Origin of the sequence: Hyphomonas sp. (assembly GCF_041689225.1) — a bacterium.
GTDB lineage: Bacteria > Pseudomonadota > Alphaproteobacteria > Caulobacterales > Hyphomonadaceae > Hyphomonas.
In genome coordinates, this window is the sequence record NZ_JBDNGN010000168.1 from 1 (window position 1) to 56,233 (window position 56,233).

54 protein-coding genes and 2 tRNA genes (1 of these 56 cut by a window edge) are annotated in these 56,233 nt (G+C 62.5%); 26 read left to right on the top strand and 30 right to left on the bottom strand.

The genetic code is table 11. The annotated features are described in order from the left end of the window. The 10 genes from ACESNB_RS16550 to ACESNB_RS16595 form a co-directional block, all read left to right on the top strand. Positions 1–240 (top strand): TrbC/VirB2 family protein (locus ACESNB_RS16550; RefSeq protein ID WP_373009327.1); only part of this gene is annotated, 240 nt, incomplete at its 5' end. Continuing rightward, positions 240–512 (top strand): VirB3 family type IV secretion system protein, encoded by a 273-nt coding sequence (locus tag ACESNB_RS16555; RefSeq protein ID WP_373009329.1) that lies wholly within the window; start codon positions 240–242, stop codon positions 510–512. The genes ACESNB_RS16550 and ACESNB_RS16555, both read left to right, overlap by 1 nt. After that, a complete protein-coding gene (trbE, locus tag ACESNB_RS16560; RefSeq protein ID WP_373009331.1) occupies positions 506–2,935 on the top strand; it encodes a conjugal transfer protein TrbE in 2,430 nt (809 codons plus the stop codon). The genes ACESNB_RS16555 and trbE overlap by 7 nt, the downstream gene beginning before the upstream one ends. Beyond that, entirely contained in the window at positions 2,920–3,642 is a 723-nt protein-coding gene (gene trbJ, locus ACESNB_RS16565; RefSeq protein WP_373009333.1) for a P-type conjugative transfer protein TrbJ, read from the top strand. The genes trbE and trbJ overlap by 16 nt, the downstream gene beginning before the upstream one ends. Before the next feature lie 5 nt (positions 3,643–3,647). Continuing rightward, a complete protein-coding gene (trbL, locus tag ACESNB_RS16570) occupies positions 3,648–4,967 on the top strand; it encodes a P-type conjugative transfer protein TrbL (RefSeq protein ID WP_373009336.1) in 1,320 nt (439 codons plus the stop codon). A gap of 6 nt (positions 4,968–4,973) precedes the next feature. Continuing rightward, positions 4,974–5,663 (top strand): conjugal transfer protein TrbF, encoded by a 690-nt coding sequence (gene trbF, locus ACESNB_RS16575; protein ID WP_373009522.1) that lies wholly within the window; start codon positions 4,974–4,976, stop codon positions 5,661–5,663. A gap of 6 nt (positions 5,664–5,669) precedes the next feature. Then, positions 5,670–6,686, top strand: coding sequence for a P-type conjugative transfer protein TrbG (gene trbG, locus ACESNB_RS16580; protein ID WP_373009338.1), 1,017 nt, complete (start codon positions 5,670–5,672; stop codon positions 6,684–6,686). Next, entirely contained in the window at positions 6,683–7,942 is a 1,260-nt protein-coding gene (locus ACESNB_RS16585) for a TrbI/VirB10 family protein (protein ID WP_373009340.1), read from the top strand. Before trbG ends, ACESNB_RS16585 begins: the two co-directional genes overlap by 4 nt. Then, positions 7,939–8,166 (top strand): DUF2274 domain-containing protein, encoded by a 228-nt coding sequence (locus ACESNB_RS16590; RefSeq protein ID WP_373009342.1) that lies wholly within the window; start codon positions 7,939–7,941, stop codon positions 8,164–8,166. Before ACESNB_RS16585 ends, ACESNB_RS16590 begins: the two co-directional genes overlap by 4 nt. Before the next feature lie 212 nt (positions 8,167–8,378). Further along, complete coding sequence (locus ACESNB_RS16595; protein ID WP_373009344.1) at positions 8,379–9,485, top strand: tyrosine-type recombinase/integrase; 1,107 nt, start codon at positions 8,379–8,381, stop codon at positions 9,483–9,485. An 85-nt stretch (positions 9,486–9,570) separates the two neighbouring features. On the opposite strand, the gene ACESNB_RS16600 is transcribed toward ACESNB_RS16595, so the two are convergent. The 4 genes from ACESNB_RS16600 to ACESNB_RS16615 form a co-directional block, all read right to left on the bottom strand. Further along, positions 9,571–9,646 (bottom strand) — tRNA-Val (locus ACESNB_RS16600). An 87-nt stretch (positions 9,647–9,733) separates the two neighbouring features. Beyond that, on the bottom strand, positions 9,734–10,372 hold the full coding sequence (locus ACESNB_RS16605) for an SDR family oxidoreductase (RefSeq protein WP_373009346.1): 639 nt from the start codon (positions 10,370–10,372) through the stop codon (positions 9,734–9,736). Between the two features lie 130 nt (positions 10,373–10,502). Beyond that, positions 10,503–12,920: an endopeptidase La gene (lon, locus tag ACESNB_RS16610; RefSeq protein ID WP_373009348.1), complete on the bottom strand. Its 2,418-nt coding sequence runs from the start codon at positions 12,918–12,920 to the stop codon at positions 10,503–10,505. A gap of 164 nt (positions 12,921–13,084) precedes the next feature. Next, positions 13,085–14,386 (bottom strand): NADH:flavin oxidoreductase/NADH oxidase family protein, encoded by a 1,302-nt coding sequence (locus tag ACESNB_RS16615; RefSeq protein WP_373009350.1) that lies wholly within the window; start codon positions 14,384–14,386, stop codon positions 13,085–13,087. 53 nt (positions 14,387–14,439) lie between these two features. On the opposite strand from ACESNB_RS16615, the gene parE reads away from it, so the two are divergent. Further along, positions 14,440–16,443 carry a DNA topoisomerase IV subunit B gene (gene parE, locus ACESNB_RS16620; RefSeq protein WP_373009352.1) on the top strand — a complete coding sequence of 668 codons (2,004 nt, stop codon included), beginning with the start codon at positions 14,440–14,442 and terminating at the stop codon, positions 16,441–16,443. 514 nt (positions 16,444–16,957) lie between these two features. Here parE and dacB read toward each other — a convergent pair. Next, positions 16,958–18,448 (bottom strand): D-alanyl-D-alanine carboxypeptidase/D-alanyl-D-alanine-endopeptidase, encoded by a 1,491-nt coding sequence (dacB, locus tag ACESNB_RS16625; protein WP_373009354.1) that lies wholly within the window; start codon positions 18,446–18,448, stop codon positions 16,958–16,960. A gap of 252 nt (positions 18,449–18,700) precedes the next feature. Here dacB and ACESNB_RS16630 point away from each other — a divergent pair, with 252 nt between their 5' ends. Then, positions 18,701–19,090 (top strand): hydrogenase, encoded by a 390-nt coding sequence (locus ACESNB_RS16630; RefSeq protein ID WP_373009356.1) that lies wholly within the window; start codon positions 18,701–18,703, stop codon positions 19,088–19,090. Positions 19,091–19,149: 59 nt separating this feature from the next. Continuing rightward, the gene (locus tag ACESNB_RS16635) at positions 19,150–20,799 is read left to right on the top strand and encodes an NAD+ synthase (RefSeq protein ID WP_373009358.1); all 1,650 of its coding nucleotides are present in this window, start codon (positions 19,150–19,152) and stop codon (positions 20,797–20,799) included. A 3-nt stretch (positions 20,800–20,802) separates the two neighbouring features. On the opposite strand, the gene ACESNB_RS16640 is transcribed toward ACESNB_RS16635, so the two are convergent. Next, entirely contained in the window at positions 20,803–21,624 is an 822-nt protein-coding gene (locus ACESNB_RS16640) for a hypothetical protein (protein ID WP_373009360.1), read from the bottom strand. A 95-nt stretch (positions 21,625–21,719) separates the two neighbouring features. Here ACESNB_RS16640 and gltX point away from each other — a divergent pair, with 95 nt between their 5' ends. Next, positions 21,720–23,102, top strand: coding sequence for a glutamate--tRNA ligase (gene gltX / locus ACESNB_RS16645; RefSeq protein WP_373009362.1), 1,383 nt, complete (start codon positions 21,720–21,722; stop codon positions 23,100–23,102). On the opposite strand, the gene ACESNB_RS16650 is transcribed toward gltX, so the two are convergent. Both ACESNB_RS16650 and ACESNB_RS16655 read right to left on the bottom strand, forming a co-directional pair. Then, complete coding sequence (locus ACESNB_RS16650; protein ID WP_373009365.1) at positions 23,099–25,003, bottom strand: biotin carboxylase N-terminal domain-containing protein; 1,905 nt, start codon at positions 25,001–25,003, stop codon at positions 23,099–23,101. The two genes, gltX and ACESNB_RS16650, sit on opposite strands and share 4 nt — an antisense overlap. Before the next feature lie 48 nt (positions 25,004–25,051). Further along, positions 25,052–25,927 carry a DUF817 domain-containing protein gene (locus ACESNB_RS16655; RefSeq protein WP_373009367.1) on the bottom strand — a complete coding sequence of 292 codons (876 nt, stop codon included), beginning with the start codon at positions 25,925–25,927 and terminating at the stop codon, positions 25,052–25,054. A 129-nt stretch (positions 25,928–26,056) separates the two neighbouring features. Between ACESNB_RS16655 and ACESNB_RS16660 the strand changes: the two genes are divergently transcribed. Then, positions 26,057–26,413: a hypothetical protein gene (locus ACESNB_RS16660; RefSeq protein WP_373009369.1), complete on the top strand. Its 357-nt coding sequence runs from the start codon at positions 26,057–26,059 to the stop codon at positions 26,411–26,413. On the opposite strand, the gene ACESNB_RS16665 is transcribed toward ACESNB_RS16660, so the two are convergent. The 4 genes from ACESNB_RS16665 to ACESNB_RS16680 form a co-directional block, all read right to left on the bottom strand. Continuing rightward, positions 26,397–27,200, bottom strand: a complete 804-nt coding sequence (locus ACESNB_RS16665; RefSeq protein ID WP_373009371.1) for an enoyl-CoA hydratase-related protein — start codon at positions 27,198–27,200, stop codon at positions 26,397–26,399. The two genes, ACESNB_RS16660 and ACESNB_RS16665, sit on opposite strands and share 17 nt — an antisense overlap. 173 nt (positions 27,201–27,373) lie before the next feature. Further along, entirely contained in the window at positions 27,374–27,958 is a 585-nt protein-coding gene (locus ACESNB_RS16670; RefSeq protein WP_373009373.1) for an NAD(P)H-dependent oxidoreductase, read from the bottom strand. A gap of 153 nt (positions 27,959–28,111) precedes the next feature. Next, complete coding sequence (locus ACESNB_RS16675) at positions 28,112–28,423, bottom strand: hypothetical protein (protein ID WP_373009375.1); 312 nt, start codon at positions 28,421–28,423, stop codon at positions 28,112–28,114. A 101-nt stretch (positions 28,424–28,524) separates the two neighbouring features. Beyond that, complete coding sequence (locus ACESNB_RS16680) at positions 28,525–30,132, bottom strand: carboxyl transferase domain-containing protein (RefSeq protein WP_373009377.1); 1,608 nt, start codon at positions 30,130–30,132, stop codon at positions 28,525–28,527. A gap of 122 nt (positions 30,133–30,254) precedes the next feature. On the opposite strand from ACESNB_RS16680, the gene ACESNB_RS16685 reads away from it, so the two are divergent. Both ACESNB_RS16685 and ACESNB_RS16690 read left to right on the top strand, forming a co-directional pair. Further along, positions 30,255–32,045, top strand: coding sequence for a patatin-like phospholipase family protein (locus ACESNB_RS16685; RefSeq protein ID WP_373009379.1), 1,791 nt, complete (start codon positions 30,255–30,257; stop codon positions 32,043–32,045). Positions 32,046–32,152: 107 nt separating this feature from the next. Continuing rightward, positions 32,153–34,138: an ATP-binding protein gene (locus tag ACESNB_RS16690; protein WP_373009381.1), complete on the top strand. Its 1,986-nt coding sequence runs from the start codon at positions 32,153–32,155 to the stop codon at positions 34,136–34,138. A 77-nt stretch (positions 34,139–34,215) separates the two neighbouring features. Here ACESNB_RS16690 and ACESNB_RS16695 read toward each other — a convergent pair whose 3' ends face one another. The 6 genes from ACESNB_RS16695 to ACESNB_RS16720 all read right to left on the bottom strand — a co-directional run bounded on the left by ACESNB_RS16695 (position 34,216) and on the right by ACESNB_RS16720 (position 39,599). Beyond that, positions 34,216–34,713 (bottom strand): arsinothricin resistance N-acetyltransferase ArsN1 family B, encoded by a 498-nt coding sequence (locus ACESNB_RS16695; RefSeq protein WP_373009383.1) that lies wholly within the window; start codon positions 34,711–34,713, stop codon positions 34,216–34,218. Further along, a complete protein-coding gene (locus ACESNB_RS16700) occupies positions 34,700–35,182 on the bottom strand; it encodes a lysozyme inhibitor LprI family protein (RefSeq protein WP_373009385.1) in 483 nt (160 codons plus the stop codon). The genes ACESNB_RS16695 and ACESNB_RS16700 overlap by 14 nt, the downstream gene beginning before the upstream one ends. Positions 35,183–35,214: 32 nt before the next feature. Then, on the bottom strand, positions 35,215–36,387 hold the full coding sequence (locus tag ACESNB_RS16705) for an isovaleryl-CoA dehydrogenase (RefSeq protein WP_373009387.1): 1,173 nt from the start codon (positions 36,385–36,387) through the stop codon (positions 35,215–35,217). A gap of 58 nt (positions 36,388–36,445) precedes the next feature. Continuing rightward, a complete protein-coding gene (locus tag ACESNB_RS16710) occupies positions 36,446–37,678 on the bottom strand; it encodes a lysozyme (RefSeq protein WP_373009389.1) in 1,233 nt (410 codons plus the stop codon). A 107-nt stretch (positions 37,679–37,785) separates the two neighbouring features. Continuing rightward, on the bottom strand, positions 37,786–39,168 hold the full coding sequence (gene mgtE / locus ACESNB_RS16715) for a magnesium transporter (RefSeq protein WP_373009391.1): 1,383 nt from the start codon (positions 39,166–39,168) through the stop codon (positions 37,786–37,788). Positions 39,169–39,221: 53 nt separating this feature from the next. Then, a complete protein-coding gene (locus ACESNB_RS16720) occupies positions 39,222–39,599 on the bottom strand; it encodes a MarR family winged helix-turn-helix transcriptional regulator (protein ID WP_373009393.1) in 378 nt (125 codons plus the stop codon). 344 nt (positions 39,600–39,943) lie between these two features. On the opposite strand from ACESNB_RS16720, the gene ACESNB_RS16725 reads away from it, so the two are divergent. Continuing rightward, positions 39,944–40,507 carry a tetratricopeptide repeat protein gene (locus ACESNB_RS16725; RefSeq protein ID WP_373009395.1) on the top strand — a complete coding sequence of 188 codons (564 nt, stop codon included), beginning with the start codon at positions 39,944–39,946 and terminating at the stop codon, positions 40,505–40,507. Here the strand turns inward: ACESNB_RS16725 and ACESNB_RS16730 are convergent. Together ACESNB_RS16730 and ACESNB_RS16735 are read right to left on the bottom strand one after the other, a co-directional pair. After that, positions 40,504–40,773 carry a hypothetical protein gene (locus ACESNB_RS16730; protein ID WP_373009397.1) on the bottom strand — a complete coding sequence of 90 codons (270 nt, stop codon included), beginning with the start codon at positions 40,771–40,773 and terminating at the stop codon, positions 40,504–40,506. The genes ACESNB_RS16725 and ACESNB_RS16730 overlap by 4 nt on opposite strands. Positions 40,774–40,847: 74 nt before the next feature. Further along, entirely contained in the window at positions 40,848–41,228 is a 381-nt protein-coding gene (locus ACESNB_RS16735) for a PRC-barrel domain-containing protein (protein ID WP_373009399.1), read from the bottom strand. A gap of 156 nt (positions 41,229–41,384) precedes the next feature. On the opposite strand from ACESNB_RS16735, the gene ACESNB_RS16740 reads away from it, so the two are divergent. After that, positions 41,385–41,621: a hypothetical protein gene (locus ACESNB_RS16740; RefSeq protein WP_373009401.1), complete on the top strand. Its 237-nt coding sequence runs from the start codon at positions 41,385–41,387 to the stop codon at positions 41,619–41,621. A gap of 27 nt (positions 41,622–41,648) precedes the next feature. Here ACESNB_RS16740 and ACESNB_RS16745 read toward each other — a convergent pair whose 3' ends face one another. Further along, positions 41,649–41,894: a hypothetical protein gene (locus ACESNB_RS16745; protein ID WP_373009403.1), complete on the bottom strand. Its 246-nt coding sequence runs from the start codon at positions 41,892–41,894 to the stop codon at positions 41,649–41,651. A 122-nt stretch (positions 41,895–42,016) separates the two neighbouring features. Continuing rightward, a tRNA-Leu gene (locus tag ACESNB_RS16750) sits at positions 42,017–42,101 on the bottom strand. 86 nt (positions 42,102–42,187) lie between these two features. On the opposite strand from ACESNB_RS16750, the gene lipB reads away from it, so the two are divergent. Further along, positions 42,188–42,886, top strand: coding sequence for a lipoyl(octanoyl) transferase LipB (gene lipB / locus ACESNB_RS16755; protein WP_373009405.1), 699 nt, complete (start codon positions 42,188–42,190; stop codon positions 42,884–42,886). Here lipB and ACESNB_RS16760 read toward each other — a convergent pair. From ACESNB_RS16760 to ACESNB_RS16775, 4 genes are all read right to left on the bottom strand, one after another. Continuing rightward, positions 42,871–43,665 carry a hypothetical protein gene (locus ACESNB_RS16760; RefSeq protein ID WP_373009407.1) on the bottom strand — a complete coding sequence of 265 codons (795 nt, stop codon included), beginning with the start codon at positions 43,663–43,665 and terminating at the stop codon, positions 42,871–42,873. The two genes, lipB and ACESNB_RS16760, sit on opposite strands and share 16 nt — an antisense overlap. A gap of 21 nt (positions 43,666–43,686) precedes the next feature. Beyond that, positions 43,687–44,223: a DUF805 domain-containing protein gene (locus ACESNB_RS16765; RefSeq protein ID WP_373009409.1), complete on the bottom strand. Its 537-nt coding sequence runs from the start codon at positions 44,221–44,223 to the stop codon at positions 43,687–43,689. Between the two features lie 144 nt (positions 44,224–44,367). After that, complete coding sequence (locus ACESNB_RS16770) at positions 44,368–44,904, bottom strand: DUF805 domain-containing protein (RefSeq protein WP_373009411.1); 537 nt, start codon at positions 44,902–44,904, stop codon at positions 44,368–44,370. 139 nt (positions 44,905–45,043) lie between these two features. After that, positions 45,044–47,047, bottom strand: coding sequence for an acetyl-CoA carboxylase biotin carboxylase subunit (locus ACESNB_RS16775; protein WP_373009413.1), 2,004 nt, complete (start codon positions 47,045–47,047; stop codon positions 45,044–45,046). A 270-nt stretch (positions 47,048–47,317) separates the two neighbouring features. Between ACESNB_RS16775 and ACESNB_RS16780 the strand changes: the two genes are divergently transcribed. Beyond that, entirely contained in the window at positions 47,318–48,163 is an 846-nt protein-coding gene (locus tag ACESNB_RS16780; protein ID WP_373009415.1) for a hypothetical protein, read from the top strand. Here the strand turns inward: ACESNB_RS16780 and ACESNB_RS16785 are convergent. Continuing rightward, complete coding sequence (locus tag ACESNB_RS16785) at positions 48,160–48,600, bottom strand: ion channel (RefSeq protein ID WP_373009417.1); 441 nt, start codon at positions 48,598–48,600, stop codon at positions 48,160–48,162. The genes ACESNB_RS16780 and ACESNB_RS16785 overlap by 4 nt on opposite strands. Before the next feature lie 24 nt (positions 48,601–48,624). Next, entirely contained in the window at positions 48,625–49,572 is a 948-nt protein-coding gene (locus ACESNB_RS16790; protein ID WP_373009419.1) for a hypothetical protein, read from the bottom strand. 159 nt (positions 49,573–49,731) lie between these two features. Here ACESNB_RS16790 and ACESNB_RS16795 point away from each other — a divergent pair, with 159 nt between their 5' ends. From ACESNB_RS16795 to ald, 4 genes are all read left to right on the top strand, one after another. Beyond that, positions 49,732–50,547, top strand: coding sequence for an SDR family NAD(P)-dependent oxidoreductase (locus tag ACESNB_RS16795; protein WP_373009421.1), 816 nt, complete (start codon positions 49,732–49,734; stop codon positions 50,545–50,547). A gap of 175 nt (positions 50,548–50,722) precedes the next feature. Then, complete coding sequence (locus ACESNB_RS16800) at positions 50,723–51,397, top strand: TorF family putative porin (protein ID WP_373009423.1); 675 nt, start codon at positions 50,723–50,725, stop codon at positions 51,395–51,397. 169 nt (positions 51,398–51,566) lie between these two features. Then, a complete protein-coding gene (locus ACESNB_RS16805) occupies positions 51,567–53,378 on the top strand; it encodes a cation:proton antiporter (RefSeq protein WP_373009425.1) in 1,812 nt (603 codons plus the stop codon). A gap of 63 nt (positions 53,379–53,441) precedes the next feature. Next, positions 53,442–54,557 carry an alanine dehydrogenase gene (ald, locus tag ACESNB_RS16810; RefSeq protein ID WP_373009427.1) on the top strand — a complete coding sequence of 372 codons (1,116 nt, stop codon included), beginning with the start codon at positions 53,442–53,444 and terminating at the stop codon, positions 54,555–54,557. A gap of 117 nt (positions 54,558–54,674) precedes the next feature. Here ald and ACESNB_RS16815 read toward each other — a convergent pair whose 3' ends face one another. Continuing rightward, positions 54,675–55,181, bottom strand: a complete 507-nt coding sequence (locus ACESNB_RS16815) for a GFA family protein (protein ID WP_373009429.1) — start codon at positions 55,179–55,181, stop codon at positions 54,675–54,677. A 45-nt stretch (positions 55,182–55,226) separates the two neighbouring features. Further along, complete coding sequence (locus ACESNB_RS16820; RefSeq protein ID WP_373009431.1) at positions 55,227–55,598, bottom strand: group 1 truncated hemoglobin; 372 nt, start codon at positions 55,596–55,598, stop codon at positions 55,227–55,229. A gap of 168 nt (positions 55,599–55,766) precedes the next feature. On the opposite strand from ACESNB_RS16820, the gene ACESNB_RS16825 reads away from it, so the two are divergent. Beyond that, positions 55,767–56,233, top strand: partial view of a LysR family transcriptional regulator gene (locus ACESNB_RS16825; protein ID WP_373009433.1) — the 5' portion only. It continues 421 nt past the right edge of the window; only the first 467 of its 888 coding nucleotides appear in the window; the start codon lies at positions 55,767–55,769; its stop codon lies beyond the right edge, outside the window.

Consider the following 56,233-nt stretch of genomic DNA (forward strand, 5'->3'; position numbering starts at 1 on the left):
GCCGGATCCGGCATGCCCTGGGAAGGGCCGCTGCAATCGATCCTGGAATCCATTGAAGGCCCGGTCGCCAAGATCCTCGCTACCATCGTGATCATCCTGACCGGGCTAGGCCTCGCGTTCGGCGAAAGCGGCGGCGGCATGCGCAAGCTCCTGCAGATTGTCTTCGGGCTGTCGATCGCCTTTGCCGCGACCTCGTTCTTTCTGTCTTTCTTCTCCTTCGGCGGCGGGGCAACACTCTGATGGCTGGTCGTTCGCCTCTTCCTGACGGCTATGTGACGCCGGTTCACCGCGCGCTCACCGAGCCGATCCTGATCGCAGGCGCGCCGCGCATGGCGACGATTGTCAATGGCACGCTCGCCGCAGCGCTCGGGCTCGGTCTCCAGCTCTGGGGTGTTGGCCTTGCCTACTGGCTGATCGCGCATGGGCTTTGCGTCTTTGCGGCGCGCCGTGACCCGCAATTCCAGGACGTGCTGATCCGGCATGTCCGCCACAAGGGACACCTGTCATGCTGAACCTGCGGGAATATCGCGCCCGGCCGGCACGCCTGGCCGATCATCTGAAATGGGCCGCCCTGATCGCGCCCGGCATCATCCTCAACAAGGATGGCAGCCTGCAGCGCACGATTGCCTATCGCGGCCCGGACCTTGAGAGCGCGACGCCTGAAGAGCTCGTCTCCATCTCGGCACGGATGAATAATCTCCTGGCCCGGTTTGGCTCTGGCTGGGCGCTCTGGTTCGAAGCCGACCGCCGGGAGTCGACCGCCTATCCCGACAGCACATGGCGTGACCCTGCCGCCTGGCTGGTCGACGCCGAGCGCCGGGCCCAGTTCGAAGAAGCCGGCCGGCATTTTGAGACCGACTGCTACCTGACCCTCAGCTGGATGCCGCCGGCCGACAAGACAGCGCGGGTCGAGAAGCTCTTCATCGAGGATCCCTCGGACGCCCCGCGCAGTTTCTTCGCCGAAAACCTCGACCGGTTCGAAACAGAAACCGCCCGCGCACTGGACCTGATGGCTGACCTGATGCCCGAGGCGCGGTTCCTGAATGACGACGCCACCCTCACCTATCTGCACGGCTGCATTTCGTTGAAACGCCATGCAGTCCGGGCACCGAAGACGCCGATGTTCCTGGACGGCCTGCTCGCCGATACCGACGTGACCGGCGGGCTCGCCCCTCTGCTCAGCAACGAAACACTGAAAGTCCTGACGGTGCGCAAATTCCCCGGATCGAGCGAGCCCTGCCTGCTGGCCGAACTTGACCAGCTCGGCTTCCCCTATCGCTGGGTGACCCGGTTCATACCGCTCGACAAGCCGGACGCAGAAAAGATCCTCAACCGCTACATGCGCGGCTGGCTCGCCAAGCGCCGCTCGCTTGTCTCCTATCTCCGCGAAATCCTGACCAATGAACCGGCAACGCAGTTCAACACAGATGCCGACAATCAGGCGGCAGATGTCGACGCGGCCCTGCAGGCCCTTGGTGCAGGCCATGTCGCATTTGGCTACTACACGGCCACGCTCGTTCTGACCCATGCCGATCCGCTGGTCGCAGAAGACCGCATCCGGGCCGCTGAGCGCGTCATCAATGCCCGCGGCTTTACCGCAACGCCTGAAACCCTGAACGCGCTCGATGCCTGGCTCGGTACATTGCCAGGCGAGGCCTATGCCAATATCCGCCAGCCGCTCCTCAATACAATCGACCTTGCCCATATGGCGCCGCTATCGGCGCAATGGGCCGGGCCTGAACGCAATGCGCATCTTGGCGGCCCGCCGCTCCTGATGGCGCGCTCGGCCAGTGCGACGCCGTTCCGGCTCGTGCACACACAAGGCGATGTTGGCCACATGATGATTGTCGGGCCGACCGGGGCCGGCAAATCGGTCCTGCTGTCACTGATCGCGCTGCAGTTCAGGCGCTATGAGAACGCGCAAGTGTTTGTGTTCGACAAGGGCGGCTCGGCGCGGGCCATGACGCTGGCGCTCGGCGGTGACTGGTATGATCTCGGGCCTGAGGGCAAGCATGCTTTCCAGCCACTTGCAGACCTTGCCGATGAGGCCGACCTGGCAGCGGCGCAAGGCTGGGTCCTGGCGCTGATCGAACAGGAAGGCGTCCAGATCGTCCCCGAAGTGCGCGAGGCGGTCTGGTCGGCCTTGCAAAGCCTTGCAGCGGCGCCGCGCCATCAAAGGACCCTGACCGGTCTTGCCGCCCTTATCCAATCTTCAATGCTCCGCCAGGCGCTGGCGCCCTACACGCTGGAAGGCCCCTATGGCGCATTGCTGGATGCCGACGCTGACAGTTTTGCCGCCTCCGACATGGCCTGTTTCGAAATGGAGGCCCTGATGCAGGACAGGCGGCTCGCTGCGCCGGTGCTGGCGCATCTCTTCGCGAAACTGGACGCGCGCTTTGATGGGCGTCCGACCCTGCTCATTCTCGATGAGGCCTGGCTGTTCCTGGATCATCCCCTGTTTGCCGGTCGCCTGCGGGACTGGCTGAAGACACTGCGCAAGAAGAACGTGTCGGTCGTGTTTGCGACGCAGAGCCTCGCAGATGTCGCGGGGAGCGCCATCGCGCCCGCGCTGATCGAGAGCGCCCCGACACGGATCTTCCTGGCCAATGCGCGAGCCGAAGAACCGGGACAGGCAAAGACCTATGACGCGTTCGGGCTCAATGCGCGCCAGATCGAACTGATCGGCCGGGCGACGCCGAAGCGCGACTATTACCTGCAATGCCCGGCCGGAAATCGCCTGTTCGATCTGGAACTCGGGCCCGTCGCGCTCGCTTTCTGCGCTGCCGGGTCAAAAGCCGACCAGGTCGAGATGGGGCGCGTTCTGGAAGCGGCAGGACGGCAAGGGTTTGCGCCAGCCTGGCTGGCCTTCAAGGGGCTCGACTGGGCGGCAGATCTGATCACGAAAAGGGAGGCTGTGCCATGCGCCGCAGAATAGCCGCGCTCCTCTTCGGATCCCTCGGCCTGGTGGGGCTCGCGCCGCGCGCCGAGGCCTTGCTGGGCGTCGGTGATGTCGTGCTCGATCCGACAAATCTCGTCCAGAACATCCTGACCGCAAGCCACACGCTGGAGCAGATCAATAACCAGGTCAGCCAGCTCCAGCATGAGACCGAAATGCTGGTGAACCAGGCCGAGGACCTGAAACGTCTCGACTATGCCTCGATCGACCAGTTGAAGCGCCTGCTCGATCGGATCGATACGCTGATGCGCGAGGCTGACCAGATCTCCTATGATGTTGAGGAATCCGAGCGCCGCTACGAGGAGGCGTTTCCAGAAACCTATGAGGATCTGTCAAACGCGCAGATTGTCATTGAGGCGCAGAACCAGTGGCGCCTGTCCCAGCGCGGGTTTGCCAATACGGTCCAGGTCCAGTCGGGCATCGTCTCGGCAATCGCCGATACCCAGGGCACGCTGAGTGAGCTTGTCTCCGAGAGCCAGTCCGCCTCCGGCAACCTGTCTGTGGCGCAAGCCGGCAACCAGCTAATCGCGCTCTCCATCGCGCAGCAGATACAAATGCAACAATTGATGGCGGCGCAATACCGGATGGAGACGGTCGAGGCGTCGCGGCGCGCCGCGCTCGAAGAGCAGGCCCGTGTGCGCCATGACCGGTTTCGCGGCGACGGCGCCGCCTATACGCGGAACTGATGGCGATGGAGGACCTCAATGTCATCGATCAGTTCGTCGCAACCTTCTCGGCCTATATTGATAGCGGGTTCGGATTGCTCCAGGGCGACGTCGCCTGGCTGACCACAGCCCTGATCACGATCGATATCACGCTGGCAGGCCTCTTTTGGGCCATGGGTCCGGATACGGACATTATTGGCCGGTTCCTTAAGAAAGTGCTCTATGTTGGCGCCTTCGCACTGATCCTTGGCAATTTTGCCCTGCTTGCCGATGTGGTGTTCGCTAGCTTTGCCCAGCTCGGCCTCAATGCAACCGGCGGCACGATCACAGCCGATGACATGATGAAGCCGGGCTTTGTCGCCGCCACCGGGTTTGACGCCGCCTATCCCCTGCTTGATGAAATCAGGAAGCTGACCGGACCGATCGCCTTCTTCGAGAATATTGTGATCATCGCGGTTCTCTTCCTCGCCTGGCTGATCACGCTGCTTGCCTTCTTCTTCCTCGCGATCCAGCTCTTCGTGACCATTATCGAGTTCAAGCTGACAACGCTTGCAGGCTTTGTCCTCATTCCCTTCGCGCTCTGGAACAAGACCTCATTCCTCGCCGAGAAAGTCCTCGGCAATATCATTGCATCCGGCATCAAGCTCATGGTGCTCGCCATCATTGTCGGCATTGGCTCGACCATCTTCACCGCGATCACGGCCACGTTCGAACCGGACAATGTCACGCTCGAACAGGCCGCCTCTGTCATCCTGGGCTCGCTGTCCCTGCTGGCGCTCGGCCTGTTCGGTCCGGGCATCGCAACCGGCCTTGTCTCCGGCGCGCCCCAGCTTGGCGCTGGTGCCGCCGTTGGCACCACAGCAGGGGTCGCCGCCGGCACAGTGGCCGGTGGGAGTGTGGCAAAGTCTGCCGTCTCTGCCGTGGCCGGTGGTAGCCGCAGCGCTGTTGGGGCGGCCGCCTCCATGGCAGGCGGGGCCCGCACGGCCTATTCGCTCGGCGCAGCAAGTTCCGGCAAGACCGGAATGGGCGCGGCAGCAGCCGGCATCAGCGGGGTCGCCAGCGCCGGCGTCCAGACGGCTGCCTCGGGCGCCGCAGGGTTTGCGCGCCGCGCCTTTGGTAATCCGGGGGCACGTTCACAGGCCGGAAGCCGGGCAGCTTTCGCCGCGACCGGCGGCTCTGGCGGTACGTCCATGCCGGCCGAGGCCCGCGCCGCGCCAGACTGGGCAAGCCGCATCCGGCGCAGCCAGGCCACGCGTGATGCCAGCATGATGGCAGCCTCTGTCGTGCGTGATGGCGACCGGCCCGGCGCCGGCACGTCCCTGCAACTCAAAACAGACGAGGACTAGATGAGCATGCTCTGGAAACGCGACCGGTCGGCCTATGGCGACACGCCGGAACCTGTCACCCCCTACCAGCGCGCCGCGCAGGCCTGGGACGACCGGATTGGGTCCTACAGGGTGCAGGCGGCCAATTGGCGACTTGCCGCACTGGGCGCGATTGGACTGGCCTTCGTCCTGGCGGGCGGGCTTGTCTGGCGTTCAACCCAATCGATCGTGACACCCTATGTGGTCGAGCTGACCAGCGACGGCGCCGTGCGCGCCGTCGGGCCTGCCGAGGGGCGCTACGAGCCAACCGATGCGCAGATCGCCTTTCATCTTGCTGACTTTGTCACCAATACGCGTTCTGTCTCGATCGATCCGGTCGTCGTGCGCCAGAACTGGCTGACGGCCTATGCCTATTCAACCGACCGGGCCGCGGCCACGCTGAACGATTATGCCCGGGACAATGATCCCTTTGCCGATCTCGGCCACCGCTCGGTCTCGGTTGATGTGACGAGCGTGGTGCGCTCCTCCGATGACAGTTTCACCGTGCGCTGGCGTGAGACCGCATTCCGCAACGGCGCCGAGACCGGCCAATCAAACCATACCGGCGTCTTCTCCATCGTGATCGATCCGCCCCGCGATGTCGAAACCCTCCGTGCCAACCCGCTGGGACTCTACGTCCACGGCCTCAACTGGTCGAAAGACCACAAACAGGAGTAGATCCCCATGAAACACCTTGCCCTGATCCTTCTCGGCGCAACCTGTCTTGCAGCTTGCGAAACTTTTCCTCCTGGTGGCAGCGCGCCCGACATCGTGCTCGATTCCGAACTGGCCGATGACGCGGCATTCGCCGAAGATCTCTTGTCCGAACCGGAAGACGGCCAGGCTGATGCGCCCGCGCCGCTCGTGCTGACGACCTATCAGCCGGTACCAATGCCGGGACAATTGAAACCCCTGCCCGTTACCGATGCCGTAGGGCCATCCCTCAAACCCTATGAGGCGATCGAGACTGCCAACAGCAAGGCCTCCATCGAACCCTCGCTCGACAATTACATGAACGCGATCCAGGTCTATCCCTATACGATCGGCGCGCTCTACCAGGTCTATTGCGCGCCCGAGCAGGTCACTGACATTGCGCTCGAGCCGGGCGAAGAACTGGTCTCGGTCTCAGCCGGTGACACGGTCCGCTGGGTGCTTGGCGATACGGTGTCAGGCAGCGGATCGACCGCGCAGGCCCATATTCTGGTCAAGCCCACGCAGCCGGGCCTGAAGACTAACCTGATCGTGACGACGTCACGCCGGGCCTATCACCTGGAGCTTCAGGCCTTCCAGGAAACCTATATGGCGGCCGTCTCCTGGCGCTACGCCGACCAGCAACTCGTGACCCGCATGGCCAATGCTGCGCCGCGGCCTGCCGAGGCGCACGCGCCGCAAGGCCTCCAGCTCGACCGGCTGAAGTTTCGCTATGCGCTTGCCGGCGACAAGCCGCACTGGCGCCCCCAGCGCGTGTTCGATGATGGCCGCAAGGTCTACATCCAGTTTCCGGCCCGGCTCGACCAGGGCGACGCGCCGGCTCTGTTCGTGATCGGCCGGGACGGGCGCGCCCAGCTCGTGAACTATCGCATGTCGGGCGACTATTATGTGGTCGACCGCCTGTTTGCGAAGGCCGAGCTCCGGCTTGGCGAAAAGAAGCAGGACGTCGTGCGCATCGCGCGGTCAGATCTGGGCGCGCCAGGTCAATGAGCGAAGCATCCATCCCCGCCCCTGAGGCGCTCGAGATCCGGGGGAAACCGCGGCCGGTGCGCCGGTTCTCGAAGCGCGCGCTTGCCATCCTGCTTGGAACAGCCAGCGCAATTGTCCTCGGATCGCTGGCCTTTGCCCTGCAATCTCCGGACAGGCGCGCGCAAGCGGCAGGCAAGGAACTCTACTCGACAGCCAGCAAGCCGACCGCAGAGGGGCTCGCAGCCCTGCCGGCAAGCTACAGTGATGTGAAACCTGACGCGCCCGAGCTCGGCCCGCCTTTGCCGGGTGATCTCGGGACGCCCATCCTGAAAGCCCGGCGTGAAGGACGCATGGCGTTTGATGACGCATATGACGCAGCGCCGCATGACGAAGATCCTCAGCTATCCATGCGCGAAGCAGAATTGGCCGCGCGTGAGGCAGCCATGTCGGATGCCGCGCGCGGGAGCGGGGTGTTCTTCCCGATCGGCCAGCGGAACATGGTGTCGGCAGATGTGTCTGGCGACACCGGCTACCGCGCGCCGTCGGTTCAGTTTCCGGACCTGTCCGCACTGACGGCCTCTGCGCCGGGCGCATTCGGATCTGCCCTGAGCGAGGATCCGAACCGGCAGGCGCGCAAGCTGGATTTCCTGAAGCAAGAGCCTGATGCCTCGATCTACAATCCGCATCAGCTCGAGACACCCGCATCGCCCTGGCAGCTGATGGCAGGAACGGTCATTCCGGCGACCCTGCTCACAGGCGTAAACTCTGACCTGCCGGGTCAGGTGATCGCGCAGGTTACGCGCCCGGTCTATGACACCGTCACCGGGCAGACCGAGCTTATCCCGCAAGGGGCCCGTGTCATCGGACGCTATGACAGCGTGATCGCGTTCGGCCAGTCGCGCGCCCTGCTTGTCTGGACGCGCATCATCATGCCTGACGGCACATCGATCCGGATCGACAATCTCGCCGGCACCGATGCGCGCGGATATGCCGGGCTCGAAGACAAGGTCGACTATCATTCCTGGCGCCTGCTGCAGGGCGTGGCGCTCTCCACGCTGCTCGGTGTCGGCTCCGAACTCGCGAGCGATGACGAGGGCGATATTGCGAGAGCCTTGCGCAGGTCGGCCCAGACCGGCGCCAATCAGGCCGGCCAGGACCTGGTCCGCCGCAATCTGGACCTCCAGCCGACCATCACGATCCGTCCGGGCTGGCGCCTCGGCATCATCGTCAACAAGGACATCATCCTGAAACCCTATGAAGGAGGCAAAACGCCATGAGTGAACTGATGTTGAAAATCGGGCCGTTGCCGGACCGAACGCCGCAGAAACTGCTGCTCCAGATTGAACCGTCGCTCGCGACCGAGCTGGAAGACTATGCCCGGGTGCACAGCCAGCTTCATGGGGAAGACGCAAGCGTGCAGGTTCTTGTGCCTCACATGCTGGAAGCGTTTCTCGCAAGCGACGCCGGATTCCGGAAAGCGCGTAAACTCACTGCCAGATGATGGGATCGTTTCTTGCCCCGCAAACCCCTCCCTCCGCACCTCAAGACCGTTGAAATAAAGCGCCGTCTGAGCTCATTGCTGTCTGCAGCAAAAGCGACTGGCTTCGATGTTTGCAGCGTGCGCTTGGCGCCTGATGGTGAAATCACACTTCTGGACAAGTCGTCTCTCGCACTCAAGAATGACACGGAGGCGAGATGGCTGGGAAGCTGAGAATGTCGATCAAGGGAATTTATGTCGTGCCGCGTCCACTGAGTGATGGTCGGACCCGCTATCACTATTACGCCTACCGCAACGGACCGAAATTCTGGACGTCTGAAGGCAAGCGTATCGATCTTCCCGGGAAACGGCTCGACCCCGAATTTGTGGCTGCCTACAACGAGGCCGTTGCGCTTGAACGGGGCCCGCAAAAAGGAAGCCTTGCCGAGACGGTCTGCCTCTATCGCGAAAAATGTGTCGCCTTCAGGAAAATGAAACCGAAAGGACAAGCTGCCCGCATCGGCTATCTCGACAAGTGGCTGGAGATGCCTTTGCACGGGGCAGCAAAAGCGGCTGACGCCCCTTTGTCGATCTTCGACAGCCGCAGGGTGATAAAGTTCATTACAACCCATCGCGACACGGTATGGGGCCACTCGCCCAGCGCAGCTGATGAAGCGGTCATCGCCCTCTCGGCATTCCTGACATGGTGCAAGAAGGACGGTCGCCTTGACTGGAACCGGGCACACGGGATCGACCCGGTATATCAGCGGCCAACGGAAGCAAGAATCTGGTCTGACCAGGAGCAGATTGCGTTCTTGGAGTCAGCTCCGACCCACCTCGCCTGGGCCTTCAAACTCGCCTTGTTTACCGGCCTGAGGCGCGAGGATCTGATCAGACTGCCTGTCTCTTGCCTGACGCGAGACCACATCATCATTCCAACCAGCAAAAGTCGTGGGCGCAATACGGCGCTGATCCCGGTCACGCCGCCACTGAAAGATCTTTTGGATGAAATCGATGAAACGCGAAACAAGCTGAAGACGGAGCCGATCACCGTTCTTTTCTCAAGCCGTGGAACGCCATGGACCGCCGAAGGATTTGGAACCAGCTTTGATCGTCACCGCACCAAAGTCGGCCTGGGCCCCGAAAACCAGGGTCCGACCATTCACGACCTGCGCAAAACATGCGCGACGAATATGATCATTCTGCAGCACCTCTATCCAGCGCTCATTTCGGATCAGATACTCGTCGACCTGTTCGGATGGACACCTGGCACACTGGCCAAAATGAAGCGCATTTATGTCTCGGACAGCGCTGTAATCGACGCCATGACCCGTCGAAAATAGGCACGGAAGAAGAACAAAACTGTTAACGGGGGTGTTAACGGTGACCCGTGTTTGCTCTCTAGACCGCGCTAGTGCCTTGTTTTTATGGTGGGCGGTAACGGGCTCGAACCGCTGACCCTCTCGGTGTAAACGAGATGCTCTACCAACTGAGCTAACCGCCCTATCCAATCGCGGGCTTTTGCGGATTATTGGACCAAAAAGCAAGAGAGCCCGTGTGAAAAAGGCGAGTCGCGTTCAAACCTGTCCCGTCAGTCCGCGACCTCAGCCATGGCGCGCGCAACCGGTGTCTTGCCCGCCGCCATTTCAAACACCTTGCCGGCAAGCCCTGCCTGCGTGACGGATACAGCGAGTACCAACGCAACATCATCCCGCGTCACTTGTCCATCGCGGTCAATGCGTTCGGCAAGCGACACGAGACCGTTTCCCGAATCGTCGCTCAGGCTGATCGGTCGGACGATGACATGCGGCACGTCTGCCGCTTTCAGGTGCTCGTCGGCGGTATGCTTGGCTTCAAGATAATGGCGAAGGGCGTCGGGACCTTTTGACGGGTCGTCTGCGCCCACGGAACTTAGCATCACGAACCGTCCGACCTTGGCATCTACCGCCGCGCCGATCAGCGCGATCGCACCATCGCGGTCCACCTTGTCCGTCAAGTCATCACCCGTGTGCCCGCCCGAACCGGCCGCAAATATCACTGCATCGACATCACGGGCGACATCGTTGGGCAAATCACTCAGGTCAGCCATCCGGGTCTCGCAACCATCCGGCAGGACGCTGGTATCGGAACTGCCCCTGATCATGGCGACGGGCGTGTGACCGGCGGCGGCAAGTGTGCGCACGAGGCGTGCGCCTGTATTCCCAGTGGCGCCTGCGACCAAAATTCTCATAGCGTGTCTCCTGTCAGTTTGAATATCTGACAGACCAATGATCCCCTGCAGACTCCGTTCCGCCCGGTCAGCAGTCCAAAAAAAACGGCCGCGTCATCAACGCGGCCGTTTCCTGTTCATATGCCAGGGACTAGTGCGTACGCACGGCGTCCGAAGCGGAGGCGGGCTGGCCGGAGAGGCTCGCCTGGAGGGCGGCTTCGTCGGCTTCCGACCAGACAATCGGGCTGAGCGGCGCGCTGAGCGCAAGCTCCAGCACTTCATTGATATCCGACACCGGGATGATCCGGAGACCGGCCTTCACATTGTCCGGAATGTCCTCGAGATCCTTCTCGTTCTCTTCCGGGATGAGCACCGTCTTGATGCCACCGCGCAGGGCCGCAAGGAGTTTCTCCTTCAGGCCGCCGATTGGCAGGACATGTCCGCGCAGCGAAATCTCACCCGTCATCGCAACTTCGCGATTGACCGGAATGCCGGTCAGCAGCGACACGATGGCCGTGGTCATGGCCGCACCGGCACTCGGCCCGTCCTTGGGCGTTGCGCCATCGGGCACGTGCACGTGGATGTCATTGGTGCTGAACACGGTCGGCTTGATACCGAGTATGACAGACCGGGACCGGACAAGCGAACTGGCCGCCTGAATCGATTCCTTCATGACGTCGCGCAGGTTGCCCGTGACCTTCATATTGCCACGACCCGGCATCTTAACCGCCTCGATGGTGAGGAGGTCGCCGCCGGATTCGGTCCAGGCTAGGCCTGTGACCGCACCGATCTGATCGGTCACGTCGGCCAAGCCGTAACGGAACTTCCGCACGCCGGCATAGTCCGGCAGGGTTTGCGCCGTAATCGTGACGGTGGTCAGCGCTTCGTCGGTCGCCAGCTTGCGCACGACCTTGCGGGCGAGCCGCGCAATCTCGCGCTTCAGCGACCGGACGCCTGCCTCACGGGTATAGTACCGCGCAAGGTCGCGAACGGCTTCGTCGGTGACGATCCATTCCTCGGCTTGCAGGCCGTGATCCTCACGCACCTGAGGGATCAGGTGGCGTTTGGTGATCTCGACCTTCTCGTCCTCGGTGTAGCCAGCGATGCGGATGATCTCCATACGGTCCAGCAAGGGCTGGGGCATGTTGAGCGAGTTCGCCGTTGTGACGAACATCACGTCCGAGAGGTCATAGTCGACTTCAAGATAGTGGTCGTTGAAGGTCGAGTTCTGTTCCGGATCGAGCACTTCGAGCAGAGCCGAGGCAGGATCGCCGCGATGGTCCATGCCCATCTTGTCGATCTCATCGAGCAGGAAGAGCGGGTTACCCGTTTTCGCCTTTTTCAGCGACTGAACGATCCGGCCCGGCATCGAGCCGATATAGGTGCGCCGGTGACCGCGAATTTCGGACTCGTCACGCACGCCGCCCAGCGACACGCGCACGAAGTCGCGTCCCGTGGCTTCGGCGATGGACTTGCCAAGCGAAGTCTTGCCGACGCCAGGAGGGCCGACGAGGCAGAGGATCGGGCCTTTCAGCTTGCCGGTGCGTTTCTGCACGGCAAGGTACTCTAGGATCCGTTCCTTGACCTTATCGAGACCGTAATGGTCGTCATCAAGCTGCTTCTCGGCTTTCGCGAGATCGGTCTGGATATCCTTGCGCTTGCCCCATGGCAGGGACAGGAGCCAATCGAGATAATTGCGCACGACGGTGGATTCCGCAGACATCGGTGACATCTGGCGCAGTTTCTTGACCTCGGCTTCGGCCTTGGTGCGGGCTTCCTCGGAAAAAGGCGTATCGGCAATTTTCTGTTCCAGTTCGGCCACTTCGTCGCGTTCGCCGCCGTCGCCGCCCTGTTCGCCCAGCTCGCGCTGGATCGCCTTCATCTGTTCGTTGAGGTAATACTCGCGCTGGGTCTTCTCCATCTGCCGCTTGACGCGGTTTTTGATCTTCCGCTCCATTTGCAGCATGCCCATCTCGCCTTCCATCAGGGCGAACACCTTTTCGAGGCGGTCCTTGATGTCGGAAAGTTCAAGCAATTCCTGCTTGTCGGAAATCTTCACTGACAATTGCGAGGCAACGGCATCGGCCAGTTTGCCCGGCTCTGTCAGCTGGCCGATCGTGGTGACGGATTCCGGCGGAATCTTGCGGTTCAGTTTTACATAATTCTCGAACTGCTCCTGAACGGCACGCATGAGGGCCTGGACGTCGCCGCCATTGGAATCGGCCTCGGGAATAGTTTCGACTTCCGCTTCGAAATAGTCGCCGCGATCGTGCAGCTTTAGCAGGCGCGCACGTGTCTGGCCTTCGACGAGGACCTTCACGGTGCCGTCGGGCAGTTTCAGAAGCTGGAGAATGGTGGCGACCGTGCCGATTTCGTGCACGTCATCGGCGCCGGGATCGTCGATCGCGGCGTCGCGCTGGGCCACCAGCATGATTTCATTATCGCCCTCATCAATCATTTCGAGCGCACGCACAGACTTGTCGCGGCCCACGAAGAGCGGGGCGACCATGTCCGGAAAAACAACGATGTCCCTTAGCGGCAACACCGGGAGGTTCTTCAGTACTGGCATTTTAATGCCTCCTTGGAATTTAGGCCCCGCATGGCAGCGACCCTTTTACTCTGCCCGACACTCGTGAAGAAAGTCGAACCATTGACTAAGATGTGGATTGAAAGGGGCCCTGCTTCAACCCGAAGAATGCGCAAGATTCTGGGGAAATGGAAATCCGCCTGAAATCAAGGCATCGCGCCCCCCCACGCCTTGGCACTCACAGTTTCCCGTTTCTGATGGGCCATGAAGGCCTTGAGAACGCCGAGTTTGGGGTTGGGGGCCTTTCCCGCCGCCAGCAAGCGAAGCTGTTCATAATACCACCCCTGTGCGCCGAAACCGTTAAGGGCCTTGACCAGTTTGATCGGAGAATTCGGCCCGAACAGGCCGGGGCCGATGCGCAATTGCGCCTCCCAGCGGTCGGCGGTCTCGATTTCACCGGCCAGCAGCTTCGCCGGCGTTGCCGTATCGACGCAGAGCGGGCGACCGATTCCGATCAGGTCCGCTTCACCCGATGCGAGCGCGGCATTCATGCCGCTGAGCGTCCGGAAGCCGCCTGTGACCATCAGGGGCATGCTGGCCCTTTCCTGGACGGATTTGGCATAGGAAAGGAAGTAAGCCTCCCGTTCGCGGGTGGACGTGCGCTTCGTTTCTTCAAACGAGGGCTCCAGGCCTTCCATGTCCATCATCTTGGGCTGCTCGTAATTGCCGCCGGAAATCTCTACGAAATCAACGCCCAAACCGTTCAGGACGTCGATGACCAGAAGGCAGTCCGCATGGCTGAAGCCGCCTTTCTGGAAATCGGCGGAATTGAGCTTCACCGAGACCGAAAACCCTGCCCCGCCCTGCACTTTGGCCTCGCGGACACAGTCCACCAGCAGGCGCGCGCGATTTTCCAGTGGACCGCCCCAGTCATCCTCGCGCCGGTTGGCTAGCGGCGACAGGAAGGAACTGAGCAGGTAGCCATGGGCGGCGTGGACCTGGATGCCGTCAAAGCCGGTGCGCTTGGCGACCTTCGCGGCGCGGCCGAAGCCCTCGACGACAGCACGGATTTCATCAGGCGTCATGGCGCGCGGTTCACCGAACTGGCCGCCAGGCAGGCCAAGCGCGACGGGGCTTGGGGCCGCCGGACGCGGATTCACAAGTTTCGGCGTCTGGCGACCGGCATGACTGACCTGCATGATCAGCGCAGCGCCCCTGGACTTTGCGGCCTCGGCCCAGCGCGAAAAGCCGTCCATCTCGTCTTCGCCAGTCTTCGCATCGATCACGACATTGCCGACGCGTTCGAGATGATGGCGCTCGATCTGGACATTTCCGGTGATCAGGCCGCCTGCCCCGCCGTCGGCCCAGCGGCGATAAAGGGTCAGATGTTCCTCAGTTACCCGGTTGCGCGGATCGGCGAGTCCCTCTGTCATAGCGGCCTTCACCAAACGGTTCGGGAAGGTCAGGCCGCTCTGCAGGGTTAACGGGGTATTAATCGTGACGGGCATTATGTTCTCCCAATATCGACACTGAGTCGCTTGCCCACTAAGGGAGACCACATATGGGCGCTGCCAATCAAGCAAAGCTGTTCGACACCATGATACCAGACTCTTCAGCCTATTCGGCCAAGGATATCGAAGTTCTTGAAGGACTGGAGCCCGTTCGCAAGCGGCCGGGCATGTATATCGGTGGCACAGATGAGCGCGCCTACCATCACCTGTTCGCCGAAGTGCTGGACAATTCGATGGATGAGGCCGTCGCCGGTCATGCCACCCGTATCGAGATCAAGCTGGACGCCGACAACTTCCTGACCGTGTCGGATAATGGCCGCGGCATTCCGGTCGACCCGCACCCGAAATTCCCCAAGAAATCAGCGCTTGAAGTGATCATGACCACGCTCCACGCGGGCGGCAAGTTCTCCGACAAGGCCTATGAAACGGCAGGCGGCCTTCACGGCGTCGGCATCTCGGTCGTCAATGCATTGTCGGAACTGGTCGAGGTCGAGGTCGCCCGCGACAAGGTGCTTTACCGTCAGTGCTTTTCCCGAGGATTGCCACAGGGAAAGCTGGAAAAAGTTGGCGCGGCGCCCAATCGGCGCGGCACGAGCGTCAAATTCCGGCCTGACACCCAGATATTCGGCGAGAAGCTGCGCTTCCGCCCGGCCCGGCTGTTCCAGATGGCCCGCTCGAAAGCCTATCTCTATCGCGGCGTCGAAGTGCGCTGGAATTGCGATCCGGCCCTGCTGCCGGAAGATTCGAAGATTCCCGCCGAAGCCGTCCTGTCCTATCCGAACGGCCTTGCCGACCAGCTGGACGAAGTCTTCCACGACAAGGCGACGATTACCGAAACCGCGTTCACGGGCCTCGTGGACATGGGCAAGGAAGGCAAGGTCGAATGGGCGATTGCCTGGACCCGCGCCGGCTTTGGCGAGGCCGACGGCTTTGCCCGCTCCTATTGTAATACGATCCCGACGCCTGAGGGCGGCACGCATGAGGCCGGTTTCCGGTCGGCCATCACAAAGGGCCTGCGCAATTTTGCCGAACTGACCGGCCAGAAAAAGGGTAGCGACATCACGGCGGAAGACATTATGGGCCATTCGGGCCTGCTCCTGTCAGTGTTCATTCGCAATCCCGAATTCGTCGGACAGACCAAGGACAAGCTGTCGAACACGGCGGCATTCCGCCTGGTGGAAAACGCCGTGCGCGACCGGTTCGACCACTGGCTGGCGGGCAGCCCCAAGGAATCCGACAAGCTGCTGACCTGGGCGATCGACCGGTCCGAAGAACGCGCCAACCGCCGCAAGCAGAAAGAGATCAGCCGCAAGTCCGTCACCAAACGCCTGCGTCTGCCGGGCAAGCTGGCCGACTGCGCCTCGAAAGGCCCGGAAGGCACCGAGCTGTTCCTCGTCGAAGGCGACTCGGCGGGCGGCAGCGCCAAACAGGCGCGCGACCGGAAAACGCAGGCCATCCTGCCCCTGCGCGGCAAGATCCTGAACGTCGAAAGCGCCTCGGCCGACAAGCTGGCCGGCAACCAGGAAATCAACGATCTCGCCCTCGCGCTCGGCACCCAGCTTGGCCGCAAGTTCGACCTCGATGAGCTGCGCTATGAACGCATCATCATCATGACCGATGCCGACGTTGACGGCGCGCATATCGCGGCGCTGCTGATCACCTTCTTCTACCGGATGACGCCGGGCCTGATCGAGGCCGGGCGCCTGTTCATGGCCCAGCCGCCGCTGTTCCGCCTGTCGAACAAGGGCACGATTGCCTATGCGATGGACGAGACCCAGCGCGCCGAAATCATGGCCAAGCATTTCAAGCCGAACCAGAAGGTCGACATGGTGCGCTTCAAGGGTCTCGGCGAGATGAACCCGTCACAGCTGAAAGAAACCACGATGAACCCGGCGACCCGCACGCTGGCCCGCATCACGCTGCCGGATTCGCTCGACGCGCTGACGGAAGTGAAGCCCTCGGACCTGATCAACATCCTGATGGGCAAGAAGGCCGAAACGCGCTTCAAGTTCATCCAGGAGAATGCCGCCTTCGTCGACGAGCTGGATATCTGATTGTCCGCGTCCCCGGCGCAGGCCGGGGTCTCGTGCCGCCTGTCCCTTTCTCCAATGGCCTGAGGTCCCGGCTTTCGCCGGGAATTCGGGATGTGGGGCGGATCGGCTGAACAATTCCTCAATTACCGCAGACCCCTGCGCAGGCAGGGGTCCATGGACCGGTCTTTCCCCCGGCACCTGTGGCCCCATTCGTCCATGGATACCGCCTGCGCAGGTATCTTCGGGGGAAGAGATGCGGGTGCGTCCGGGAACACCTCCCGGTGCCCGGCGAACCTGTCTGACAAGCGTCTCGGACTCAGCTTGAATTATCCCACTTTTCCAGCGCGGCGTTGAGCAGGCCCGGCAGGGCCGTGGCGATCAGGCCGAGTTCGGGGATGATTACCAGATGAGAAGCACCCTTTTGGCCTAAGATAAAGCTAGGTGCAGAACTGTCTCCAATGGACCGCCCCGCATCCCCAGGCAAAGTGGCATTGGGGATCGCTGCAAGTTCCAAACGCTCAGCATGCCCCTGCCCTCAATTCCCCTCCGCAATCCGCACCAGGGCCGCGTCCATCATCGGCGCGGAGGATGAGACCGCCAAGGGCCGTTCATTCGCGATCACCGCGAAGACCAGGGTCTGGCCGCTGGCGGCGGTCATGTAGCCCGACAGCGCGTTGGTGCCTTTGAGGGTGCCGGTCTTGGCAAAGATGTTGCCGTCCAGAATCGTGCCCCGGAAGCGGCGCTTGAGGGAGCCGTCTGTGCCGCCGACCGGGAACGTGTCTTTCCAGTCTTCGCCCCAGTCCTGCGTAGCGGCATAGATCAACAGGCGGACAATCGTGCGAGGGCTGACGCGGTTATAGACCGACATGCCGGAGCCGTCGAACAGGTCGTAGCCGTTTGGGCTGGCGCCGGCCTCTTCCAGCAGGGCGGCGACGCGGCCGAGGCCGGCCTCGGCAGAGCCGTCTTCGCTGATATGGCCGAGATGGCGCAGCAGGAGTTCGGCCTGGAGATTCCGGCTGTCCTTCGAGACTGCCACCAGCGCATCGGCAAAGGCGGGCGGCGCCAGCGCGGCGAGCGGCTTGTCGCCATCGTCCAGCGCTGTCAGGGCCGCCTGCGGCGCGGCGCCGGGCGGGCGATGGCGCGACACAGGCGGGCCCTCAACCGTGACACCGCGCGCCGCCAGCAGGGCGCCAAGGCGCGTGGCGGCGGCGAGGGCCGGGTCGTCAAGGCCGAGGGGGACGCGGCGCGGGCCGCTGCCCGGCGACACATGGCCGGACACGCGGACACTGGCCGTGCCGGGCAGATGGGAGACGCGGAGATCGTCTTGCGCCGCCTCGCCTGCGTTGTCTGTGTCCAGCTGCGGCCGGGGGGCCGTGACCGTGTCGTTGAGGATCGTGTAGGCGGCGTCGCCCGGCGCCCATGCCACATCAGCCGGGGCGCCCTCTGTGGCGGCGGGCGTGATGGTGAGGGTGACGGTATTGTTATTGACTGTGAGGGCCGAGATGGCGGTGCCATAGCGCGTCTGCAGGTCGTCCCAGCTCCAGCCGGGGCCCCAGCGTTGGTCCCGGAACCAGGTATCGTCACCGATGACATGGGCAATAGTGGTGAGGCCGATGCCGGCCACCGCGTCGGCCAGCGTGGCGAGGCAACGTGTCTCGCAATCGGGCGTGTCGCTGAGGGCCGGATCGCCGCGCCCGTGGAGGACAAGCACGGGCGCATCGGTCTCGCCGACATCTTCCAGCGCGATGAAGGTGCCAAGGCGTGGCAGCATGGCATCCAACTCATCCTGCCAGCGGAAGACGGCGGCGGTGGTAAAGAGCTTGGTATTGGAGGCGGGCAGAAAGCGCTGGTCGGGGTCGAGGGCGACAATCTCGTGGCCCTGCATATCCGTGACGAGCAGGCCCCAGCGCACACCCTGCAATTCCGGCGGCTGCAGGATCGTCTCGAGGTCGCGCTGCAGCGGCGAGACGCAGGCCGCGACGAGGAGGCATGCGACGAGCAGGATGGCCCGGAAAGTGGTTTGCATGGGATTCCTTCACCGGCCCGACTGACGCGTTGCGCAGAGCCTAGCGCAGGGAACCGGAGAGATCGACGGAAAACCGGCGCGCGGGCGGGCAAGCCGCCATGTGAACGTCTTGCCGTCAGGCTTGACGTGTGCGGAGCAGGTATTTCAATCTGGCCTCATCGTTTCGATCGCTGAAGGAAAAAATACGAGGGGGAATCCAGAATTCCGGACATACATGAAACCGGGGCGCGGGCCGCCCCCCAGAAGGACAGGTTGCTGCAGCTTGGCGCGCTGTTATTCCTGCTCGGCCTGCTGTCGGGGCTGGTGACGGGCCTGATGGCCAATCCGCGCATGGGCCTGTCAGCGCACATGCAGGGCACGTTCCTGCTGGCCGCGGGGGCCGTCTGGGACCGGGTGAACCTGGGGCCGCGCACCCAGGCATTGGCGTTCTGGGCCGTGGCGTTCGGCACCAGCGTCAACTGGCTGATGACACAGCTTGCCGCAATCTGGGGCACCGGGAAGATGACGCCCATCGTGGGGGCCGGGCATGAAGGCGCCGACTGGCAGGAAATGGTCGTGAGCGTGGGCCTGCTGGCCCTGGCGCTCGCCATGCTGGTCGGGGCTGCGTTGCTGCTGGCGGGGCCTTTGCGGCGGGCCAATTGATATCCGCATTCGCGACCTTTCCGGATGACATGGAGCCGACAGGGTCTTAAATGCTCAGAATGAGCAAAGTCCTGGATATTCTCGCGGCGCAGCTGAACCCTGTGGTTGGTGACATCAATGGCAACCTGGCGCTGGCGCGCGAGGCCTATGCCGAGGCGCGGGAACGCGACGCGGACCTGCTGGTGCTGAGCGAGCTGTTTATTCTCGGCTATCCGGCGGAAGACCTGGTTCTGAAGCCCTCGGCGGTGACATTGTCGATGGCGGCGGTCGAAACGCTGGCGGGCGAGACGGCGGACGGGCCGGCCATGTTGATCGGCGCCCCGTGGCGGGACGGCGACAAGGTGCACAATTCATCGGTGCTGCTGAAAGACGGCCATGTCGCCGGGCGCTGTGACAAGAGCGAGTTGCCCAATTATGGCGTGTTCGACGAGAAGCGCATTTTCGACGCCGGGACGGGCGCGCCCTTCGTGTTCACGCTGAAGGGCGTGAAAGTGGGCGTCGCGATCTGTGAGGATATCTGGTTCGACCGGGTGCCGCTGGCGCTGAAAAGCGCAGGCGCGCAGATGCTGGTGGTGCCGAACGGCTCGCCATGGCGCCGGACGGTACATGAAGAGCGCCACTCGACCTTTTCGGCCTGGCGCAAGACCGGCCTGCCCTACCTGTTCGTCAACCAGGTCGGCGGGCAGGACGAACTGGTGTTTGACGGCTCAAGCTACGCCGTGGACGATGATGGCACCGAGCACCAGTTGCTGGGCGATTTCGAGACCGGCACGGCCATGGTCGCGTTCGACGGCGCGACGGGCAGTTTCCAGAGCGGGCCGAAGGAACAGCTGACGACAGGCTGGGAGGCGGAATACCGCGCGGCGGTGCTGGCACTGGGCGATTATGTCAACAAGAATCGGTTCCCCGGCGTGGTGCTGGGCATGAGCGGCGGCATCGACAGCGCGCTGACGGCGGCGATGGCGGTGGACGCGCTCGGCGCTGAGCGCGTCTGGTGCGTGATGATGCCGTCGAAATATACGAGCTCGGATAGCCTCGAGGATGCCAAGGCCTGCGCCGAACTGCTCGGCTGCAAGTATGACATCATCAATATCCGGCCCGGCGTGGATGCGCTGGGCGAGATGCTGAGCGCGCAGTTTGCCGGGACCGAGCCGAACACGACGGAAGAAAACATCCAGTCGCGCCTGCGGGCCGTGACGCTGATGGCGCTGTCGAACAAGTTTGGTCACATGGTGGTGACGACGGGCAACAAGAGCGAGATGGCGGTCGGCTATGCGACGCTGTACGGCGACATGTGCGGCGGCTACAATGCGCTGAAGGATTTCTACAAGACCGAAGTGTTCGAACTGGCGAAATGGCGCAACACGTCGATCCCGCGCGGCGCGCTGGGGCCCGGCGGCGAGGTGATCCCGGAACGGATCATCACCAAGCCGCCATCGGCCGAGCTGCGCGAAGACCAGCGCGACGATGACAGCCTGCCGCCGTATGAGGTGCTGGACGACATATTGCGCGGCCTCGTGGACCTTGAAGAGGATGTCGACGACATACTGAAGCGCGGTCATGACGCGGCCACCGTGCGGCGCATCGAGCACCTGCTCTACATTGCCGAGTACAAGCGGCGGCAGGCGCCTCCCGGCGTGAAGGTCGGCGGCAAGAATTTCGGCCGCGACCGGCGCTATCCGATCACCAACCGCTTCCGCGACGACTGAACCTTATTCGAACGGCTGGTTCGCGGCCTCGGCGGCGGCAGCGGCATTCACTTCGGCGTCGAACCGGATCGAGTCGACCTGGTCGGCGCTGATGTCGGAGGCGTCGCCATAGCCGGTGATCGGCGAGGGCGCGATTCCGGGCACCGCGACGACCTCGTCATAGAGGAGCCATGCCTGGGAGCCGTCGGCGCAAGTGACGCGCACCCATTCGTCTTCCTCGCCCTTGGAGTCCTGGATGTCGGTAATGTCGATCAGCTCGGCTTCATTGATGTCATATTCGGTGCCGCCGAAAGACAGGATGGCAAAGCCTTCGCCGAGATAGCGCAGGTAGTTGAGCTGGTCGCCCTGTTTTAGCTCGAGTGTCTGCATGCTGCCGGCATCGCTGACATATTCAACGGCGGCGTCCTGCGTGAGCGTGACCGGGAAGGTTTTCGTAGCGACAAAGAATTCGAGCTTGTCGGCCGAAACGCGCGGATAGTTCCAGAGCTGGTAATTGGCCAGGCGGGGCAGCGTGCAGGCCTTGTCCCTGGGCGCGGCCGGGTTCGGGCGCGCGCCGCCCTGCAGGGTGACGCCCTCGTCGAGCACGACAAAACCGGCCGGATATTCGCCGGGCCAGCCGGGCGAGATGTACCAGCCCTCATCATAGCCGGACAGTTTGGCATAGTCGGGCGCAACATAGTCGCTCGCCGGGGCCAGCTGACCGGCATCGGCCGTTTCCAGCTCCGAGCCATCGGTGGCGACGATATCGCTGTCTTGTGGCACATCGGGCGATTGACCGCAGGCGGCCAGCGCCATGGCAGCGGCGAAGATCCAGCCAGATTTCATGTCCCACTCCTTCGGGCGACTCGCTTGAGTCTCTATGATTAGCACAAACAATAGCAAGATTGTGACGGCTATGCCTTGGCTTTTTAGGCAATTTGATGTCGAAAGCGGCTTCTGATGACTGGAAAACCACGCCCATGACCCACCCGATTGTCCGCTTTGCCCCTTCGCCCACCGGGCGCCTGCACGTTGGCAACGTGCGCACGGCCCTGATCAACTGGCTGTTTGCGCAGGCTAAAGGCGGGAAATTCATCCTGCGCATCGACGACACGGACGTGGAACGCTCGACAAAGGCCTATGAAGACGGCCTGCGCGAGGACCTGACCTGGCTCGGCCTCGTCTGGGCCGACACGTTCAGCCAGTCGGACCGGTTTGGAGAATATGACAAGGCCGCCGCGCGCCTGAAGGAGATGGGGCTGCTCTATGCCTGTTACGAGAGCGCCGACGAACTGGAGCGCAAGCGCAAGATCGCTCTCTCGCGCGGGCGTCCGCCGGTCTATGACCGCGCCTCGCTGGACCTCAGCGACGCTGAGAAGGCAAAGCTGGAAGCCGATGGCGTGAAGCCGCACTGGCGGTTCAAACTGTCCGGCAACCGGGTGGAGTGGGACGACCTGGTGCGCGGGCTCCAGAGCATCGACACGTCGAGCCTGTCAGACCCCGTGCTGATCCGCGAGGATGGCTCCTACCTCTACACGATGCCGTCGGTGGTGGACGATATCGACGCGAAGATCACGCATGTCGTGCGCGGCGAAGACCATGTGACCAATTCCGGCGCGCAGATCGAAATCTTCGTGGCGCTGGGCGGCACGGCCCCGCAAATGGCCCACACGCCGCTGCTGATCGGTGCCGACGGACAGGGCCTGTCCAAGCGGATCGGCTCGCTGTCGATGGGCGAATTGCGCGAACAGGGCTTTGATCCAATGGCGATCACCAGCCTGCTGGCGAAGATCGGCACATCAGACAATGTCGAGGCCCGGACCAGCCTAGATGAGCTCGCGAAGGAATTCGACTTCGGCAAGATCGGCCGGGCCCCGGCACGCTTTGACGAGGCGGACCTATTGTCGCTGAACGCGACGATCCTGCATGGCATGCCCTTTGATGACGTGAAGGACCGGCTGGCGGCGATCGATCCCAAGGCCGCCGATGAAGCGTTCTGGACCGTCGTGCGCCAGAACTGTTCGCTGCTGCCCGAGGTGAAAGCCTGGGTGGACACCGTGTTCGGCGATCGGCCGCCGCTGGTCGACGCCGAGGACAAGGATTTCGTGCTGCAGGCGGCTGACCTGCTGCCTGCTGGCGAGCTGACCGCCGAGACCTGGAGCGAATGGACGAACGCCGTGAAAGCCGCGACGGGCCGCAAGGGCAAGGGCCTGTTCATGACCCTGCGCAAGGCGCTGACCGGCCAGGAACACGGTCCGGACATGGCGAGCCTGATGCCGCTGATCGGGCGCGACCGGGCACTGGCACGGCTGAAGGCGGCCTAGGCCTCTTCCACCAACTGAACCAGTACCACGCCTTCGGCGACCTGCTCGCCGACTGTGCCGGTGACGGATTCCACCACGCCATCGCGCGGCGCGCACAGCGAGTGTTCCATCTTCATGGCTTCCATGACGGCGAGCGTCTGGCCGTGGGTGACCGTGTCGCCGGCCTTCACGTTCAAGGCGATCACCTTGCCGGGCATCGGGGCCTTTACCGCATCGCCGCCGAGCAAGGCTTCGACATCGGCGTCATAGTCGGGCACGTCGACCAGCACGCTGTCGCCTGCCGTGGTGACGGCGTAGCGGCGGGGCGAGAGGTCGGTGACGAGGGGGAGCGGCAGGCTTTCATCGACATCATAGTCGTCGGGGTCAATCCAGTCGGCATCGCCGCCGACGGCTACCGCAGCCCGGTGCATGGGCGCGCTGTTCATCCGCCAGCCATCCTTCATGTCCCAGGGCTGGGCAGCGCCCGGCGCGTCCAGCTGGACATCGCAGACGGCCATGACAGAGGCGTGCTGGTGGGACTCAGGCGCAGCGGTGAGCACATCGCCCTGTTCGGCGATCCAGTTCACGTGATGGGTGGCGTCATGGAAGGCATCTGACATGGCGCAGCGCCGCAGGAAGCCGGCATTCGACGGCACACCGACAAGCTGGGTGTGGGCGAGCGCATCGACGAGGCGGTCGACGGCCTCGTCGCGATCGTCGCCGGAGACGATGAGTTTCGCGATCATGGAATCATAGCTTGAGGGCACCCGGTCGCCGGTTTCAAAGCCCGTGTCCCAGCGGATGAGTTCACCATCGACGGGTTCCAGCAGGCCGAATTCGAGGATCAGGCCGGCGCCGGGGCGGAAGTCCTCGGACGGGTCCTCAGCGCAGATGCGCGCCTCGATGGCGTGGCCGCGAAGCGTGATCTCGTCCTGTGCGAGGGGGAGTTCGCCACCACCGGCGACGTGGAGCTGCCATTCGACCAGGTCTGTGCCTGTAACGATCTCGGTGACCGGGTGTTCGACCTGGAGGCGTGTATTCATTTCGAGGAACCAGAAACTGTCGACGCTGAGCGGACGACTGCCATCGACGATGAATTCGACCGTGCCGGCGCCTTCATACTTCACGGCAGCCGCCAGTTTCACGGCGGCGTCTGTCATGGCCTTGCGCACGTCGTCCGGCATGCCGGGCGCGGGGGCCTCTTCGAGCACTTTCTGGCGGCGGCGTTGCAGCGAGCAGTCGCGCTCGAACAGGTGGACAGTGTTGCCGTGGCTGTCGCCGAAGACCTGGACCTCGATATGGCGGGGCTGCTCGACCAGTTTCTCCAGCATGACGCGGCCATCGCCGAAAGCTGCTTCGGCCTCGCGCACGGCGCTTTCCAACTCGTCCTTCAGGGCCGATGCCTTGGCGACGAGGCGGATGCCCCTGCCCCCGCCACCGGCGATCGCCTTGATGAGGAGAGGAAAGCCGACCTCTTTCGCCGCGGCGGCGAGGGTTTTCAGGTCCTGCGCCTCGCCGCGATAGCCCGGCAGCACTGGCACACCGGCTTCCTCGGCGATGCGCTTGGCTTCGTCCTTGAGCCCCATGGAGCGGATGGCAGAGGGCGGCGGGCCGACCCAGATGAAGCCGGCATTGCGGACGTCTTCAGCGAATTCGGCATTCTCCGACAGGAAGCCGTAGCCGGGATGGATGGCGTCGGCGCCACTGGCCTTGGCAGCCGCGAGGATCTTGTCAGCACGCAAGTAGCTGTCGGCGGCCGGGGCCGGGCCGATATGCACGGCCTGATCGGCTTCACGGACATGTTTGGCGGCTGCGTCGGCGTCGGAATAGACGGCAATCGTGCGGATTCCGAGGGCGCGGCAGGTGGCCATGATACGACAGGCAATCTCGCCGCGATTGGCAATAAGGAGGCTTTTGATCATGGCGGCAGCAAGACCCGATTTTGCCTGAAAAGACAAGTTGCGAGCGGTTCAGGCCGTCAGGTCTGCGGGCCGCACGCGGTGGACCGTGGCGACCAGCACGAAGCTGATGATCATCAACAGGTACCAGGAACCGAGCTTGGCGAAGGACACCATTTCCCAACCGTCCGCCTGCCCCGGATAGGCCCATGCGTTGGCAAAGGTGCCGAGGTTCTCCGCGAACCAGATGAACAGGGCGACCAGACCGAAGCCGACGACGAGCGGCATGCGCCGGTAGGACACGTCGGGCCGGAAGCGCACCCAGCAGCGACCATAGATCAGGAGCGTGGCGGCGAAGAGGGCGAGGCGGATGTCGGGCAGCCAGTGATGGGCGAAGAAGTTCACATAGATGATCCCGGCTAGCAGGCCCTGCAGCCAGAGCGGCGGGAAATGGATGAAGCGGAAGGCGAATATGCGCCAGACCCGGGCGATATAGGAGCCGACGGCGGCATACATGAAGCCGGAAAAGAGCGGCACGGCGCCGATGCGCAGGAAGCTTTCCTCGGGATAGATCCAGCTGCCGGCCTGCGTCTTGAACAATTCCATCACGGTGCCGACCACATGGAAGACGAGGATTATGCGCGCCTCTTCCCAGGTTTCCAGCCCGGACAGGAGCATGGTGGCCTGGATCGCAAGCGCCGCCAGCACGAGGAAATCGTAGCGCGAGACCGGGGCCCCGTCCGGGTAGAACAGGAAGGTCAGCAGCAGCAGGCCGAGCATGGCACCGCCGAACAGGCAGGCCCAGGCCTGTTTGATGCCAAAGGCGAGGAATTCGAACAGGCTCTGCGACACTGGCCCGTTCACCCAGCGGGCGTGCAGGGTGGCGCGGGCGGTGTGCAGGCGGTGCGCCAAGGGGGTGGTAGGGGGTCGGGTCGGTCCAGTGGTCATGGCACATCACTGGTCCGATATCGGGGCGGGTTTAAGACCGGAACGGGTCGTTCCCGGGGCGAAATTCCGGCTTTGTCAGGTCCACGGCTTGGCGTATGCATTAACCCTAGTCAAACGAGGGGACTAAATATGGCCTATGCATCCGGAGTTCAGTTGAGCGGCCTTGCCGGCATCGTCGGCGCCGCCGTGGGGGGCTATATCGGCTACACACAGGCAGCCGATGTCAGCAATTTGACACCGATCAGCGGCGCGCTGATCCTGGGCGGGGTGGGCCTTGTGGCGGGCAGCGCCGGGGCCTTCCTGCTCAAGTCGCTGATGCAGTTCGCGATCTATATCGTGCTGGTTTCGGTCCTCGCTTATGTATTCCAGCACCAGATCGAGTCCCTGACCGGGATAAATCCGGTGGCCGCGACCTTGAATTTCCTCGGCGATCTCGGACTACCGGTCAAATCGGCCACCAAGACGCTGGTTACCGACCCCAGCTAGGCGGGCGTTTTTCGAGGAAGGCGGCGATGCCTTCCTTGCCTTCATCCGATGCCCGCCGGGCCGCAATGCGGCGCGCGGTTTCATGGCCGAGATCCTTGTCGATGATCTCGCCCGTGATATCGCGCACGAGGCGCTTGGAATCGGCAATCGCGCCGGGCGCAGCGGCAAAGACCAGATTGGCCAGGTGCTCTTCCATCGCCGTCATGCCGGCCTGGTCGTCCACGACATAGTGGATGAGGCCCATGCGCTCGGCATAGTCGGCATCAAACACCGTCGCCGTCACGAACAGGGCGCGAGCCCGGCGCGGGCCGATGGCATCAATGACATAGGGGCTGATCGTGGCGGGCGTCAGGCCGAGGCTGACTTCCGAAAAGCGGAACTTCGTATCCTTCATGGCGACGGCGACATCGCAGGCGGCCACCAGGCCGGCACCGCCGCCCATGGCCGCACCCTGCACGAGGGCCAGCGTCATCTGCGGCATTTCATAGAGTGACAGGAGCATGGCGGCGAGCTTTTGCGCGTCGTGCTCATTGTCCTCTTTCGTGTGCAGCTCGGCGGCCTGCTTCATCCAGTTTAGGTCTGCCCCGGCGGAGAAGGACTTGCCATTGCCGCGCAGGATCATCATCCGGATGGTTTCCTGATCGGCAATCGTGTCGAACGCGTCGGTCAGCTCCTCGATGACCAGCGCATTGAAGGCATTGTGTACGTCGGGCCGGTTCAGCGTGACGACCGCAAGGCCTTCCTGCGTCGCTTCAAGGCGGATGGTTTCGTAAACGGTGTTTGTCATGCGGAGTCCTGACGTGTGAGAGCGGGTTCGGTTCCGGCGGCCTGCCGGTCGTGACGGGGGCGGCATGAAGCCGGTTCAGGGTCACTATGCCAGAGATGCAGGCTCGTAGCGAATACGATAAAGCCCGTAAAGGCCGCAGGCGGGGGCACGTGCGAGACCGCCGCCGGGACGCGTCAGACGGCTTCGCGGCCGAAGATGCGCATGTCGGTGCACCAGCGCTTGAACTTGGCCTCATCGACCTCGCCGGCCCCACCGAGAATCGTGTGGTGAAGCGGGCCGAAACCGGAAATGCCGAGGACACCCCGCTCCAGCGCGCGCAGGGCGCCGGCATCCATGCCAAACCGGTAGACAAGGCCCGGCATGCCCATCGTGATGACGGTGCGGGCGGACTTGCCCTTCATCATCTGCATCGGCCATTGACGCGCGCTGTCCCCGGTGGCCAGGAAGAATTCTGCCCGCGCCGCCTGTTCGAAGAAGGCGCGCAGCTTGGCCGGCATGCCGCCCAGCCAGAGCGGGAAGGCGATCAGCAGGTGATCGGCCGCGTCAATCTTCTCGCGCTCGGTCAGGATCGGCTCAGGCGGCGGGCTGGCAAACTCCTCCGCTGTCTGCATAAGCGGAAAGGTGAGCTTCGCGACGGCGATCCGCGAAACCTCATGCTCCTCTTCCGCTGCGCCTTCGGCATAGGCGTCGCACAATGCGTGGATGAGATGGCGCGGCGTCGGGTCCGGGTGGCCGTCAATGATACAGATTTTGGTCATGTCGCACTCCTAGTCGAGACCTGCCCCTGAGGCGGTTCCTGCCAGACCGGGCGGCGCCGCCCAATACGCAACTCCCCCTAGACGTGCGACGCGGCGACACAAAAAGAGGGCCCGCCACAGGCAGGCCCTCCCCCGGGTCCATGTCATATGCGGTTACTGACTATCAGCCAGATCAGTCGCGGACACGGACGTGTCGTCATCGATGCCCCGCCAGGCGTCCACCGCGCGGCGCAGCTCGTCTTCGCTGACCGTATGGTTCTGGTCGAGATCGAACCGGGTGAACTTGGCGAGGGCCTCGGATTCATTGGCGCGGCGCGTGCCGGTCTGGTGGGAGACATATTCGTCTTCCGAGATCAGGCCGTCATCATCGAGATCGAACTGGGAGAAATCCGGCAACTGGTCGGCGTGGCCTGCCAGCGCCGTCATCATCGCTGCAGCCATGAGGAAACCTGCCCGTCGTGCCATATCGCATCTCCTTCGCCGTATCTGTGCCGCCTCAGACACAAACATACGGCAAGGCGCTATTAATTGGGCGTGAAAAGCCGTTCACGAACCAGATGTAATGATCACATCCGGAATACGCCGAACCCACGTTCGGGGAACGGTGCGTTGAGGCTGGCGGAGAGGGCGAGGCCGAGGACGCGGCGTGTGTCGGCGGGGTCGATGATGCCATCATCCCAGAGGCGCGCGGTGGAGAAATAGGGATTGCCCTCTTCCTCGTAGAGGTCGCGGATCGGCTGTTTGAAGGCCTCTTCTGCCTCGGAGGACCATTCCCCGTCCTTGCGCTCGATGCCCTCGCGCTTGACCGTGGCGAGCACGGAGGCGGCCTGTTCGCCGCCCATGACCGAGATGCGCGCGTTCGGCCACATGAACAGGAAGCGCGGGCTGTAGGCGCGCCCGCACATGCCATAGTTGCCTGCCCCGAAGCTGCCCCCGGTGACGACGGTGAACTTGGGCACGCTGGCGGTGGCGACGGCGGTGACCATCTTGGCGCCGTCCTTGGCGATGCCGCCGGCCTCGTATTTCGAACCGACCATGAAGCCGGTGAGGTTCTGCAGGAAGACGAGCGGGATACGGCGCTGGTCGGCCAGTTCGATGAAATGTGCCGCCTTCTGGGCGCTTTCGGAGAACAGGATGCCATTGTTCGCGAGGATCGCGACGGGCATGCCGTAGAGCCGGGCAAAGCCGCAGACAAGGGTTTCGCCGTAGAGCTTCTTGAACTCGTGAAATTCCGAGCCGTCGACGAGGCGGGCGATGACTTCGCGGGCGTCATAAGTCTCCTTCAGATCCGGCGGGACGAGGCCGTGCAACTCTGCGGGGTCGAAGAGCGGCTCAGCCGGCTCTGTCAGGGCGAAGGGCTGGGGCTTGGGCGTGGCGAGCGTGCGGATGATGGAGCGCACGATGGCGAGCGCGTGGGCGTCATGAGCGGCGTAATGGTCTGCGACACCGGACTGGCGGGCATGGACGTCGGCGCCGCCAAGGTCTTCCGCCGAGATGATCTCGCCGGTGGCGGCCTTCACCAGTGGCGGGCCGCCGAGGAAGATGGTGCCCTGCTTGCGCACGATAATGGTCTCGTCGCTCATCGCGGGCACATAGGCGCCGCCAGCGGTACAGCTGCCCATGACGGCGGCGATCTGGGGGATGCCCTTCGCGCTCATCTGGGCCTGGTTGTAGAAGATGCGGCCGAAATGTTCCCGATCGGGGAAGATTTCGGACTGGTGCGGCAGGTTCGCCCCGCCGGAATCGACGAGGTAAATGCATGGCAGGCGGTTCTCGAGGGCGATTTCCTGCGCGCGCAGGTGTTTCTTGACGGTCAGGGGGTAGTAGGTGCCGCCTTTCACCGTGGCGTCATTGCAGACGATCATGCATTCGCGGCCCTCGATGCGGCCAACGCCCGTGATGATGCCGGCGCCGGGGGCATCGCCATCATACATGCCATGGGCGGCCAGGGCGCCGATCTCGAGGAAGGCGCTGCCCGGGTCGACTAGGCGCTCAACGCGCTCACGGGGCAGCAGCTTGCCGCGCTCTGTGTGGCGGGTGCGGGAGGCTTCGGGACCGCCAAGGGCCGCCGCCGCGGTCTTTTCGGCCAGTTCGTCCAGCAGGGCCTGCATGGCGGCGCGGTTGCGGGCAAAGCCCGGCCCCGCAACGTCGAGACTCGATTTCAATACCGGCATGGTGCCTCCCTTATGGGCCAAAGGCCTGCTTAGCGAGGGCCGGGGCCCCTGTCACGCGACTGTAACCCAAAATTGAGAGAGTTCAGGTAAGCTACCCCTTGGAAGGTTCACACGAAATGGGCATGCTCACTCAGATGAATATCGACGTCACGCCGGCGCTGAAGAATATCCCGTTCCTGAAGGACGTGCCCGCCCGTGCAATGAAAGCGGCCGGCAAGGAAGCCCGCTGGTTTTCCCTCTCGGCTGGCGGCAGCCTGTTCAAGGCGGGTGAGCCGGCAGACTGCATCTATTTCGTGCTGTCAGGCTCGCTGGGCGCGTTCCGGGAAAGCCCGGACGGCCATGACGAATTCATCGGCCATATCCGCACCGGCGAACCGGTGGGCGAGATGGCCCTGTTCCTCGGCGGCCTCGACCTCGATGGCGACGGCGAACCGGAGAACGCCCCGCATACGGGGTCGGTCTATGCGATCCGCGATTCGGAAGTGATCGCGATCACCCGCAAGGGCTGGCAGCGCATGGTGAAAGCCGAACCGGAACTGCTGGAGGGCATGATCCGGGTGATCCTGAAACGCCTCGGCAAGGCCGGGCAGCGCTCGACCCGGGCCGCGCCGAAAGTGTTCACACTGGTCGCCACGTCGCCGACGATCGACCTCAGCCTGCGCGCCAGGGCGCTGGCCGAATGCCTCGGCAAGGCAGGCAAGTCTTCGGTCGTGATTGGGGAAACGGAAGGGGACGAAAAGCCGGCCGCCTTCTTCGACGACCTGGAAACGCGCCACGACGTCGTCATTCTTACGTCAACCATTGGCGGCAATTCCTGGTTTCGCCTGTCGATCCGGCAGGCCGACCGGATCTGGGTGATGGCCCGCGCCGATGCGCGCCCGTCGATCCCGCTGATGCCGGACGAAAATTCCCCGGCGCTCGCCCTGAAACTGGTCGACGTTGTGCTGCTGCACCCTGGCAATGAGCGCCGCGCAGCGCGGCCGGTCGAATGGCTCGAAGCCTCGGGCGGCAGCCGCGTGTTCCACTGGACCGGCGTGCATGGCGCAAGCTGTGCGCGGCTTGCCCGCGTCATGGACGGTCGCTCGGTCGGGGTCGTCATGTCGGGCGGCGGCGCGCGGGCCTATTCGCATATCGGCATGGTGAAGGCGATCCGCGAAGAGGGCATCCCGATCGACTTCGTCGGCGGCTCGTCGATGGGTGCCGTGATTGCCGCCTGTGTTGCCATGGGCTGGGACGACACCGAAATCGACTGGCGCATCCGCAAGGCCTTTGTCGAGACCAATCCGCTCGGCGACTATAACCTGCCTGTCGTGGGCATGGTGAAGGGCCTGCGCGTCAATGCCCGCCTGAAGGAACATTTCGGCGAGTCCGAGATCGGCGATCTCGACATCCCGTTTTTCGCAACATCGACGAACCTCACAACCGGGTCATTGCACCTGCACCGGACCGGCCTGCTGCGCGACGCCTTGCGCGCAACGATTTCCCTGCCCGGCATCCTGCCGCCTGTGGTGGAAGGGCATGACCTTCTGGTTGACGGGGCCGTACTGAACAATTTTCCGGTCGACGTGATGCGCGACATGCATCGCGGTTATGTTGTCGGCTGCGATGTCACCCAGCAGGCCGAGGGCCTGAATGTCGATGAATTCATCAATCCGCCCAATTTCTTCCGCTGGGTGCTGGGACACGGCTTCTCCGCTGCCCCGCCGATTGCCGGCCTGCTGATGCGGACTGCCACGATCCGGGCCGACAGGACATTCGGGCGGGACATGACGGATGTCCTGGTCCTGCCGGAGCTGATCGATACGGACTTGCGTGACTGGGAAGCCTATGACGCAACCGTGGAGGCGGGCTATGAGTCCGCCAAGAAGGCGCTGGAAACGAGCGATATCAAGGCCAAGTGCTGCACGCCGTAGTTCACCTCGGCCAGCTGTTTTCAACGATCCGTTAACCGAGAAAGCGCGATTATCACCTGAGCCGCGACCAATCATAATAAAACTGTCCGGTCAGGAGGAATACAGTCATGGATCCAGCCGTCCTGGACATGCTGCCGGTCACGATCGTGGAACTGGCACCCGTGCGCGATTCCGATGGCCATATCGTCGATTTCATCTGGACGGAAGCCAATGAGGCCGCCAACCGGATCGTTCTTCCCGAAGGTGGGTCGATTGTCGGCCTGCGCGTCTGCGACGTTGATCCGGCCTACCGGGACTCCAGCATGTTCTTCGATGCCGTGCGCTGCATCGAGACCGGCGAACGTCGGGAACTCTACAAGAGTGGACGCAGACCCAGTCCGGATGGCCGACTGAAACACCTGCAGGGTACGGTGGTGCGCTATACGATCCTGCCGAAGGATGATGGCTGCCTGATCTGCTCGGTCGAGATCACCGACCTGGTCCTGGAACGCGACACCGCGAACGCTTCGTACGAGATGTTCCTCGCTGCGTTTGAGCATGCGGTGCAGGGCATTACCCTGACCACCGAGTCCGCCGAAATCCTCTATGCCAACCCGGCATTGAATGGCCTTCTCGAATATGAACCCGACGAATTGGTCGGCCAGTCCAGCGCCGTGATTATGCGTCCGGAGGATTTCCAGGCCGTCGTCAAGGCCGGCAAGAAAATGTGGGGCGGAAAGATCGACCAGGAGGTCATCGACATTGTCCTTCTGAGCAAGACCGGCGAAGAGATCGTCGTTTCGAATGCCCTGTCGAGCGTCTATTCAGAAGTCCGGGGCGAACGAATCTTCATCTCGCATGCACGCGACGTGCGCGAGGAGCGAAAGCTTGCCCACAAACTGGCGTCGGCCGTGCAGAAGGCCGAACTCGCGACCCAGCTGAAGTCCGAATTCCTGGCCAATATGAGCCATGAAATCCGCACGCCCCTGAACGGCATTCTCGGCATGGCGCAAGTGTTGGCGGCATCCGGTCTCGATGACCAACGTGCCGATCAGGTGAACGTCATCCTCGAATCAGGCCAGACGTTGCTTTCTATACTGAACGACATTCTGGACCTGTCCAAGATCGAAGCCGGTCACATGGAAGTGTCACTCATCGAGTCGGACCTGCGCCACAAGCTGGACCGCCTCTGCAAGCTTTACGAGCCGAGCGCAGACGACAAGGGAATCAAGCTCAAACTGTTCATCGACCCGAGCGTGCCGTCGTACCTGGTGATCGATCCCGTCCGCGTGAGACAATGTGTCGGCAACCTGATTTCGAATGCCATCAAATTCACCGATTCCGGAGACGTTCTCGTTGTTGCCACCGGTCAGCGTGGCGACGGTGACATGATGAACGTCACAATTCATGTGTCCGATACGGGTTGCGGCGTTCCGGCAGACAAGATGGGCAGGATTTTCGAATCCTTCGCGCAGGCTGACGGCTCAACCACACGCCGATATGGCGGCACCGGGCTTGGCCTGCCGATCACGCGCCAACTCGCCCGCATGATGGGCGGCGACGTCTCGCTTGTCAGCGACCCGGAGCGCGGCTCGATCTTCACGCTGACATTTGCCGCCGAAATCGCGCAAACAGTTTCGCGGGAAGCGCTGCTGCGCAAACTCCAGCCAGTCGAGCCGAAGCTGGCGGACGCAGACAAATCACCCAATCCGGGCAAAAGGATGCTCGTCGTCGATGACAACGCGATCAACCGGCGGGTCGCCCGGACATTCCTTGAGCAGAGCGGTTATGACGTCGGCGAGGCAGTCAATGGAAAGCACGCACTTGAAAAGCTTGGAGACAGAGCTTTCGACCTGGTCCTGATGGATATTCACATGCCCGAACTTGACGGTCAGCGCGCCTTTGACCAGCTGCGCGACGGGACAGGCCCGAATGCCGCCGTTTCCGTGATCGCCCTTACCGCAGACTCGATGCGCGGGGACCGGGAAAAATACATCGCGCGGGGTTTTGACGGCTATCTGTCCAAGCCGATCGATCAGCGTTCGTTATTGACCGTGGTTGAAGAATGCCTGGTAGGCGAGACCACGCTCGACGAGCGTCGGCGCAAGGTCTAGTCGCCAGTCTACTTCGGCAATACATCCTTAAGCAGGCGCGGCGTATCCGGCGAGCCGTCAGCAGAGACCAACTGACGCTACCACCACCCCACATCGTGCCAGGCGCCATGCTTGTATCCAACATGCCTGTAGATGCCGACATGCTGGAATTCGGCCTTCTCATGGCGCGCAACACTGGCGGCATTCGGCAGTGGGATGCCCGCGAAGGCTGCGTGAAAGCCCTGCGCGCACAGGATGCCGAACAAATCCGTGTAGAGACGCGTTCCAAGCCCTCTCCCGCGCGCCGCCTCGGCCATGTAAACTGTAACGTCGCAGGACCAGCAATAGGCCGAGCACGTCCTGTGCTGCGAGGCATAGGCATAGCCGACGATCACGCCATCCTTCTCGGCAACCAGCCAGGGATGCGTGACCATTGTCGCGGCGATGCGTTGGCGCATCTCTGCTGGTGTGGGCGGGTCGATCTCGAACGAGATCACCGTGTCGCGGACGATCGGCGCGTAAATCGCCGCAATGGAATCGGTATCGTCGGGTCGGGCGAGCCGGATCACTACGGCATCGTCGCTACTCGCGGACATCTTGTCGGACCATCATTTCGAGTTCCAACACGCGCTCACCGGTTGTTCGCATCCCACACATCCCTCGAGTAGTCCGGCCAATACTGCCCCGCCGGTACCTGTGGGCGGCAAAGCCGCATTTGTCTTGCAGCCAAGTCGCCCAATCTTTCTGATAAATATCGAGACGAGGGGCAACCGCGTAGTCCGGTTCTTGGTTGCCAAGGAATTTTGCCTTGTAGGCTCTAAGGGCCTGTAGTGGGGCTGCAATCTGTGACGCCCAATACCGGCGCTCAACCTCGAAGCATCCGACCATCGAAGATGTGCTGCCATCCTTGCCGGGACATATGGATACGATCAGACCTATGCAGTTTTCAGATGGAGAGTGATCCACAGTGCTGGCCTGGCGGCAGGCTTCAATTTTCTCAATTGCAGGTGCGATCCATTCGTCTGCTGACGGGCCTTCCTCCGCTCGGACCGACGCCGCGAACACGCTCGCCTAAATCGCAATCAGAACAATCCGCATCATCCCGTTTCGCCGAACAGTTCCCGTCCGATCAGCCAGCGGCGGATTTCGCTCGTGCCCGCACCGATCTCATAGAGCTTGGCATCGCGCAGGAGGCGCCCGGTCGGGTAGTCGTTGATATAGCCGTTTCCGCCGAGCAGCTGGATCGCGTCGAGCGCCAGCTTGGTGGCGGTTTCGGCAGCGTAGAGGATCGCCCCGGCTGCGTCCTTGCGAGCCGTCTCGCCCCGGTCGCACGCCTTGGCGACGGCATAAACATAGGCCTTGGCCGCATTCATCTGGACGTACATGTCGGCGAGCTTGCCCTGCACGAGTTGGAACTCGCCAATCGATTGGCCGAATTGTTTGCGGTCGTGCACGTAGGGAAGGACGACGTCCATGCAGGCCTGCATGATGCCTGTGGGGCCGGCTGAGAGCACGGCGCGCTCATAGTCGAGGCCGCTCATCAGGATACGGGCGCCGGCGCCGACCGGGCCCATGACGTTTTCTTCCGGCACTTCGCAATTGTCGAACACCAGCTCGCCGGTCTCCGAACCGCGCATGCCGAGCTTGTCGAGCTTCTGGGCGACCGAGAAGCCCTTGAAGCCGCGCTCGATCAGAAAGGCCGTTATCCCTTTGGAACCGCCCTTCGGATCTGTCTTGGCATAGACGACGAGCGTATCGGCATCCGGAGCGTTGGTGATCCACATCTTGGTGCCGTTGAGGACGTAGCGGTCTCCGTTTTTGTCGGCCCTCAGCTTCATCGAGACAACGTCGGAACCAGCCCCGCTTTCGCTCATCGCGAGGGCGCCGAGATGTTCACCGGAGATCAGTTTCGGCAGGTAGCGGGCCTTCTGGTCGTCACTGCCCCAGCGGCGCAGCTGGTTGACGCAGAGGTTCGAGTGGGCGCCATAGGAGAGGCCGACCGAAGCCGAGGCGCGGGAGATTTCCTCCATCGCCACGACGTGTTCAAGATAGCCGAGGCCGGTGCCGCCCCATTCCTCTTCCACGGTAATGCCGAGCAGGCCGAGCTCGCCCATTTTCGGCAAGAGATCGCGTGGGAACGTGTCGGTACGGTCGATCTCCGCCGCGCGCGGCGCAATTTCATTCTGGGCAAAGCTTGCCACGGTTTCACGGATCATGTCGGCGGTTTCGCCGAGATCGAAGTTCAGGCTGGGATATGTTTTCGCAATCATCTCGCTTGACTAGCAGGGCCGGCCGTTCGTGTCAGCGGAAAATGCGCCGCAGGAAGGGTCAGGTCCGGCGGGCCAGAATCCGCATCAGGTAATAGGCGGAGGTCACGAGGACGACCCCGCTGCCAAGCGCGATCAGCGGCCCGACATAGATGTCTGACGTGCGCTCGACGAGGCGCGAGGCCTCCCGGAAGAAGCGTTCGACCCCCAGGAGGAAGCCAATCATCCCGAGGCCTGCCAGCAGCGCGAACGGCCAGCCTTCGCGCATCACCTCATACCATGTGTCGTCATGGTAGTTGCCATTCTCGGCCAGGGTGCGCTCGATTTCCTCATCGCTGAGGCGGATCTGTTCGAGGTCGTCAACAACCACCGGGTCTGCCGCAGGCAGCATGCCGCCGCCATGCTCGAGGGGCGACGCATAAGGTGGCGGCGATGGCGGCCGGGGCGTGCGGCGGCGCTCGACCCCTTCGGGTGGCCCCTTGGCCACATCGATCACTGGTGAGGCTTGCAGCTTGCCATCGGGATCGGCCAGCGCCGACACGGCGCGTGTGATGTCGTCAATGCTGGGCCCGTCCTGCACGCTGTCATTGTCGGCGACCGGGCGTGTCTGGCCGGATGCAAGCGACGCATTCTCGCCCAGGATGCGGGTGAGCCGTTCGTTGACGGCGCGAGCGGCAGCTTGTGGCGAAGTGCCCGGCGCGCTCGCTCTGGCGGCGGTCGCACGCTCCCCGTCCACCCGCGTTTCGACGACAATTGCCCGCTCATGCGGCGTCATCGGAGATGCACCGACATCCAGTTCGGGACGGACCAGCGCGGAGGGTATGGATGCACGGCCCGACGGGTGTTCAAGGAAAAGCGCTTTCTCGGCTGCGCGACGACGAACCAGGGCGTCGATCACGCGCACTTCGCCCTCGATGCGGCCCTTGCGCCAGAAACCCATGGCGTCTGCCGCCTGCAGGCGGTCACCCGTGTTGAGGCGGCTCAGCACATCGGAACCGGCAAAGGCCTCGATGCCGATATTGAAGACGAATGAGATAAGCCCGTCGAATTCGTTCTGGCTGAGCGGGGCGAGGACACGGTCCGCAATCGCCTGCTCGACGGGCAGGAGGTCGTGGTGGCGCAGGATAAGTTCGCCGTCGGCCTTGTCGACCGTCAGTCCCTTGCGGGCGGTTGCCGTATGGCCATATCCGATGATCCAGATCCCGTTGGGAAGCTGGACGGCATGCGCACGAAAGCCCTCAAAACTCTTGACGAGTTCGAGCCCTAGCCGGGACGTTCGCATTGGGCGGGCCATACAGGTGGCTCCCGTATTGATACAATTGGACTTTTACTATCGCGACCACCTGCAAATGGCGCGCCTGTTCGCCTAAGCGGCGAACTCGGCAAGGCAAATGCCGCGTTTTACAACAGAACCAGCGACGCCAGGCCGAGGAAACTGAAGAACGCCATCACGTCGGTCAGGGTTAACACGAACACCGAGGAGGCAACGGCCGGGTCGGCGCCAAGCCGTTTGAGCGTGAGCGGCACCAGGATGCCGGACAGCCCTGCCCACATGAACGTGGCAAACATCGAAGCCGCAATGACAAGGGCAATGTCCATCTGGCGGAACCAGAGCAAGGCAATCAGGCCGACCCCGATGGCAAAGATGACGCCATTGACCGTGCCGCTCAGGAATTCACGCATCACGGCGCGCCGCGCCGCGGCGCCATCAAGCTCTCGCTCGGCAATGGCGCGTACCGCCACGGCGAGGCCCTGGCTGCCGGCATTGCCGCCGAGTGCAGCCACCACAGGCATCAGGACCGCCAGGGCGACGATCTGCTCGATCGTGCCCTGAAATATGGAAATAATGCCTGACGCGATGAAGGCCGTGAACAGGTTGACGCCCAGCCAGGGCGCGCGCGCCCTGACCGTGTCCCAGACCGAATCGGACCCGGCGGCCGAACTCACGTTGAGCAGGGAGAGCAGATCTTCGGTGTTTTCAGACTGGATGACGTCGACCATGTCATCGACCGTGATCATGCCGACAAGGCGACCAGCCGAATCCTTCACCGGTGCCGAGGCGAGCGAGTATTTCTGGAACTGGTAGGCGACCTCTTCCTGGTCCATGTCGGTGGCGATGCTGGACATCGGGTCTTCCATGATGTCCGACAACGGCGTATCGCGCGGCGAACGCAGTAGCGTTGCCAGCGACACAACACCGATCAGGCGGTGAGCCGGATCGGTCACGTAGACTTCGTAAAAGACTTCCGGCAGCTCGGTGCCGAGTTTCCGGGAATAGTCGATCGACTGGCCGACCGTCCAGAATTCGGGCAGCGCCACGAATTCCGTCTGCATGAGGCGACCGGCGGTTTCTTCCTCATAGGCCAGGCCGCGTTCGAGCTGGGCTCGGTCAATCGGGGCGAGGTCTTCGAGGATACGCTCGCGCCGGTCAGCGTCGAGGTCGTCGAGGATCGTCGTCGCGTCATCGGAATCGAGTTCGTCGAGCGCGTTGACGACCGCGTGGTCGGGCAGCATGTCGACGGCGCCTTCGCGATAGGTATCGCGCAGCTCGATCAGGATATCCGGCGGCAATTCTCCGCCAAGCAGTTCAACGGCTTCCTCGAACGCATCATAGGGCAGTTGTTCGAGAAGGTCGGCGGCATCGGCCGGGTGCATGCGTTGCAGTGTGCGGGCAAGCCAGCGCGTGTCGCGCTCCTCGACGGCATCTTTCACGTCCGCCAGCAGCGCGGCGTCGATCTCGGCCGAATCCTGTGTCGGGGAGTTGGGCTGTGAAGTATCCATCATGGCGCCGTTCTTGCCGGGGTTGGCGCGTTTCGGCAAGCGCCGACGTCAACAGGCTAGGGATGCGCGATGAACTCGGGCCGGATCATTGACAGGGCGCCGTAGAGGTCCTGGAGTTTTGCATCGCCCAGCACGTCCTCGACGCGATCCTGTGCCATCTGCCAGAATGGTTGAGCCTCTTTCAGCTTGGCCACACCCAGCGTCGTCAACAACACGCGGCGACGGCGGCTTTCGCCTTCACTGCCACGGAACACCAGTCCCGCCTTTTCCAACGGCTTGAGGTTGCGTGACAGGGTCGTGCGATCAATGTCCAGCGCCTGGGCAATATCGGAAATGGATTCAGGTTCGAGGCGCTGGATGACCTTCAGCAGGCCGAATTGGGTGATCGTGATCCCGACCGGACGCAGCGCGTCGTCATAGTGGCGCGTCAACACGCGAGCGGCCCGCAGCAGCCGCCCGGCCGAGCATGGCAATTCAAATGCAGGAGTTTGAGACGGTGTAATCATATTACGTGCATATACAGCTTTATGTCGGGATTTCAATCACACGTCCTCACGACGCACAATAACCATAGAGAATTTTCATTGACACTCTTATAGAGTGCATATGCACTACTATATATGATTCGTGTGTCGCGTTTAACCCAAAGCTGCCAGCCAGCCCTCCGTTTGCCAACATACCACTTCCCGCCTAGTTCCTCTGGACCGGGCGGGACTTTTGATCCCCGGGCGGACTCGCCGCCTATGTCGTGTATATACAATATAAAAGGACATGTCTCATGAAACCGATTGCGCTCCTCCCAGCCCTCCTCCTCCTGTTTGCCGCTCCAGGCGCGGAAGCGGGTCCGGTTGTCTATCATTCCGGCAAAACGCTCGCCGAAACCTGCGCCGCCCGCGTCGCCGCCCCCGATGCCCACTCTGCCAAGCTGCTCCGATTGTGCGAAGCGGCCCTGCAGGAGGCAGACCTGACCCCGGCCACATACGCCGCCACGCTGACCAACACGGGTATCGTCAAGATGCGGCGAGGCGAATTGGACGATGCCCTGGCTGACTTCGAAGCCGCCCGCGCGAAAGACAATGCGTCGCCCGACGTGGCCATCAATCTTGGCGCAGTCCTTGTTCGCATGAACCGGTTCGACGAGGCTGTGGACGCGCTGTCAGAGCCTCAGGCCATTTCCCGGGAACGCCGCCATGTGGCCTATCTCAACCGGGCAATTGCCCATTGGGCGCTGGACGATGTAGCGCAAGCCTATAACGACCTGACCGAGGCGGCAGCCCTCAAACCTGACTATGCCCCGGCCCGCGAGATGCTGCAGCACTTCCAGGTCGCTGATGCCCGTTAGCGCGCTGCTGCGTCGAGAATCCTGCCTGTCTCGGCTGCAAGCATGCGCTTTTCCTCGGCGATGATGCTTTCGACGGCGAAGGCGGGGTCCGGGACGGCGCCCGGATCCTCGGCATAGTCGTGCACCGTGAAGTCTTCCGACATAAAAGTGCGCACCCAGTCTGACAGCGGCCCGCCGGCCCGGTCGCAGGCGGCGAGCAGTTCGGCCAGCACCTGTCGCTGGGCCAGCAACCGGCCTTCGAGAGTGGCGTAGGGTATCGCTGACATGGTCTGGTCCTCCGGTTGGATACAAAAGGGGCCGATGCCTTTGGCACCGGCCCCGGATCGGCGAATTATCGATCCTAGGCAATCGGGATCCAGTATGGCGTCTGACCATAGTGTGAGTAAACCGAGGCGCCGTAAACGCGGTCCTTGAGGCGATCATAGTCGCCGCGGTCCAGCGTCGGCGCCTTTTCCAGCTGGTCCTTAGTCAGATTGACGACATAGCCGTCTTTCTGTTCGTCATAGGTCAGCGTCTGCCAGGGCAGCGGGTGGCGCTTCTCGCCGATGCCGAGGAAGCCGCCGAACGACATCACGGCATAGGCAACCTTGCCTTGCTGCTTGTCCAGCATCACGCAATCGACAGAACCGACTTTGTCGCCCTGGCCGTTATAGACATTGGTGCCTTCGACGCGATCGGAACTGATCAGCCGATTGGCAGAGGTTTCGAGTGTGTTGGTCATGTTGACTCTCCTTATGGGGTTATCAGGTTCCAGCCCTCGCCCAAACAACCGTCAGGATCGCGCCCTGTTCCAAGGCTGAACCGAAATTTCATGCAGCCGCACAGCATGCCGCACCCCGACGCGGGAACCTTTCCCTGCATTGTTGGTTTGAGTTGCATGACCCACTACGCAGACACATATTCCGCTCGCCCGCGCCCCACCGTTCCCAGCCGGAGCGGCAACCTTGCCAGCCTCAGGCATGTCGTCTCGACAGGGAACCTGCGCGCGGCGGTGGCCATGGTGTTTGCGGGCGTGGTGTGCATGTGGACCTGCGTGCGGCAACGCGCGACGGGTCAACACAGCCTGCGCCGGCGTCAGGTCCCGCTGTTGCCGCATCAGGGCGCGCCGCACTGATCCTGAAGCCCGGCTGGTTCTGCCAGCCTAGTCGGTGCGCGCCTTGACGATCAGCCAGCGATAAATACCAAACAGGTTGACGCCCGTGAGCGCGATATTCTGCAAGATGAGCGGCGGTTCGTTCTTCAGGAGGCCGAACGCCACCCAGGCGACAGACGAGACAGTAAAAACAATGAAGGCATAGCCGGTTATCTTCCGGCTGAGATTGGCCGATACGAGCACGGCCGCCACGATGCCTGTCGCCATGGCCGCGTAACCAAGAATATCGATCAAAACACGTTCTCCCGCTGATCTGAAGAGGCAACGGTGAGACAACGCAAGCGGTCGCGTTTGGTTGCCGCGACGGCTTTCGTTTTGAAATGGAGTGATAATCTGCGCCGTCAGGAACGGCCATATGGTGCGGTCAAGAGGACTCGAACCTCCACGGGTTGCCCCACAGCGACCTCAACGCTGCGCGTCTACCAATTCCGCCATGACCGCACACTGGTCTGTAACAGGCAGACGGGCCGTATAAGGCGCGCGCAAACCTTTGTGAAGCCCCGATTGTCGCCTATATGCGAACGATCATGCAGAATTTCCCCGCCGTTGAATGGGCCGTGTCCGATGCCCCCGTCCCGTATGAGGCCGCCGTGGCCCTCATGGAGGCCCGCGCCCGTGCGATTCGCGAGGGTGAGGCGTCCGAACTGGTCTGGTTCCTGGAGCACCCCCCGCTCTATACATCCGGCACATCTGCCAAGCCGGAAGACCTGAAAGATGCCGCGCGCTTTCCCGTGTTCGAAGCCGGACGCGGGGGCCAGTACACCTATCATGGCCCCGGCCAGCGCGTGGCCTACGTTATGCTGGATGTCGCCGCGCGCGGACGCGACGTGCGGGCCTTCGTGCAGAATCTCGAAGCCTGGATCATTGCCGCCCTGGCCGCCTTCGATGTCGACGCCGGGCCGCGCGACGGCCGTGTCGGCGTCTGGGTCGACCGGACACAGGCGGGCAGCCCGTTGCGCGAGGACAAGATTGCCGCCATCGGCGTGCGCCTGAAGCGCTGGGTGAGCTTTCACGGCATTTCGCTGAACGTCGAGCCGGACCTGGAGCATTTCTCGGGAATCACGCCGTGCGGCATAGCAGACCCGCGCTATGGCGTGACGAGTCTTGTCGATCTCGGCATCCCGGCCAGCATGGGCGATGTCGATATCGCCCTGCGCGATGCGTTCGAGGCCGTGTTTGGCAGCCAGCTGGTGGTCGTGCCAAGCCCGCTTCAGACGGTCCCGTAGGGCCTGCGCAGAGCTTCATTCTCCGGAATGTGGCTGCCAGTGCTGAACTCGCCGACACCTCCATTGGGAATCCGTGCCACAAAGAGCAGCGTCCACAGCATCGCCCCGAACGAGGCGAGCAGCCAGATCGGGACCGCCATACCCATCCCCGTGCTGATCGCCGTTTCCCTGGCCGTCTTGGGTGCCTCAGGCGGTCCGCTCCGTTGTGACGGTTTCTGCGCTTTCGGATTCGCTTTCGCCTTGGCTTCGGCTTCCGCTTTTGCAGCCGCCGCTCTCACAGGATCTGCCGCGATTTCCTTTTCGAGTGCGGCCTTGGCGACCGCGGCTTCATGCCGCGCATTGCCCATCGCCGTACCGCCCGCAAAGGCGAGCATACCTAGCATGAGCGGCAGTAGGACAATGCCGGCCAGCAGGGTCGAGCGCCCGGCTTCGGACAGGCGGCGCATGTGCGCGGCGAACGAGGTGTATTCAGTCAACAAGACGAACAGCATGAAGGGCAGCAGCATGGCCGGCACAGGGACCGGGCCGAGATTGACGGGATTGCTGAGCGTATCCGTCTTCAGCCCGGCGATGCCGAGAACGGCCACCACGAAGGTCGGCACGAGATAGAGCAGGACACGCCCCATGAACATGAAGGTCCAGGCCCGGCTGAAATGCAGCTTGCTGGACTGGCCCATCGGATTGAACAGGGTCTGGATCCAGCTCATCGTTGACGGATCGTCGCGGCGGTCGAGAATCCATGGACGGTGCGGATCGATCTGGGCGGGAGAGTCTAGCATTGGGAATGTCCTTGGCGGGAATCAGGAATACGTATCGGGCTGGCCGGCCCCGTCGGAGGGGGGGCCGAACTGGTTGGTCGATGGGTCAGACCGCAGGCGCGCGCCGATCAGGCCAAGGGCGCCGCTGGTCAGCAGGAAGGCGGTGATCGTCGTCAGCACGGACTGGCGCGCAAGTTCCGGGGCAATCTTTGCGGCTTCCTCGACGGCGGCGCTGAACTGGCCTTCCATGGCGAGTTTCTGGAACTCCACCTGCATCGCGAGGGCGTCGGGTGACAGGAACGGCATCAGGATCGCCGTTGCGGTGGTCGACAGCACGAAATAGCCCGCCAGAAACAGAAGATAGAACCAGGCGCTGTGGCCGCCATCGTGCAGCCGTTTGCCGAACACGCAGACATAGGAGAAGACGAGCGGGTATTGCAGCACGCCAAACGCAGGCGACACCAGTGCCACCGCGATCTGGACGATCATCATCGCCCCGGTCAGCAGGATCAGCCCGCGACCGAAGTCGCGCGGGCCAATACGGCCGTTCGGGCTGAGCAGGACATATCGAATGTCCATGGGGCGGTCTCCTCGGGTTGGCGCCGGTAGATCGCGTCTTAGCGCCTTTGCGGCCTCTTATCAATAAACGATAAATTCATGTAAGAAAAAAAAGCCGGAGGCAGGCCCCGGCTCTTCAGGATGATGTCATGGGCGCAAATGCGCTCAGACGAACGTGTCGACTGGTGGCTCGCCCGATGGTGGCCCGAACTTGTTGGTGCCGGACGTCGACTTGAACAGGCTCATGACAAAGCCGATCACACCTGTGACAATTGCGGTCGACACGATGTTCGGCAGGAGCTGGGCCCGCGTCATTTCCTTCGTGGCATCCATCGTGGCCGCCAGGACCGCACCGGGATCATTGCTGGACGCCATGTCTTCCAGGTCGCGCGCCATCTGTTCCGACATTGCTGCTGTATCGACACCGAAAAGGCCCGGCAGGATGAAGCCGAGCACCATGGACAAGATGATCGCCAAGACCACCATGCCGATCGTGAACCAGCCGGTCTGGTCGGCGTCGTGGAAGCGTTTCACGTGCAATACGATCCATGGCCAGATGACGATCAGGCCAAGAACACCCAGAAAGGGCGACACGTATGCGGAAATCACCGACAAAACGGTGCTGACGACGAACAAGGTGATCGCGCCACGCCAATAGGTGGGCTGATCAATCCGTCCATTCGGGCTGAGATAAAGGTTCATGCTGTCCTCCCTGCAAAACCGATTGCCACGGCACCGGAATTTCCGTGGCCTATCCAGTGACAAGCCAAAGGCGGGGCTAGCCGCCTCCAGAGTCGGATTCAGTAGCGCATGTGTTCGGTTATCAGGCGGTTAAGCCGGATCAGGCGAACTCGACCATGATTTCGTCGGCCGCCACGCTGGCGCCCGCAATCACATTGATCGCCTTCACGGTGCCCGTGGCTTCGGCGCGGATGATGTTCTGCATCTTCATCGCCTCGACGACACAGACCGCTTCGCCCGCCTGGACGTCCTGGCCGACAGTCACGTCCATTGACACGACAAGACCCGGCATCGGCGAGATGACGAGTTTCGACGTGTCAGGCTTTTCCTTTTCGGGAAGGCGGGCATGCAGGCCGGCAACCGTTGGTGTGCAGACGAGCGCACGCAGGGCAACGCCCCGGTGGCGGAAGATATAGCCTTCGGTCCTATCGGCAAATTTCACCGCGAACGGCTTGCCGTCGAGCACGCCTTCGACCAGGTGCTGGCCGGGATTCCAATTGGTCACGAGGGAATGGGGCTTGCCGCCATTGATCGTGATCTGCGCATCACCGTCGTCGCCCAGTTCAAGGTGAACCGGATGGTGCCGGTCACCGAGGATGACGATCCAGTCCTTGCGGGCTTCGGGTACGGGAGATATGCGACCGGTCACATGTTGCGCCCGGCGCGAATAGAAACCGTGGACATAGGCCGCGGCCGAAATCAGCTGGGTCTCCTGCGTCTTGGTCGGCTCGGTGCCACGGAAGCCGTCAGGGAACTGGTCCTTGATATAGGCCGTGGTGATATCGCCGGAGCGGAAGCGCTTTTCGTCCATCACGGCAGCGATGAACGGGATATTGTCCTGGATGCCTTCTATGTGGAACCGGTCAAGCGCCTCGGCCTGGGTGTCGAGCGCCGCATCGCGGTCCTTGCCCCAGGTGACCAGCTTGGCGATCATCGGGTCATAGAACATCGAAATTTCGTCGCCTTCGCGTACGCCCGAATCCATACGGACCGTGCCCTTGCCGAGCTTGCCTTCGACCGGTGGATGGAAGCGCTTGAGACGCCCAATGGATGGCAGGAAGTTCCGGTACGGATCTTCTGCATACACACGGGTCTCGACCGCCCAGCCATTGATCTTCAGGTCAGACTGCTTGAACTTCATCTTCTCGCCATAGGCAGACAGCAGCATCTGCTCGACAAGGTCGACGCCGGTAATCATTTCCGTGACAGGGTGCTCCACCTGCAGGCGGGTGTTCATTTCAAGGAAGTAGAATTCCTTGTCCTTGCCGGAGACGACAAATTCCACCGTGCCGGCGCTGTCATAGTTGACCGCCTTGGACAGCGCGACAGCCTGTTCGCCCATCTTCTTGCGGGTTTCCGGATCGAGCAATGGCGAGGGCGCTTCCTCGATGACTTTCTGGTTGCGGCGCTGGATCGAGCACTCGCGCTCGAACAGGTAGACACAGTTGCCATGCTTGTCGCCGAGCACCTGGATTTCGATGTGTCGCGGGTCGAGAATGAATTTCTCGATGAAAATGCGATCATCCCCGAAGGAGGATTGCGCTTCTGCCTTCACGGCCGGGAAGCCTTCTTCGACTTCCTTGTCATTGGCCGCAACGCGGATGCCCTTGCCGCCGCCGCCCGCCGAGGCCTTGATCATCACCGGATAACCGATCTCGCGGGAAACCTTCACCGCTTCCTTGGTGTCCTTGATCAGGTCCATATGGCCGGGAACGGTCGACACGCCAGCTTCGGCTGCCAGCTTCTTAGAGCTGATCTTGTCGCCCATGGCCTCGATAGCGAACGCGTTCGGCCCGATCCAGCCAATTCCCTCTTTTTCGAGGCGCTTGGCGAAAGCCGGGTTCTCGGACAGGAAGCCGAAACCGGGATGGATGGCTTCGGCGCCGGTCTTTTTCACCGCATCAATGATCTTGTCGGCAACGAGATAGGATTCCGAGGCAGGCGAACCGCCAATGTGCACGGTTTCATCGGCCATTTCCACGGCCATCGAGCCAGCATCGGCATCGGAATAGACGACGACCGTCTTCACACCGAGTCGGCGGCACGTCTTGATGATGCGAACGGCGATTTCGCCCCGGTTGGCAATCAAAATTTTCTTGAACATCTCACCCCTGGCCTGCTTGGCAATTCAAATCTGCCCCGCAGTTAAGCCGCAGGCACCGACTTGTCTACACTCCCGGAGCGTCAAGATGGCTTGCCAGCCATCATGCCACATGTTAATGAACGCTCACAACTGATAGTGAGCACTCACATGCAAATCATTTGACTCGATCTGGATTCGCTGACTTGAAATGGGCAGATTTCACCGGAAGAAGCGGCTCGCCTGAAAGCATTTGCCCTGCCTGGCCAGAAACGCGGCCTGCTCATCAGCCTGTTGCTGATCTTCGGCGCCTTGTCTGTCGCCGCCGGCACCATCGCCCTGGTGCCCAATGCGGCCACCGGCCTGGTCCTTGCCCTGCTGGCGCTGGTCGGGGCAGAAACCCTACGCCGCCTTGATGTCGATGCCTCTCTGAAAGTGCTCGGCGCAGGCCTAACCCTGATGGGCGATGTCGGGCTCGCCGGCTGGATTGGCTGGGAATTCAGGGACGCCGACGCCTCGCTCTATCCGACGCAGGCAATTGCCGCCGTAGTCGCTGCGGCGGCGGTCTGGTTCAGGTCGGCTTTCCTGGCCGGGCCGGCCGTGCTCGCCCTTGGTGCGACGCTCGGGTCCGGCACCGGCTACTGGCATGCAAGCTATGGCATCTTCGTCGAAGAGCCTACTCTGACCATTTTCTTGTTCAGTGCCGTTGCGGCGGGCCTGTTCGCCCTGCGCGGCCAGATCGCCAGAGCCTATGAAGGCGTCACAACGATTGCCGCCCGCACGGCGCTCTTCATGGTCAATTTCGCGTCCTGGGTCGGGTCGCTATGGGGCGACCGGATTGGCGAACACTGGCTGGCGCCATCTGCCTGGAGCGAACGCAGCGAATGGCGCGAGGCCGCCATGGAGATTCCCGAGATCGTGTTCACGCTCGGCTGGGCCGCATTCCTGATCGCAACCACCGTCAAGGCGCGCCGGGGCGGATTCGTCTCCGTCACGTCAATCGTATTCCTTGCGATCCACGGCTACACGCAGTATTTCGAATTGCTCGGCGCCAATGCGGCCAGCCTCGTGGTCGGCGGTATTGTCCTGGTGGGGCTCGCGGTCGCCAGGGCCCGGTTTTTCCCGTCGGATCCGGCCTAGTCGTCCAGACGCTCGATATCCGCCTCGAAGGCCCGAACACGCGCCGTCACGGCCACAAGGAACGCGGTCGACCAGCCGATCAGCAGGAAGCCATTGGCCGCCTCGGCCGCACCCAGCATGCGCCAGTCATCGTGGGGTAGCACATCGCCAAAGCCTACCGTGGTGAAGGCCGATGTGGAGAAGTACAGCGCCGGCTCGATACCCTCGAACTGCCCCAGCGCCAGGTAGGCAAAGGCGTAGGCCCATATCTGAATCGAGTGCAGGGCAAACAGGCTGATCACCACGAACAGGATCGACACGCCCTGTCCGAACACGCTCTTGAGGTTGACGGGATGAACCCCGCGCTGCCGCAGGAAGGCCGACAGGCCGACCAGTCCAATGAAGTGGATTGTGAAGGTCAGCACGACCATTACGCCGGCGACAATTAGGTTCAGCATCAGTATGCAAGGACCGTTAGACGATCAGCGCGCGACTGCAAGGCCTTGCGTGAAACCCGGTGCCTCGAGTTTCAGGAAGTCGATCAGCGCCCGTTCGGCGAGACTGACAGACTTGTCCAGCTCAAGGCGCTTGAGAAACCACGAGGTTTCATCATCGGTACCGATATTCGCTTCGCGCAATGCCGCCTGCCGGGCCACGCTGCGCGCGGCATCCGCCTTTTTCTCGTCTTGGCTGATCGGTTCGAACCAGCCGTCATCGGAAACGTCGCTCCGCGCATGCGCCAGGAATGTCCCCGGTTCGGGCCGCATATCGCCGACCCAGTGGTCGCGTGACAGCAGCGACTGTTCACTGGACGGTTCAGGGTGGGCCCGTGCCATGAGGTGATTGGAAATCGCGCGGGCGAACAGGTCGTTCCAGGATGGATCGTTCGCCGAAAAGGCAATCGCGTCATTCGTGCGCACCAGCAACTCGGCTTCCAGTCCGGAAATCCAGGAATGGCTCTCGCCCGCCGGTACGATCAGGGCACGGCGCACCCGTTCGACGTCTTCAGGCGTCGCCTTGCCGACATGTGTAATGCGGGCGCAGGCCATTTGCAGGGCAAAATAGCCAAGCCGCTCCGGCACGCCTTCGGCATAACGAATGATCTGTAGAAGGAGGTCCACTTCCGACGCGATCGGTCCGGTCATGTCGCGCCTGATATTCTCGATCAGCCAATCGGTCTCATCCTCGGTGACCCAGCTTTTGGGATCACTGTGCACGAGCACGAATTCTTTCATCGCTGCGATGAACAGGCGATCCCAGGCCGGATCGGTCCCCGCAGTCGTGAAATTCAGGCGAAACAGGGCCTCGGCATCGGTCAGGGACAGGATACCGTGACGGAACAGATCCGTCGCTACGCGGTGGGCGTCAGTCTCTGACAGCTTCACCACGGCCGATATCTGCGCAAGGAGTCCCTCGAACCCCTGATCCATTCCGTTGCCCTCCAAGCACCCCAACCTGCATAAGACACAACAGTTTCCGCTTGGTTGATTTATTCGGTTTGAAATCATCAGCTCCGGCGTATTGACTTTACGCTGCGTCAGGCTTCTTCAGGTGCCCAACAAGAAACCAATCCAGAGGGTGGACCTGACATGGCAGAACTTCGCGATCTTTCCGGACGTACCGCATTGGTAACCGGCTCTGCGACCGGGCTGGGACGGTCCATCGCCCTGAAACTGGCCGAACGCGGCGCAGAAGTCATTATCAATTGCAGCCGCTCTGTGGCCGATGCCGAAGCGACCGTCTCCGATTGCCGGGCGCTGGGCGCCCAGGCGCGGCTCGTCCAGGCCGATGTGGCGACGGAAGAGGGCTGCCGGACGCTGGCAGAGGCTGCCCGGGCCAGCGGGCGCCTCGATATTCTCGTCAACAATGCCGGAATTACCCGCCACGCGCGCGACCATTCAGACCTCAACGCGCTCAGCAAGGACGACTTTCTCGATACCTATGCCGTCAACGTTGTCGGGCCATTCCTGATGGTGCAGGCCTGCCGCGACCTGCTGGTTGCCAGCCATAAGCAGACCGGCCGCGCCGCCGCCGTGCTCAATGTATCCTCTATCGCGGGTGTCACCGGCATCGGCTCGTCAGTCGCCTACGCCGCCACCAAGGGCGCGCTCAACACAATGACCCTGTCGCTCGCCCGTGCGCTCGCTCCGGCGATTCGCGTCAATGCCGTTTGCCCCGGATTCATCGGCACGCGCTGGTTCAAGGACACGATGGACGAGGAACAGTACAAGCGGATGGAAGCCGGCGTCGCCGCATCCGTGCCGCTGAATGTCGCCAGCGGCCCTGACGATGTTGCCGATACAGCGCTTTTCTTCCTGTCAGATGCCTCGCGGCACGTGACCGGGGAAACGCTGCTCGTCGATGCCGGGATGCACCTTGGATACGCCCCGCTCGTGGCGCGGTGATCAACTGCCGGGCGCACAAAGCGCAGGCATTCCCAATGTTCGAGTGCCTAAAAAGACGGCGATCCCCGTGCTGGCAAACCCCACCTGAGTTTTTGGTTCGAAACGGCCGGAATCCCGGGCAATCCTCGGTTTTGCGCTCCAAGTCGGAGTTGTTCTAAGCACGGGGAACTACACAATGAAAACCAAGGTATCACGGGCGGGGGTCGCTCTTGTTGCTCTGCTGGCTACGGCCGGCACAGCTTTCGCTGAAGGTGAATGGTCAGGAAACGTCGCGGTCACGTCCGACTATGTCTGGCGCGGTGTTTCGCAATCCAATGAAGATCCGGCCATCTCGGGCGGCTTCGACTATGCCAATGACATCTTCTACGCTGGTGTATGGGCATCCAATGTCGATTTCGGCGACGCATCCGACACCAACCTAGAAGCAGACTTCTACGGCGGTTTCGCCAGCGAATTCGCGAACGGCGTCACCTGGGATCTCGGCGTAATCTATTACGCCTATCCTGATGCCGACGACGAAGATCTCGACTTTGTCGAACTGCAGGCAGCCCTCGGCTACGAATTCGAAGGCGGCGTGGGCGTCGGCGGCGCGGTCTTCTGGGATCCAGACAATGAGAGCGTCTATGTCCAGGGCACCGCAGCCTACAGCTTCACGGACGCCTTCTCGACGGACGTGAGCGTCGGCAATTACAGCTTCGACGGCGGCGGTGATTACACCAACTGGTCGCTCGGCGGCACTTACGCCCTGCCGATCGGCATCGATGTCGACCTGCGCTATTGGGGCACTGACGTCGATGATGTCGACATTGCCGACGAGCGCGTCGTGCTGACGCTCTCGAAAAGCCTCTAGGCAAAAAACTTCCTCCCATACTGGGCGTGGACTTGATTGCCCTCCCCCACGCGCAGCAAGGTGAAGGCCGCCAGTCCGAAAAGGATTTGGCGGCCTTTGTAATTTCCCCGCAATCACCCTAGATTTAGGCGATACGCACAACACAGCCCTTAGGAGACGCAGACCACGCATGGCCGCAGAACTGACTCCCGTCGAAGCCCTAATTCCCGCAATCACACTTCTCGGCTTCGGCGCATCAGCTGCGCTTGCGTCCAAGGCGATGCGGCTCAGCCCGATTGTCGGTTACCTCATCGTCGGAATCCTGATCGGCCCGAGCGCCCTCGGCCTGATCGAGATCAGCAGCGCCACCCACCTGCTGGCCGAACTCGGCGTTGTGTTCCTCCTGTTCGACATCGGCATGCACGTCTCACTGCGCGAACTGAACGAGAGCCGCACCGACCTGCTGCGCCTCGCACCGACGCATCTCTTCCTGACCGGCCTTGTCAGCGCGGGCGCCCTCGCCACGATCGGCGTGGACTGGCCCATCGCGATCGCCATCGGTCTCAGTCTCGGCCTGTCATCGACCGCCGTGGTTGCCCGTATCCTGACCGAGCGGGAGCAGAATTCGTGCCCGATCGGCCGGGCAACAACTCATGTCCTGATCTTCCAGGACATTGTCGCCATCTTCCTGATGATCTTTGCCAGTTCCCTCGGCGAGTCCGACGTCGGCGCGCAGGGCCTTGCGGGCCTCGTCTCCGATTTCATGCTGGAGGGCGCGGGCGTCCCGCTCTATGCCGCACTCGGCTTGTCGGTCGTGCAGACATTCATCGCCTTTGGCGCCGCGCTTCTGGCCGGCAAATACCTGATCAATCCCGTCTTCCGCACCCTCGCCGCCACGCGCAATGCAGAGGCGTTCACCGCCTTCACCCTGTTGCTGGTCCTGGCGGCCGCCTGCGCGACCGCCGTCATCGGCCTGTCGCTGACACTGGGTGCCTTCCTCGCCGGCCTCGCCGTTTCAGGCACGCCGTTCCGCCACCAGGTCCAGACCGAGATGGGCCCATTCCGGGGCCTGCTCCTCTCCTTCTTCTTCATCAGCGTCGGGCTCGGCATCAACATTTCGGCCCTGCTCTCGCACCTGCCCTTCGTCCTGCTCGGCGCCGCGGCCATCCTGGTCGTGAAGACCGGCCTCGGCTATATCGCCGCGCGTCTCAACAAGTGGAGCAAGCCGGGCGCGACGCAGATGTCATTCCTGCTGGCGCAGGGCTCCGAATTCACCTTGGTCATTCTGTCGCTTGGCGCCATCACGGCCGGCATCTCAATAGACTTGATGAGCAGCACCGTCGCCGCCGTCGCCCTGTCGCTCGCGCTTGCGCCCAGCTGGGCAGGTCTTGGTGTGCGCCTGTCGCGCCATCTCGCCGAGCGCAGCAAGACCGAGACTGATTTCTCAAGCACGACCGCGAATATCAGCGATCGCCCGGTCATCGTCATCGGCATGTCGTCAGCCGGTCGCCTCGCCGTCGACGCCCTGGTCGACCACGACATTCCCTGTATCGCAACCGAGGCTGACCCCGACCGCTTCCTGTCCGCCGTGGCTGACGGCTATCACGTGTCATTCGGGGATGCGTCGAACATGAAGCTCGTCGAGGCCGTCGGCGGCAGCAATGCCCGTGCTGTTGTGCTCGGCTTTTCACGCTACGAGATATCCCGTGAGGTGACCCCAACAATCACCCGCCGCTTTCCCGATCTGGTCCGCTTCGTGGCCGTCGACAGCCGTCTCGACCTGGAACGCTATCTTGACCTCGGTGTCCGCGCGCACTTCGCCGCCGGCCAGCCCAAGGGCATCGAAATGGTCGCCGACATCCTGTTGACCCTCGGCATACCCGAACCGGAAGTCCGCGAATGGATGGAGGAAGAAGCAGAACGCTTCAGCATCGGCGATGCCAGCGGCCATGACGCAGATGATGATGACGACGATCCCGACTTGATCGAAGTCGCCGCCTGACCGAGGACTGGAATTTCACTCCCGGCAGGTTTATAGGCAAGACCTGCCTCAGGGAGAGCAAACATGCGCATAGGCGTTCCAACCGAAATCAAGAAACAGGAGTCCCGTGTCGGACTGACACCGGAAAGCGTCGGCGAACTCACCCGCGCAGGCCATGGCGTCAACGTCCAGTCCGGCGCCGGGCTCGGATCAGGCTTCCCGGACGACGCATACACGGCAGTCGGTGCGAAAATCCTGCCCGATGCCGATGCGGTGTTCACTTCCAGCGAACTGATCGTGAAGGTGAAGGAGCCGCAGCCGGAAGAGACGGCCCGCCTCACCCCCGCCCACACACTCTTCACCTACCTCCACCTTGCCCCGGACCCCGTCCAGGCCGCCGGCCTGATGAAGTCCGGCTGCCTCGCGATCGCCTACGAGACTGTCACGGATGACGATGGCGGTCTGCCGCTTCTGCGCCCGATGAGCCAGGTGGCCGGTCGCATGTCGATGCAGGTTGCAGCCTGGGCCCTGATGCGCAGAACACGCGGCCGCGGCATCCTGCTCGGCGGTGTTCCGGGAGTCGCCCCCTCGAAAGTCGTCATCATCGGCGGCGGTGTCTCCGGCACCCACGCAGCCGAAATCGCGGTCGGCATGCGCGCCGATGTCACCATTTTCGACCGCAACAATAACCGCCTCGCCGAACTGGACGCGCAGTTCCGTGGCTCAGTGAAGACCATGTATTCCACCGCCCACAGCCTCGCCGAAGCAGTCAAGGATGCAGACCTCGTGATCGGCGCCGTCCTGATCCCCGGCGCTTCCGCCCCCAAGCTCATCTCGCGCGCCCAGCTCTCGACGATGAAACCGGGCGCCGTGCTTGTCGACATCGCCATCGACCAGGGCGGCTGTTTCGAAACCAGCCACGCCACCACGCACGAAGACCCGATCTATGATGTCGACGGCATCCTGCACTATTGCGTCGCCAACATGCCGGGCGCCGTGCCGCGCACCTCCACCTACGCGTTGACCAATGCGACCCTGCCCTTCGTGATGCAGATTGCGAACCTCGGTGGACGCGCCGCCATCAACGCCAACCCGCACCTCGCCCATGGCCTCACCGTCGACGCCGGCAAGATCGCCCACGAAGCCGTCGCCCACGACCTCGGCCTCCCCTATGTTCGCCCTGACTGGCTGACGGTTTAGGCGCCCTGCGCCTCTCTTGAGCGGCATCACCGGAATCTGCAACGACAGAACAAAGCCCGCACACAGAGGTGCGGGCTTTTCCTTGTGTAAGACGGGAACGTTCCGCCCCACCCCAGTTCAAGGCAGAGCGATCCCCGCCGCCTCGAACAGAGCGGCCCCTCGGCTCAGGCTATCGGGTGACCAGGTGGCCCCATACTCATAATAAATGTCTACGACCCTGGCGCCTTCGGGAAAGCGCACCCAAGGCTGTTTGGTGGTGGTAAAAATGTGCACATCGGGTGGCAGCAGGTCAGGATTGTCCAGTGTCCCGACCCGGATGAAGCGAATGCGCTCTCTCAAGCCCGACATGTGATAATTGCTCCAGACAGCGATGCGACACTTGGGACAGCGCGCAATGGTCTGCCCCTTGCCGCTCGGTGTGACGACGGTGAGTTCTTCGATATCGCCTTGGATCACTTGCACCCGGTCAGCCTCGATCAGTGCATTCAGCGCAAAGGCCGCCCCGGTCTGCCGCTGGCAATACCGGCAATGGCAGCAATGCACGATCAGAGGGTCTGACAACACTTGGTAGCGGACATGGCCGCATGTGCAGCCGCCTTCGTTTGTGTGAGATTCTTCGGTCATCGCCTGCCTTTCCGTTTTTACGCGTCACCCAGAACGGTCTGGACATCAGCCTGCAGTGACAATGTCGCCCTTGAGGCCACCCACAAACGCCAACACTTCGGCACCTTCCGATTTGCCGACGCCGAGTTCACCGGCGACGTGAATCACAATCTCGATGAACCGCGACCAGTCAATGTCGGTAATACCCATGCCCGCATGGGCCAGCACCATGTCGCGCCCGGTATAATACATCCTGCCGCCGGTCTCTCGGACGAGATAATCGATCAGCATCTGCAAATCCCGGGCATTCCGGTCTTCGCTTCGATGCGCCCAGAAGCGGCCAAGCAGGCTGTCGGTTTGGGCGCGGCCAATCAGTGCCTCAACAAATCCTCCGATTACATCATACCCACCCAGGCGATCGTAAAGCGAAACGGTCATTTAAGAACTCCCTGTTTTTCTGCGGTTTTCAGCGCGTGTGCCCAATTCTGTCAGTGCGGCCGACGTCCTGATTTTAGTTGCCATCTTGGTCGCATTCCCGCACGGTCTTGGGAATTTGGTAAAAATCGACACCGGTTTTGCAAAAATGCACGATGGAGGAGAGACCGAATGCAGTGGGACGATGCGCGGATGTTTCTTGCCTTAGCCCGCGCAGGCTCGTTCAGCGCTGCAGCCAAGCGGTTGGGCGTTCAGCATTCGACCATCTCACGACGAATCCACGCGCTGGAAAAGGATCTGGCGACGCCCTTGCTGGAACGCAGCGCGTCCGGCTACGTGCTGACCGATGCAGGCGAAGAACTGAGGGAGTCAGCCGCCCGGATTGAACGCGAATTTCTGTCATTCGAGGCCGCCAGCACGGGTCAGAGCGATGACCCATCGGGAGAGTTGCGTGTCACCGCGATCGCCAATATGGCCTCGTCAGTGCTCATGCCCCTGTTTGCCCGGTTCAGTACCGCCTACCCGAACATTGACCTGCGTGTTGAGGTGACCAACGATTCTGTTCGTTTGGCGGAACGCGACGCCGATGTTGCGCTCAGGCAGACAAATACGCCAGGCGAGACGCTCATCGGTACGCG

Coding starts and splice junctions, on each gene's coding strand:
- ACESNB_RS16555 (WP_373009329.1), top strand. CDS start 240: ATGGCTGGTCGTTCGCCTCTTCCTGACGGCTATGTGACGCCGGTTCAC.
- trbE (WP_373009331.1), top strand. CDS start 506: ATGCTGAACCTGCGGGAATATCGCGCCCGGCCGGCACGCCTGGCCGAT.
- trbJ (WP_373009333.1), top strand. CDS start 2,920: ATGCGCCGCAGAATAGCCGCGCTCCTCTTCGGATCCCTCGGCCTGGTG.
- trbL (WP_373009336.1), top strand. CDS start 3,648: ATGGAGGACCTCAATGTCATCGATCAGTTCGTCGCAACCTTCTCGGCC.
- trbF (WP_373009522.1), top strand. CDS start 4,974: ATGCTCTGGAAACGCGACCGGTCGGCCTATGGCGACACGCCGGAACCT.
- trbG (WP_373009338.1), top strand. CDS start 5,670: ATGAAACACCTTGCCCTGATCCTTCTCGGCGCAACCTGTCTTGCAGCT.
- ACESNB_RS16585 (WP_373009340.1), top strand. CDS start 6,683: ATGAGCGAAGCATCCATCCCCGCCCCTGAGGCGCTCGAGATCCGGGGG.
- ACESNB_RS16590 (WP_373009342.1), top strand. CDS start 7,939: ATGAGTGAACTGATGTTGAAAATCGGGCCGTTGCCGGACCGAACGCCG.
- ACESNB_RS16595 (WP_373009344.1), top strand. CDS start 8,379: ATGTCGATCAAGGGAATTTATGTCGTGCCGCGTCCACTGAGTGATGGT.
- ACESNB_RS16605 (WP_373009346.1), bottom strand. CDS start 10,372: ATGAGAATTTTGGTCGCAGGCGCCACTGGGAATACAGGCGCACGCCTC.
- lon (WP_373009348.1), bottom strand. CDS start 12,920: ATGCCAGTACTGAAGAACCTCCCGGTGTTGCCGCTAAGGGACATCGTT.
- ACESNB_RS16615 (WP_373009350.1), bottom strand. CDS start 14,386: ATGCCCGTCACGATTAATACCCCGTTAACCCTGCAGAGCGGCCTGACC.
- parE (WP_373009352.1), top strand. CDS start 14,440: ATGGGCGCTGCCAATCAAGCAAAGCTGTTCGACACCATGATACCAGAC.
- dacB (WP_373009354.1), bottom strand. CDS start 18,448: ATGCAAACCACTTTCCGGGCCATCCTGCTCGTCGCATGCCTCCTCGTC.
- ACESNB_RS16635 (WP_373009358.1), top strand. CDS start 19,150: ATGAGCAAAGTCCTGGATATTCTCGCGGCGCAGCTGAACCCTGTGGTT.
- ACESNB_RS16640 (WP_373009360.1), bottom strand. CDS start 21,624: ATGAAATCTGGCTGGATCTTCGCCGCTGCCATGGCGCTGGCCGCCTGC.
- gltX (WP_373009362.1), top strand. CDS start 21,720: ATGTCGAAAGCGGCTTCTGATGACTGGAAAACCACGCCCATGACCCAC.
- ACESNB_RS16650 (WP_373009365.1), bottom strand. CDS start 25,003: ATGATCAAAAGCCTCCTTATTGCCAATCGCGGCGAGATTGCCTGTCGT.
- ACESNB_RS16655 (WP_373009367.1), bottom strand. CDS start 25,927: ATGACCACTGGACCGACCCGACCCCCTACCACCCCCTTGGCGCACCGC.
- ACESNB_RS16660 (WP_373009369.1), top strand. CDS start 26,057: ATGGCCTATGCATCCGGAGTTCAGTTGAGCGGCCTTGCCGGCATCGTC.
- ACESNB_RS16665 (WP_373009371.1), bottom strand. CDS start 27,200: ATGACAAACACCGTTTACGAAACCATCCGCCTTGAAGCGACGCAGGAA.
- ACESNB_RS16670 (WP_373009373.1), bottom strand. CDS start 27,958: ATGACCAAAATCTGTATCATTGACGGCCACCCGGACCCGACGCCGCGC.
- ACESNB_RS16675 (WP_373009375.1), bottom strand. CDS start 28,423: ATGGCACGACGGGCAGGTTTCCTCATGGCTGCAGCGATGATGACGGCG.
- ACESNB_RS16680 (WP_373009377.1), bottom strand. CDS start 30,132: ATGCCGGTATTGAAATCGAGTCTCGACGTTGCGGGGCCGGGCTTTGCC.
- ACESNB_RS16685 (WP_373009379.1), top strand. CDS start 30,255: ATGCTCACTCAGATGAATATCGACGTCACGCCGGCGCTGAAGAATATC.
- ACESNB_RS16690 (WP_373009381.1), top strand. CDS start 32,153: ATGGATCCAGCCGTCCTGGACATGCTGCCGGTCACGATCGTGGAACTG.
- ACESNB_RS16695 (WP_373009383.1), bottom strand. CDS start 34,713: ATGTCCGCGAGTAGCGACGATGCCGTAGTGATCCGGCTCGCCCGACCC.
- ACESNB_RS16705 (WP_373009387.1), bottom strand. CDS start 36,387: ATGATTGCGAAAACATATCCCAGCCTGAACTTCGATCTCGGCGAAACC.
- ACESNB_RS16710 (WP_373009389.1), bottom strand. CDS start 37,678: ATGGCCCGCCCAATGCGAACGTCCCGGCTAGGGCTCGAACTCGTCAAG.
- mgtE (WP_373009391.1), bottom strand. CDS start 39,168: ATGATGGATACTTCACAGCCCAACTCCCCGACACAGGATTCGGCCGAG.
- ACESNB_RS16725 (WP_373009395.1), top strand. CDS start 39,944: ATGAAACCGATTGCGCTCCTCCCAGCCCTCCTCCTCCTGTTTGCCGCT.
- ACESNB_RS16730 (WP_373009397.1), bottom strand. CDS start 40,773: ATGTCAGCGATACCCTACGCCACTCTCGAAGGCCGGTTGCTGGCCCAG.
- ACESNB_RS16735 (WP_373009399.1), bottom strand. CDS start 41,228: ATGACCAACACACTCGAAACCTCTGCCAATCGGCTGATCAGTTCCGAT.
- ACESNB_RS16740 (WP_373009401.1), top strand. CDS start 41,385: ATGACCCACTACGCAGACACATATTCCGCTCGCCCGCGCCCCACCGTT.
- lipB (WP_373009405.1), top strand. CDS start 42,188: ATGCAGAATTTCCCCGCCGTTGAATGGGCCGTGTCCGATGCCCCCGTC.
- ACESNB_RS16760 (WP_373009407.1), bottom strand. CDS start 43,665: ATGCTAGACTCTCCCGCCCAGATCGATCCGCACCGTCCATGGATTCTC.
- ACESNB_RS16765 (WP_373009409.1), bottom strand. CDS start 44,223: ATGGACATTCGATATGTCCTGCTCAGCCCGAACGGCCGTATTGGCCCG.
- ACESNB_RS16770 (WP_373009411.1), bottom strand. CDS start 44,904: ATGAACCTTTATCTCAGCCCGAATGGACGGATTGATCAGCCCACCTAT.
- ACESNB_RS16775 (WP_373009413.1), bottom strand. CDS start 47,047: ATGTTCAAGAAAATTTTGATTGCCAACCGGGGCGAAATCGCCGTTCGC.
- ACESNB_RS16785 (WP_373009417.1), bottom strand. CDS start 48,600: ATGCTGAACCTAATTGTCGCCGGCGTAATGGTCGTGCTGACCTTCACA.
- ACESNB_RS16790 (WP_373009419.1), bottom strand. CDS start 49,572: ATGGATCAGGGGTTCGAGGGACTCCTTGCGCAGATATCGGCCGTGGTG.
- ACESNB_RS16795 (WP_373009421.1), top strand. CDS start 49,732: ATGGCAGAACTTCGCGATCTTTCCGGACGTACCGCATTGGTAACCGGC.
- ACESNB_RS16800 (WP_373009423.1), top strand. CDS start 50,723: ATGAAAACCAAGGTATCACGGGCGGGGGTCGCTCTTGTTGCTCTGCTG.
- ACESNB_RS16805 (WP_373009425.1), top strand. CDS start 51,567: ATGGCCGCAGAACTGACTCCCGTCGAAGCCCTAATTCCCGCAATCACA.
- ald (WP_373009427.1), top strand. CDS start 53,442: ATGCGCATAGGCGTTCCAACCGAAATCAAGAAACAGGAGTCCCGTGTC.
- ACESNB_RS16815 (WP_373009429.1), bottom strand. CDS start 55,181: ATGACCGAAGAATCTCACACAAACGAAGGCGGCTGCACATGCGGCCAT.
- ACESNB_RS16820 (WP_373009431.1), bottom strand. CDS start 55,598: ATGACCGTTTCGCTTTACGATCGCCTGGGTGGGTATGATGTAATCGGA.